This is a genomic window from Neisseria sp. WLZKY-1, from assembly GCF_046546535.1.
Lineage (GTDB): Bacteria > Pseudomonadota > Gammaproteobacteria > Burkholderiales > Neisseriaceae > Neisseria.
Genome location: NZ_JBKGTW010000014.1, coordinates 1 through 46732, shown reverse-complemented (window position 1 = coordinate 46732; position 46732 = coordinate 1). Strand labels below are relative to the sequence as shown.

Genomic DNA, 46732 nt, shown 5'->3' with positions numbered 1-46732 from the left:
TTTGTTTACCCGGACAAAGCGGTTCGATGGCTGCCCACTGGGCATCGGATAGGGTATATCTGGTCATATCTGTATGATACTGTGAAAAATTGAATGTCAACAGACCCTAGGACAGCCCCAAATTATTTTATAGTGAGCCAAAATAAAAAATATACGGCATTGCTGCGCCTTGCCGTACTACCTGTACTGTCTGCGGCTTGCTGCCTTGTATCTTTTTTATTTTGACTCACTATACTATCCAAAACATTAAACTATAGCTTAATTATTTTCTTGCCTAAATCAAAACGCTGTTTGGCGGCATTCCATTTGAGCTCGCGTAAGCAGCCCTCAAGCTCGGCAGTAGTCACATGACGCATATCTTGTCCGCAAGCTCCGCCAGACGTAGCCTCATAAAGACGGGCAGTCGCTCCCCTGCGATCCAGCCTCAATTCGTACGAACTTCCCGTATATGCAAGGCGCGCCTTGCCATTGGGCAACCCTGTATAAATAAAGTATACCGCACCAGAGTTACCTGCGAAAAGCGAAGCGGCGGTGTCGCAGTACAATCCATTGTAATCCACAATATAATCGGAAATGCCGTCATTGTTTAAGTCAACAATGGAAACGCCTTTGGAAAAATCCAATTTCCCATTCTCGTGCTCGCGGCACATCTGCTCAGCCTCAGCTAACTCTTTGCGTACTTCGGCCGGCAGATTCGGAGCTGCGTAAACGGAAGCGGCACAGGCCAAAATCAGGGAAAACATCATTTTTTTCATCATAAATATCTCTTTTCGATTGCGGATATATTCAAAACGGCAGCAGACTGTTAAAACTTAATTATCTGCTGCCTCATCGCATAAAGCATCCTACGGTTTATTTTTTGCCTTTCGAGCTGCCTTTGTCTGCAGCAGATTGGGCGCGTGAGGCAAAAGATTTTGCCGTAACTTTTCCTCCGTTGGCTTTCGCTGTGGAAGACTGGATGCGGGAAGCATCCTGTTTGGTCATCGGTGTTTTGCTTTTAGACATTTAATTACTCCTTAATGTGAAAATACTCCCGGGCTATGGGATAGAAAATATCGGCGGAATCACCTACAATCCGCCGCTATCGGTTAAAGAATTGTAAATGCCGTTTACACTCCCCTGCCAGCAGCAAAAAGTGGGGGACTACAACAAAAAGTGGTGATATGGGCAAAATCTACGAAAAAATCCGCGCGCTGCGCGAAGAGCGGCAATGGTCGCAGGAAGAACTGGCCGCCAAACTCGGCCTGTCGGCCAACGGCTATGCAAAAATCGAGCGCGGCGAAACCCGTCTTAACCTGCCACGTTTGGAACAGATTGCCGAAGTTTTCGACACCGACATTCTGACCCTCATCATCCCTGACGACAGCAAGTACAGCCTGTCCATCAACAATATCGGCGACAACATCTCCGACAATTACCAAAACATCTGCGACGGCAGGACAAATGCCGACGGCGAAATCGAAAAACTGCAGCTGATGCTGAAACACCAGTCGGAAATGTTGGCGCAGAAAGAACGCGAGCTGGCCGCCTTACAGGAAATCATCCGCCTGATGCGCGAACGCGGCGCGTAAACGCCGCAGCACAGACAAGGCCGTCTGAAAACCACAAAACGGGTTTTCAGACGGCCTTTTGCCCTGTTTGTCAGGCGAGGAAGAAGCCGCTGTCGGGCATTTTTCCGCCCAAAAGTTTGGGGTTGAACTGCATCAGGATTTCATAAAAATGCAGGATTTCGGTTTTGATTTCAGAAGGTTTGGTTACGGTGAGCCTTGCGCCGTCTATGGCTGCCACCAAAGCCGGTTCGGGCGCGGGCAAGTAGTTTTTGCCGATTTTGGCAGCTTCGGCGCGGTGGCCGCTGATCCAGGCGAGGGCGTTTTTCAGGTCTTGGTGGAAGGTGTCGAATTGGGCTTTGTGCGCGTGGAAATAGGCTTCGTCGGCGATAATGCCGGCCATCGGAATCAGCGGCTTAGTGTCAAACGCCTGCGCCCAGGCTTTGACGATGTCGAAACCGCGCACGGTGGTTACGTCCGTCATTTTGCCGCGCAGCATGGCGGCCGAAGCCATAGGCTCGGGCAGAATCACGGCGTGGAAATCTTTGCTCAAAAACAGGCCGACGGCTTCGGCGGGCGTGGCGGCGTAGGTAATGCCAACTTTGGCCGCGTCGATTTTGAGTTTTTTCAACAGGGCTTGTAACACGATGTCGGGCATATCGTTTTTAAACGGCACGAGGATTTTTTTGCCCGCCAACTCCTGCGGCGAGGCAACGGCCTTGTTTTTGCAGACAAGCTGCGTGATGCCGTTGGTGAGGATGTTGACCATGCCGACTTTGCGGCCTTGGTTGCGCAGGTTTACGCCCACGTTGCTCGGACTCATCATCACTTTAAACTGGCCGCTTGCCACACCCGCGCGAAGCTGGTCGGGCGAGCGCCAGATTTTCAGCGACACATCAGCCTGTTTGGCCAGCTGCCCCTGCAAGGCAGCCACGGCGATAATCATGCTCGGCAGCGCGGGTGCGCCGTAAACGGTAAACTGCTCTTTGGCTGCGGCCAAGAGCGCGGGCGATGCGCCGGCGGCCGCCAGCGCGGCGGTGATTTTCAAAAATTCGCGTCGGTTGAACTGCATGGGTTTTCTCCTTTTGGTTGACGGGTAAACGGTTCGGCCGTCTGAAAGCAAAGCTTCAACGAAGTTAAAACCGTTCGGGTACGCTTTCAGACGGCCTTAATTAATGAACATTCGCGTTTATTCTGCGCCCAAACGGCAATCAGGTAAAGGCAGAGTTCCGAAAGGCCGTCTGAAAGCGCCGCCCTGTGCTTTCAGACGGCCTTTATGCTATCCTGCCGCGCCTGCCGCAAGCCTGTTTCAGGCCGTCTGAAAAGGCCGCGGCAGGCAATAACAAAAACATCTTTCAAATATAAAGGAACACCCATGACCGTAATCAAACAGGAAGACTTCATCCGCAGCATTGCCGACGCCTTTCAATTCATCAGCTACTACCATCCCGTCGATTACATCAAAGCCTTGAGCAAGGCTTGGGAGAAAGAAGAGAATCCTGCCGCCAAAGACGCGATGACGCAGATTCTGGTAAACAGCCGCATGTGTGCCGAGGGCCACCGCCCCATCTGCCAAGACACAGGCATCGCCACCGTCTTTTTGAAGGTCGGCATGAACGTGCAATGGGACGCGCAAATGAGCGTTCAGGAAATGGTAAACGAGGGCGTGCGCCGCGCCTACACCAATCCCGACAACAAACTGCGCGCATCCGTTTTGGCCGATCCGGCCGGCAAACGCAGCAACACCAAAGACAACACCCCCGCCGTCGTCCACATGGAAATCGTGGCGGGCGATAAAATCGAAGTAACCTGCGCGGCCAAAGGCGGCGGTTCGGAAAACAAATCCAAAATGGCCATGCTCAACCCGTCCGACAGCATCGTCGATTGGGTCTTGAAAACTGTGCCGACCATGGGCGCGGGCTGGTGTCCGCCGGGCATTTTGGGTATCGGCATCGGCGGCACGCCCGAAAAAGCCGCCCTGTTGGCCAAAGAATCCCTGATGAGTCACATCGACATCCACGAATTGCAGGAAAAAGCCGCATCTGGCGCGGAGCTCTCCACCGTCGAAGCCCTGCGCTTGGAACTCTTTGAAAAAGTAAACGCCTTGGGCATAGGCGCGCAAGGCTTGGGCGGCCTGACCACCGTGCTGGACGTGAAAATCCTCGATTATCCGACCCACGCCGCGTCCAAACCCGTGGCCATGATTCCGAACTGCGCCGCCACCCGCCACGTCGAATTCGAACTGGACGGCAGCGGCCCCGCCGTGCTCACCCCGCCGACCATCGAAGACTGGCCAGACATCACCTACAACCCGAAAAACGGCCGCCGCGTCAACGTAAACGAATTGACCAAAGAAGAAGTCGCCACCTGGAAAATGGGTGACGTGCTGCTCTTGAACGGCAAAATCTACACCGGCCGCGATGCCGCCCACAAACGCATGACCGATATGCTGGACAAAGGCGAAAAACTGCCTGTGGACTTGTCGGGCAAACTGATTTACTACGTCGGCCCGGTCGATCCCGTGCGCGACGAAGTGGTCGGCCCCGCCGGTCCTACCACCGCCACCCGCATGGACAAATTCACCCGCCAGATGCTCGAACAAACCGGCCTTTTGGGCATGATAGGCAAGTCCGAACGCGGCGCGGCGGCCTGTCAGGCGATTGCCGACAACAAAGCCGTGTACCTGATGGCGGTCGGCGGTTCGGCCTATCTGGTGGCCAAAGCCATCAAACAGGCCAAAGTCGTCGCCTTCGCCGATTTGGGCATGGAAGCGATTTACGAGTTTGAAGTGAAAGACATGCCGGTAACGGTGGCGGTGGATGCGGCAGGACAATCCGTCCATGCCGTCGCGCCGAAACAATGGCAGGCCAAAATCGGCATCATCCCCGTCGAAGCCTGACCCGGCTGACCGCAGGCAGGCCAAAGGCCGTCTGAAAACCCCGAAACAGGGTTTTCAGACGGCCTTTGGCCTTTCAGACGGCCTCCCGATACCGCTGTATGTAAAGATACGGCAACAGAGTAAAATTATGTTAGTATCCGTCTGTATCTGTTTGACCGGACAGAAAAATGCCAACGGCCGACAATAAGGAGAAAACCATGCAGGACGTTTTTACAGACAACGGAGACACCGCAGGCGAAGAAGACGAACGCCTGCTCGATGTGCCCGCCGCACGCGGCATCGGGCGCGGCATCGGCTGGATACACGAAGCGTTTTTGCTGTTTCGCGAATATTGGGCGGCGTGGATGCTGATTGCCCTCGTGCTGTTCGTCGCGGAAGAAATCTGCAAAGGCATCATGACCTACTCGGGCATGATAGGGGCGGCAGTGTACGGCATGTTCGTACTCTTTAAGGCGGGCGGCATCATGTCCGCCGCATCGGTTCAGGAATACGAAGAAACGCCGCCGCGCATCGGCCATCTGTTTGCCGTTTTCGACGGCAAGATATTCGAGTTCGTACTGCTGTTTGTTCTGATGTTCCTGTCGGCCGTCGCTTGGGCGCTGCTGCTGTACGGCGCGGCCAACGCACTGGGCTGGCTCGGCAATACGGAGGGCATCGCCACCCTGCCGGTTTCCCTCGTCCTGCTGCTGGTTTTTTGGTATCTGTCGTGGCAGCTGCTGCTCGGTTTCGCCCCCGTTTTGGTATTCCTGCAAAACGAAACCCCGTTTGCCGCCATCCTGCTGAGCGCCAAGGCCGCCGTGAAAAACATCCTGCCGCTGGCCTTGTGCGGCGCCTGTTTCGCATTTTTCTATATTGTGATACTCGCCCTTCCCGGCCTGCGCGAAGGCGCCGCTTCCTATATATTGAGCGCCCTGCTGCTCGCCCTCAACATCCTCGGCTACCTCACCGCCTACGCCGCCTACCGCGACATCTGGTTCGAACCGTCCGAGCGAGATCCCGTCACCATCGGCTACCGCTGAATGTTTTACTTTGTTGCGAAAGAAACAAAAACGAAACGCAACGCGGCTGTTGCACGAATGCAGCAAGCGCCACAGGAAACAACGGCAGACACTTGACCGGCCGCAAAACGGCCGCGATAATGCGCGCCGTCAAGCCGTTGCTAAATGACAGTTTGATAGTTTCTCCTCTATTTCTCCTTTGTAAACTTGGCACACATTCCCGCGAATGTGTGCATTTTTTTGTCCGCAGCTTCCGCATCCGTCTTTTCAATACAAAAACGAAAACAACAACAGAAAATAACGTTCCGAAACCTTCCTTATTTTTCGTTTTTGTGTGTTTTTATCAAGAATGTTCCATTTTATGCAAAACATAGGCGCGAAAACTTGACGCTGCCGCAGTGCTTGCAGATAATGCGCGGCGTTGAGCGGCTGACAGCAGCCGTTTAACAGTTTCTCCTCTATTTCTCCTTTGTAGACTTGGCACACATTTGAAAAAATGTGTGCATTTTTTTTGTCCGCCTGCCGCGCAAATCAAAGAGGCCGTCTGAAAGCGGAAATTTTGGCGGAAGCGAAGCGGATTTCTGCCTATGCAACCATTTCCGTGCAGCCAAAAAACTTCCGCCTGCGCGGGAATGACGGCACGGGCTGTTTTTAGTTTCCTTGAGGCCCCGTTTTCAGACGGCCTTCGAGATTTGGCGAAGGTTTTCGGACAACGGAAAACCGCCCTGCCATGCGCCAAACAAAAAGAAACGCCGGAACGGAAAACGTTCCGGCGTTTCTTTTTGCGCCGCCGCAAGCGCGTTTTAACTTCGTTGAAACCCGTTTTCAGACGGCCTTTTTCCTGCGCCCCACCACCGACAGGACAATCGCCACGGCAGACAGCAGACCGATCAGCGGCAGCGAGCCCCCCAGTTTCATATACGGCGTTTCGCCCGTATAGCCTTCCACCCTTGCCGTCAGCACCGTGTCGGTATCGGCTGCGGCCAGCGCCGTAACGCGGCCTTTTCTGTCGATAACGGCGGTGGCGCCGGTGTTGGTGGCGCGCACCATCTGACGGCCGAGTTCGAGGGCACGCGCCTGCGACTGCTGCAAGTGCTGGTACATGGCGTTGGAGTCGCCGTACCAGGCCAGGTTGCTGGCGTTGGCCAGCAGCGTGGAGCGGGCGGCGGCGGAAATCAGTTCGTCGCCGAAGCCGTCTTCGTAGCAGATGTTGAAGGCGATGCGCTGGTTTTTCATCGCCAAAGGCTCCTGGCTGCCGCCGCCCGCGCGGAAGTCGGACAGGGGCATGTCCATCATGGCGTAAAGCGGTTCGGTCAGCGCGGGCAGGGGTTTGTATTCGCCGAAGGGGACGAGGTGGTTTTTGGCGTAATACGGCAGCGTTTGCGCGTTGTTTTGGAAACCGGTGAGGTCGACGACGGCGTTTTGGTAGTTGAGGCCGTCTGAAGTGAGACGGATCACGCCTGCGGCCAGCGCACTGCCGTTCTGCCGCGCGGCTTCGGCAAATTCGGCCAACACGCTGTCAGGCAAATCCTGCAACATGACGGGGATGGCGGTTTCGGGCAGGATAACGATGTCGGCCTGCGTTTGGGCGATTTGGCCGTAGTAGCGCCGCAGGGTCGGCAGCACTTGGTCTTCGCGGAATTTCAGCGTTTGCGGGATATTGCCCTGCGCGAGGGCGACGGTGCTGCTTTGGCCGGTCGGCTGCGTGAAATCCGCCTCTTTGGCGAAATGTCCCGCCGCCAGCAGGGCAAGCACGCCGCAGGCAAAGGCCGCACGGGTTTTCAGACGGCCTTCCCCATCGACAAGCAACACCAGCCATGCGCCGGCCAGCGCGGTGGCGAAGGTTACCAGATGGATGCCGCCCAAAGGCGCGAATCCGGCCAGCGGCGAGGCATCGGCGATTTGCGAATAACCGAGCGCGCCCCAGCCGAAGCCGGTTATCAGCCGCTCGCGGGCGAACTCGGCCAGCGTCCAGAACACGGGCAGCGCCAGCCCGACCGACAGGCCGCGCTGCAAACGGGTTTTACCCCACAGCCACACGGCGGCGGCGGGAAACAGGGCAAGATAGGCGGGCAGCAGCACGGTGAGCGGCAGGGCGTAGAGATTGGGCAGGCCGGAGATGTCGTGCAGCGCGGTGTGTATCCAGTAAAACTGGCAGCAATAGGCGGCAAAGCCGAACAAATAAGCGCTGCGCACGCGCACCTGCGGGCGCAGTTCGAGCAGGCGGATTAAGGCGGCAAACAGCAGCGGCATCAGCCAGAAGCGGTAATACGGCGCGAAGCACAGCGGCGTGGCGGCGGCCAGCAGAAGCAGCAGCGGCCAATACACGGCGCGGCGGCGCCAGAAGGTGTCGAGTTTGGCAAACATATTGCTCGCAAAAAGGCTCTTGTGGACAAGGCGCGGCATTCTACCGAAAAACCCACCGCCGCGCCGTGCCGCGCCCGTTCAGACGGCCTTTCAACGACTTGCCGAAATGCCGCAACCATAAACAATGTCGGAATAAAAATGATAGACAAGCCGTCCGATTAGGTAGACAATCGTCCCGTTTTCCCCGCAACTATTGCGTTCGGCCAAAGCCGGATGTGCGACAAAACAAAGCGGGGAAAGACAATGGATTACTCATTCTTATTTATTGGATACTTTAACGAGAGGTAAAGAAATATGCCGCAAATGAAACTGAACGTGACCGGAATGTCCGGCCAGGAAGATGCCCGCAAACTGATCGCCAAAGCCGAGGAAGTGCCGAACGTGCGCATGGTAAACGCCAATTTTGAAACCGGCGTCGTCGTCGTCACCCACGCCGAGGGCATGGACGTCGAAGCCGTGAAAAAAGCCATCGCCGACGCAGGTTTCGCCGTCGCCTGATGCCGCCGCACAAACAGGCCGTCTGAAAACCTTTTCAGACGGCCTTTTCTTTATTCCGCCGCCCGTTCTGCTAGAATCGCCGCTTCTTTTTCCGTTTTTTCCGCCATGAACTCCCTCTTAGACAAACTCCAAGCCTACCCCTTCGCCCGCCTGCGCGAAGCCATGCAGGGCATCACCCCGCCCGCACACCTCAAACCCGTCATGCTGCAAATCGGCGAACCCAAGCACCCCACGCCCGCCCTCATCACCGACGCGCTCGCCGCCTCTGCCGCAGAATTTTCCCAATACCCGCTCACCGCCGGCCTACCCGAACTGCGCCAAGCCTGCGCCCGCTGGCTGGAACGCCGCTACAACGGCCTGCGTCTCGACCCCGAAAGCGAAATCCTGCCCGTGCTCGGCAGCCGCGAAGCCCTCTTTTCCTTCGTCCAAACCGTGCTCGACCCCGCCGCGCACGATCGGCAGATTGTCGTCTGCCCAAACCCGTTTTACCAGATTTACGAAGGTGCCACCTTCCTCGGCGGCGGCGAAATCTATTTTGCCAACAGCACCCCGCCGCGCTTTCTGCCCGACTGGGATTCCGTTCCCGCCGACATCTGGCCGCACGTCAAAATCCTCTTCGCCTGCTCGCCCGACAACCCCAGCGGCAGCGTGATGAGCCTTGCCGACTGGCAGAAACTGTTTGCCTTGCAGAACAAATACGGCTTCGTGATCGCCGCCGACGAATGCTATTCCGAAATCTATTCCGACCAAAAACCGATCGGCGCATTGCAGGCTGCCGCGCAACTGGGGCGCGGCTACAAAGGCATCGTCATGTTCACCAGCCTGTCCAAACGCTCCAACGCCCCCGGCCTGCGCTCGGGCTTCGTGGCGGGCGACGCCGATCTGCTGCGCCCCTTCCTGCTCTACCGCACCTACCACGGCAGCGCCATGAGCCTGCCCGTCCAGCGCGCCAGCATCGCCGCCTGGGACGACGAAGCACACGTTGCCGAAAACCGCCGCCTCTACCGCGAAAAATTCGAGCGCGTCGTGCCCGTATTGCGGCAGGCGTTTGACGTTGCCATGCCCGAAGCCTCGTTTTACATCTGGCTCAAAGTGCCCGACAGCGACGATTTGGCCTTCACGCAAAAACTGTGGCGCGAAGCCGCCGTGCAGGTGCTGCCCGGCCGCTTCTTCGCCCGCGACACGGCCAACGGCAACCCCGGCCGCGGCTACGTGCGCATCGCCCTCGTTGCCCCGCTCGAAGACTGCCTCGAAGGCGCGCGCCGCATGGTGGCACTCTTCCGCCGCAACGATGAATAAGGCCGTCTGAAAAGGCCGTCTGAAAAAAGTTTCGCCGCAACCCGCAACCCGCCGCCGCATCTGCCTGCGAAGCGGCGTGCGGCATCAAAAACGGCAAAGGCCGTCTGAAAAAGCCCCATGCTTTTCAGACGGCCTTTACACATCCCGCCCTTTTCCGCTATTTTCCACCCCACGCCACCACCCTGCCCTGCGGACAACATGAAAAAAATCACCCCCGCCAACCTTGTTCCCCTGCTGACCGCCGCCCTGCCCGAAAAAGACATGGCGCACATCCTCAACGCGCTGGTGCAATTCCTGCGCGACGGCGGCGTCAAACGCGCCTCGCAGCGCTTCGACCTGCTGCTGGACGCCTTCAAACAAAACCCCGAACTGGCGCGCGAATTCGGCACCCGCTTCCACCGCTGGCTCGGCAGCATCCACATCTACCCCGCCCTCGTCGGCCTGGGCATCTTCTCGCGCAGCGGCTTCGCCCGCGAAATGGGCATCCGCATCTACGAACGTTTCATGCCGTCTTTCAAGGACTTGAACAACCTGCGCGACGTTTTCCTCTACCTTTTCCAGCGGCAGAACGACGAAAAATGGCTGCACACCGTCAGCCTGCTGCAATGGCTGTCGCTCTACGACACCCTCTGCCGCCACAGCGACCCCGCCGCCGTTCAGACGGCCTCCCGCCACCTCGAACAGGCGCGGCTGCACGCCCTCGAAATGCTCTCCATCTGGGTGGCCGCCGAAGAGCTCGAACCCGAATTCACCCGCCTCGAACCCAAGCTGATGGAAGTCGACTCCGCCTTCGTCGCCCTGCATCAGGAAATCAGCCGCCTCGTCGCCCACTACCGCAGCGGCCAAACCGAACACTACGACACCGCCCACATCGCAGTGATGATGGAACAATGCCGCGCCCAAGTCGAACGCCTGCGCCGCAAAGGCACGGGCGCGGGTGCGGGGTCGTCCGTCAAAGTCGCCCACCTACTCGAGCGCCTGTCGCAAACCCTCGACCGCCTCGCCGTCCTCCTCGACATCCAAACCGCGCCCGACGAAAAAGAATGCCGCCGCCACTGCGTGCGCCTGCTCAACTCCCTCACCACCGCCGCCGTCGAACAGCACAGCACCGAACTTCTGCGCCGCCGCAGCATCAACATGCTGGCCAAAAGCATCAGCGAAAACACCAGTGGCCACGGCGAGCACTACATCACCCGCAACAAACGCGAATACTTCGCCATGCTCGCCTCGGCCGCAGGCGGTGGCGTCATCATCGCCCTGATGGCCGGCAACAAAATCCGCATCACCGGCCTCGGCCTCGGCGACTTCACCACCGCCTTTCTCGCCGGACTCAACTACGGCATCGGCTTCATGTTCATCCACATCGTCGGCTGCACCGTCGCCACCAAACAGCCCGCCATGACCGCCGCCCGCATCGCCGAACACGTCGAACACAAAGCAGGCGCGCGCGCCCTCGAAAGCAAACTGGCCAAACTCCTGATCGACGTCGCCCGCTCGCAGGCCGTCGCCGTATTCGGCAACGTCGTCGTCGCCGTCATCGTCGCCTCCGTTGTCGCCGCCGCCGTCGCCGCCCACACCGGCGCCCCCATGCTCGACGCCCATACCGCCGCCTACCAGTTCAAATCCCTGCAGCCCTTCACCCAGCCCACCCTCTGGTACGCCGCCATCGCCGGCGTCTGGCTCTTCTGCTCCGGCATCATCTCCGGCTTCTACGACAACCGCGCCGACTACCTCAACCTGAGAAAACGCCTCACCGTCCAGCCCCTGCTCAAACGCCTGCTGCCCGCCCGCCCCCGCGCCTTCCTCGCCGACTACCTCCACCGCCACTACGGCTCGCTGGCGGGCAACTTCATCTTCGGCATGCTGCTGGGCATGACCGGCTGGTTCGGCCACCTCCTCGGCCTGCCGCTCGACATCCGCCACGTCGCCTTCTCCTCCGCCAACCTCGGCTACGCCGCCGTCAGCGACCACAGCGGCTTCCTCTACTTCCTGCTCAACCTCGCCTTCGTCCTGATGATAGGCGCGGTAAACCTCGTCGTCAGCTTCTCCCTCGCCCTCACCGTCGCCCTGCGCTCGCGCGGCGCTCGCATCGAAAGCCTGTCCAAACTCATCGACACCCTGTGGCTGCAAATCAAAGCCAACCCCCTCAGTCTCCTCTTCCCCGTGCAGCCCCCCGCCGCCGCAGGCGGGAACGGCAACGGCGGCAACGGCAGCAGCGCAAACGGCAAAGCCAAAGAATAAACAGAAAAGGCCGTCTGAAAGCCCCGAAACCCTTTTCAGACGGCCTCCGAACAACGCACAAAGCCTCCGTAGGGTGTGTCGCCCCGCGACGCACGCGTTCCCGATAAGACAAGCCCCCAAAGGCCGTCTGAAAACAAAGTTCGGGCAAAAAAACCGCGAAAACCGCTTTCAGACGGCCTCAGAACAACCGGCAACAACAAAGGAAAACCCCATGAAACCCAGCTTCATCACCCTCGACGGCATCGACGGCTCCGGCAAATCCACCCACCTGGCCACCATCGAAAACTGGTTTGCCGAACGAAACCTGCCCGTCCTCTTCACCCGCGAACCCGGCGGCACCCCGCTGGGAGAAAGCCTGCGCAGCCTGCTGCTCAACCCCGCGACACACGTCGGCCTGCGCAGCGAAACCCTGCTGATGTTCGCCGCCCGCCAACAGCACCTCGACGACGTCATCCTGCCCGCCCTCGCCAAAGGCATCCACGTCGTTTCCGACCGCTTCACCGACGCCACCTTCGCCTACCAGGGCGGCGGGCGCGGCATCCCCGCCGCCGACATCGCCGTACTCGAAAACTGGGTACAGGGCAGCCTGCGCCCCGACCTCACCTTCATCCTCGACGTCCCCCTCGAAACCTCCTTCGCCCGCGTCTCGCAATCGCGCGAAAAAGACCGCTTCGAGCAGGAAGAAGCCGCCTTCTTCGCCCGTGTGCGCCAAAGCTACCTCGACCGCGCCGCCGCCGACCCGCAACGCTGCCGCGTTATCGACAGCAACCGCGACAAAAACCAAGTCCGCGCCGAAATCGAAAACATCCTGCAACAGCACTTTAAGGCCGTCTGAAACGCAGACTTGACCCGCGTCAGACCCGCAACGGCGCATTTGCTTTATAGTGCTGCCTCGCCAAACCCCTATCCGCAAAGGAGCAAAGCATGGAAACCGTAACCCTCGCCGTCGGCGGCATGAACTGCGGCGGCTGCGTGAAAAACGTCACCCGCATCCTGCAAGGCGTGCCCGGCGTGGAAAGCGCCGAAGTCAGCCTGGAAACGGCCAGCGCAACCGTGCGTTTCGACCCCGCCATAACGCAGCCGGCCGCCCTCGCCGCCGCCGTGGAAGACGGCGGCTTCGACGCTTCACTGTAAACGTCTGCCCACGCCGTTTGCCTATATCATCGCCGCACAGCCCCCGCGCTTTTTAACCATGAAAACAACCGCCTTCGCCGCTTTTCTGCTGTCTGCCCCGCTCTTGGCCCAAGCCGCGCCGCTGCCCGAAGCGGTGGCGCACGAACTCGACGTACTGGCCTCCGTCTGCCGCCTCTCGGGCGGGCGTCCCTACGGCTTCCGCCACGCCGTGGAAAAAGCCGATCTGAACGGCGACGGCATCGACGACTACGTGCTGGACGACGGCGAATGCCAATGCTACGGCGGCAGCGGCATCTTCGGCAGCCGCAAAGGCGGCGGCGTCACCGTGTTCGTCGGCCTGCCCGAAGGCGGCGCGGAAAAATCCTTTTTCCACGGCGCGTTCGGCTCCAAGCTCGACTATGCGGGCAGGCAGGCCAAAGCCTATATCGGCGTGGCCGGAACGCTGTGCGGCCAAACGCGCGAAGAAGAAAAACGCAACGGCTACGAAAAATGCAGCCGCCCGCTCAAATGGAACGCGCAGGCGCGGCGCTTTGAAATCGACATGACGGTGAAACGCGCGCCGTGGTACTGACCTGGCTTGAGGCCGTCTGAAACCCTTTTCAGACGGCCTCAAATGCGTTTTATGCTACAATCGCGCGTTAAATTTTCTTTACGGAACTCCAACCCATGAGCTTGAAATGCGGTATCGTCGGCCTGCCCAACGTCGGCAAATCCACCCTCTTTAATGCGCTGACCCAATCGGGCATCGAAGCGGCCAACTATCCTTTCTGCACCATCGAGCCGAACGTCGGCATCGTCGAAGTGCCCGACCCGCGCATGGACGCGCTGGCGAAAATCGTCAATCCGCAAAAAATGCAGCCCGCCATCGTCGAATTTGTCGATATTGCGGGCTTGGTGGCCGGCGCGAGCAAAGGCGAGGGCTTGGGCAACCAGTTTCTTGCCAATATCCGCGAAACCGACGCGATTGTGAACGTAGTACGCTGTTTTGACGACGACAATATCGTCCACGTTTCCGGCAAGGTCGATCCGATTGCCGACATCGAAACCATCGGCACCGAGCTGGCGCTGGCGGATTTGGCCAGCGTGGAAAAAGCCATCGTGCGCGAAGGCAAACGCGCTAAATCGGGCGACAAAGACGCGCAAAAACTCGTCGCCCTGCTCGAGAGCCTGCTGCCGCATCTGAACGAAGGCAAACCCGTGCGCTCCTTCGGCCTCGATGCCGAGCAAACCGTGCTGTTGCGCCCGCTGTTTCTGCTCACCGTGAAGCCTGCCATGTATGTCGCCAACGTGGCCGAAGACGGTTTTGACAACAATCCCCATCTCGAGCGCCTGAAAGAACTCGCCGCCAAAGAAAACGCGCCCGTTGTCGCCGTGTGCGCCGCAATGGAAAGCGAAATTGCCGAGTTGGAAGACGACGAAAAAGCCGAATTCCTCGCCGAAATGGGCTTGGAAGAGCCGGGTTTGAACCGCTTAATCCGCGCGGGCTACGATTTGCTCGGCCTGCAAACCTACTTCACCGCCGGCGTAAAAGAAGTACGCGCGTGGACCATCCATAAAGGCGACACCGCCCCGCAGGCCGCCGGTGTCATCCACACCGACTTCGAGCGCGGCTTCATCCGCGCCCAAGTGATCGCCTACGAAGATTTCGTCGCCCTCGGCGGCGAAGCCAAAGCCAAAGAAGCGGGTAAAATGCGCGTGGAAGGCAAGGAATATGTGGTGCAGGACGGCGATGTGATGCATTTCCTGTTCAACGTGTAAACAGCAAGGCAGAGGCCGTCTGAAAACCTTTTCAGACGGCCTCAAAACGAGTTTCAAAAAGGATATACGCCATGAAAATCAGCAGTTTCGGCGAAGTATTGTGGGACGATTTCCCCGAGGGCAAAGTGCTGGGCGGCGCGCCGCTCAACGTGTTGGTGCGTCTGAGCGCGTTGGGCGCGGACTGCGCCATCGTCAGTCGCCGGGGCAGCGATGAAGACGGCGAAGAACTGCTGCGCCGCATCGCCGCCAAAAACGTCGCCACCCACCTTATCCAAACCGACCCCGAACACGCCACCGGCCTGGTCAAAGTGTCCATCAACCACGACGGCAGCGGCTCCTACGACATCGTCTATCCCTGCGCCTGGGACAAAATCGCCGTCCCCGCCGAAGCCCTCGCCTACGTCGCCGACTCCGACGCGCTGGTGTTCGGCAGCCTCTCCTCGCGCGACGACACCGCCCGCGCCGCCCTCGACGCCCTGCTGGATGCCGCCCGCTTCAAAGTGTTCGACGTCAACCTGCGTAAACCGCACTACCGGCCCGAGCGCGTGTGCGAACTGATGCGCCGCTCCGACTTGGTCAAGCTCAACGACGACGAACTGTACGAGCTGGCCGCCGAACTCGGCTCGCCCTACCACGGCCTCGAACAAAACCTGCACTACCTCGCCCAAGCCGTCGGCGCGCCACATATCTGTGTCACCCTCGGCGCGCACGGCGCCATCTACTATTGCGAAGGCAAAACCTACACCCACCACGGCTACCGCGTGCAGGTGGCCGATACCGTGGGCGCGGGCGACAACTTCCTCGCCGGCTTCGTTTACAAACTCCTCTCCGGCGCCACGCCCGAAGACACCCTTGCCTTCGCCTGTGCCTGGGGCGCCCTCGCCGCCTCCCACCACGGCGCCACGCCGGATTTGTCGCTGGACGACGTATACCGGCTGATGAATCCGCGCCAAGAGTAAGGCCGCCCCCGCCTTCGCGGGGGTGACGTTTCTGAAAGCGGAACTTCAACGAAGTTAGAACGCGGCTTTAACGAAATGAAAACGGAAAAGGCCGTCTGAAACCCATTCCAAGGAAAAAAACATGACCTCCATCATCCAAGACCTGCAAGCGCGCGGCCTTATCGCGCAAACCACCGATATCGCCGCACTCGATGCGCTGCTCAACGAAGAAAAAATCTCGCTCTACTGCGGCTTCGACCCCACCGCCGACAGCCTGCACATCGGCCATCTGCTGCCCGTACTCGCCCTGCGCCGTTTCCAACAGGCAGGACATACGCCCGTGGCGCTGGTGGGCGGGGCAACCGGCATGATCGGCGATCCCAGCTTCAAAGCGGTGGAACGCAGCCTGAACACGCCCGAAACCGTCAAAGGCTGGGTGGCCAGCATCCGCGCCCAGCTTGAGCCGTTTTTGAGCTTCGAGGGCGACAATGCCGCGATTATGGCCAACAACGCCGACTGGTTCGGCGGCATGAACTGCCTCGATTTCCTGCGCGACATCGGCAAACACTTTTCCGTGAACGCCATGCTGAACAAAGAATCGGTCAAACAGCGTATCGACCGCGACGACGTAGGCATTTCGTTCACCGAGTTCGCCTACACCCTGCTGCAAAGCTACGACTTTGCCGAGCTCAACAAACGCCACGGCGTGCGCCTGCAAATCGGCGGCTCCGACCAATGGGGCAACATCACCAACGGCATCGACCTGACACGCCGTCTGAACCAAAAACAGGTATTCGGCCTGACCCTGCCGCTGGTAACCAAAGCCGACGGCACCAAATTCGGCAAAACCGAGGGCGGCGCGGTGTGGCTGAACGCGAAAAAAACCTCGCCCTACCAGTTTTACCAATTCTGGCTCAAAGTGGCCGATGCCGACGTATATAAATTCCTGAAATACTTCACTTTCCTGAGCGTGGCAGAAATTGACGCCATCGAAGCGAAAGACAAAGAAAGCGGCAGCAAGCCCGAAGCGCAACGCATTTTGGCCGAAGAAATGACCCGCCTGATTCACGGCGAAGAAGCCCTGCAAGCCGCGCAGCGCATTTCCGAAAGCCTGTTTGCCGAAGACCAAAGCAGCCTCACCGAAAGCGACTTCGGCCAGCTCGCCCTCGACGGCCTGCCCGCGTTTGCAGTTTCAGACGGCCTCAATGTGGTTGAAGCGCTGGTCAAAACCGGCCTGGCGCAGTCCAACAAAGAAGCGCGCGGTTTTGTCAACAGCAAAGCCGTGCTGCTCAACGGCGCGGCCGCCGAAGCCAACAACCCCAATCCGCCCGCCGACAAGCCCGACGATGCCTATCTGATTACCGACGCGCACAAACGCTTCGGCAAATACACCATCGTGCGGCGCGGTAAGCGCAACCATGCGCTGCTGGTGTGGCAATAAACGCCTGATGCGTTAAAGGCCGTCTGAAAAACATATTGCGCGTGTTTGCACAGGCACAAAAAGGCCGTCTGAAACCCCCAAATTGGGTTTTCAGACGGCCTTTTGCCTTATCTCAATCAAAGCAGCCTACGGTTTGCGGTTTGCCAGCGCGGCTTTGATGTAGGCGCTAAAGAGCGGATGGCCTTTGCGCGGGTTGGAGGTGAACTCGGGGTGGAACTGGCAGGCGAAGAACCACGGGTGTTCGCCCTGCGGCAATTCGATGGTTTCGACCAAACGCTCGCGGCCGATGGATACGCCGCCGATAACCAGACCGGCTTTTTCCAAAGCCGGAACGTAATTGTTGTTGACTTCGTAGCGGTGGCGGTGGCGTTCGCGGATGTGTTCCGAGCCGTAGATGCGGGCGGCAAGGCTGCCGGGTTTGAGTTCGACGTCTTGTGCACCCAAGCGCATGGTGCCGCCCAAGTCGGCGGATTCGTCTCGTGTTTCGACGCTGCCGTCGGCGGTTTGCCATTCGTCAATCAGGGCGACAACGGGCGCGGCGGCTTTGAGGTCGAACTCGGTGGAGTTTGCGCCTGTCAAACCGGCCACATCGCGGGCGTATTCGATGAGCGCGATCTGCATACCGAGGCAGATGCCCAGATAAGGCACTTTGTTTTCACGCGCATAGCGCACGGCGGCGATTTTGCCTTCCACGCCGCGCGAGCCGAAGCCGCCGGGAACGAGGATGGCGTCCATGTCTTTGAGCATGGAAACGTCGCCGCCGTTTTTCTCGATGCTTTCGCTGTCGACAAAGGTAATCTGCACGTCGGTTTCGGTGTGGATGCCGGCGTGTTTGAGCGCTTCAATCAGCGATTTGTAAGACTCGGTCAAATCTACATATTTGCCGACCATGGCGATTTTGACGGTGTGTTTCGGGTTTTTGATGGCGTGGACGATTTTTTTCCACGCGGTCAGATCGGCCTGCTGTACGTTAAGCTGGAGCTGCTCGGTGATGATGTTGTCGATGCCCTGGTTGTGCAGCATTTCGGGGATTTCGTAAATGCTTTCGGCGTCGTAGCTGCCGACCACGGCGCGCTCTTCCACGTTGCAGAACAGGGCGATTTTGCGACGTTCGTCTTCGGGCAGGATTCTGTCCATGCGGCAGATGAGTACGTCGGGCTGGATGCCGATTTCGCGCAATTCTTTGACAGAGTGCTGCGTAGGCTTGGTTTTGATTTCGCCTGCGGCGGCGATGTAGGGAACGTAGCTCAAGTGTACAAATAGCGTGTTGCTGCGGCCGAGCTGGCTGCGCATCTGGCGGATGGCTTCGAGAAACGGCAGCGATTCGATGTCGCCCACCGTGCCGCCGATTTCGACGATGGCCACGTCGTAGCCTGCCGCGCCTTCGTGGATGCGGCGTTTGATTTCATCGGTAATGTGCGGAATCACTTGCACCGTGCCACCCAGATAGTCGCCGCGCCGCTCTTTCATGATGACGTTTTCGTACACTTGACCGGTGGAGAAGCTGTTGCGGCGGGTGAGCGTGGCGTTGATGAAACGCTCGTAGTGGCCTAAGTCGAGGTCGGTTTCCGCACCGTCGTCGGTAACGAACACTTCGCCGTGTTGGAACGGGCTCATCGTGCCGGGATCGACGTTGATATACGGATCGAGCTTGAGCATGGTCACGTTCAGGCCGCGCGATTCGAGGATGGTGGCAATAGAAGCGGCGGCGATACCTTTACCAAGTGAAGATACGACGCCGCCGGTTACGAAGATGAATTTAGTCATGATGATACCGCTTTGTTGGAATGCGCGATTTTAGCGTTTCCCGCCTGATGCCGCAATAACGCGAGGCCGTCTGAAAACTTTTCAGACGGCCTTTTCGCGTGTTCGGACGGCCTGTTGCGCCCTATTCGCTGTCGCTGTATCCGCGCAGGTAGCGGATGCGTTCGCGGGTTTGGCGGGTGTCGCATTGCAGGCGCAGGTATTCGGCCTGTTCAGGGCTGTCGGCCTGCGCGGCGGCGCGGCGGCAGTTGGCGGTTTTGCGGTTGATCCATTCGCGCTGCTCGTCTTGCAAGCCTTGTTGGACGGTGGGTTCGAGGTTGCGCCAGAGGGCGTTGATTTCGCTGTCGGCCGCTCGGTGGTCGTCTTTGGCGCGGTCGATTTCGTCGTCGGACACGGCGGGCTTGGCGGCTTCTTCGTTACGCAGCGGCGGGGTCAGTACTTCGGGCGCGGGGGCGGCGTTGTCAGCAGCGGCAGACGCGGCCTGCGGCTCTGACGCGGGTTCTTCGACGATTTCGATTTTGCCGCCGCTTTTTGCCATTTTCAGCGCGTCTTCGAGCGAAACGGCTTTGCCGTCTACCAGCAGTAGGCTTTTGATGCCGTAGGGCAGGAGCGCGCCGGAGAGGGCGTTGGCGGCGGCGGCCAGACCGTTGTCGGCGTAGGTGACGGAGAAGGTGCCGTCTTCGGCGCGGGCGGGGGTGTATTTGAGGGTTTGCGCGAACGTGCCGCTGCCGTTGTAATTCAGGCCGCTGCCGAGGATGCGTTCGGCGATGACTTTGTCGAGCGGCTTGTCGCCGTAAATCAGCGGGGCGTTGGTGTGTGCGGTTTTCAGGCTGTCGGCCGGCAGGGTGATGTTCAGCGCGGCTTGGCAGAAGGGGCGCGTGCTGCTGTTGTCCTGCTGCGGGTTATCGAGGGAGAAGGTCATTTGCGCGGCGGCGGCGATGACTTTGTCGGCATCGACAAACTGGCGCACGTCGTTGCGCGCGAAGGTCTGCGCCTGCTCGCGCACGCTCTGCTGCAAGGTGTTTTGGATGTTTTGCAGCACGGCCGGGTCGGCGCAGGCCAAATCGGCAGGTTGGGGCTCTTCTTTTTTGCCGCAGGCAGCCAGGAGGCAGACGAGGGCGGCGGCGGAGAGAAGGGGGTGGACGGATGCGGTCATTCGGATTCCTTTCTTTGGGAACGGAGGTTTTTCAGACGGCCTAAGTGTTTCGCAGCGGGAGGCCGTCTGAAAAAGACGGGGCATCATAGCAAAAGCACCCGCGCAGGTTAAGCTGCGGCGGGTGCTTTTGCTTTCGCTTTACTTATTTCTTCAAGAATTCGACGAAGCCCGACAGAATCAGGGCGTTGATGATGTCGACGAAGAAGGCGCCCACCATCGGCACAATCAGGAAGGCTTTGTGCGAGGGGCCGAAGCTCTGGGTGATGGACTGCATATTGGCGACGGCGGTCGGCGTTGCGCCGAGGCCGAAGCCGCAGTGTCCGGCGGAGAGGACGGCGGCATCATAGTCGCGTCCCATCACGACGTAGGTGACGAAGGTGGCGTAGAGAATCATCACTACGGTCTGCACGGCCAGGATGATAGCCATCGGTCCGGCCATGCCGGCCAGCTGCCACAGTTTCAAGTCCAGCAGGGCGATGGCGAGGAACAGCGACAGCGAGGCGTTGCCGAATACGTCGACGGCGCGGTCGAACATATTGAGTTTGAAACCGATGGTCAGGATGTTGCGCAGCACGACGCCTGCGAACAGACACCAAACGAATTTGGGCAGGTCAAAGAAGAAATACTCTTTGTCGTAGCCGTCGACGATTTCGGCAAACGCCAGACAGGCGGCGAACATGGCCAGCGTTTCGATGGCGGAATCGGCGGTAATCAGGCGTACTTTGTCGTGGTTTTCAAACACGTCGTCGGCGCTGTTGTCTTCCTGCGCGGCGGCGCGGTCGATTTTCTGCCGTCCCTGTTTGTTAATCAGGCGGCGGGCGACGGGGCCGCCGATCAGGCCGCCGAAAACGAGGCCGAAGGTGGCGGCGGCGATGCCCAGGCCGGTTGCGCCGACAAAGCCGAATTTCTACTCAAAGGTCGGCCCCCACGCGCCCGCCGTGCCGTGGCCGCCGGTAAGCGTAATCGAACCGGCAATCAGGCCGAGCAGCGGGTCTTGTCCCAAAGCGGAAGCCAGGCCGACGCCGACGGCGTTCTGCACAAGGATGAACGCGCCCACGACAAGGGTAAACACCACCAGCGGCACCCCGCCCGCTTTCAGGCGCGAGAAATCGGCGCTCAGGCCGATGGAGGTGAAGAAAATCAGCATGAAGGCGGTTTGCAGCGATTTGTCGAACTGGAAGCTGACGCCGTAAACCGAGTGGAGCACGGTCAGCACCAATGCGGCCAACAGGCCGCCCGACACCGGTTCGGGGATGTTGAAGTCTTGCAGGAATTTGATTTTTTTCACCATCATTCTGCCGATCAGCAGCACGATGGTGGCGGCAATCAAGGTGTAATAGCCGTTGAAAACCCATGCGTTGTCTTGCATAAATGCTCCTCTTCGTTTGTGTAAAGCTAAAATATGTTAAGGCGGGCAATATTAAGGGCATGCGCGGTGCTTTGTCAAAACCGCTGCCTCGGACGGCAGGCTCGGGATGCGGAAAGGCCGTCTGAAAACGGCGTCGGCTGCGGGGCAGACGGTTTTCAGACGGCCTTTTCGGTTTGGCGGCCTTAGTGTGCTGGCAATCAGCCTTGCGGCGCGGGCAGGGAAAGTTCGGGTTCGCCCAGCGTCAGAGCACGCAGGCGCTGTTCCTGCGCGGCGGCTTCGTCGCCCGTTTTGTCGAAAACTTTGGCCAGCGCCAAACGCGCCTGCGGACTGTCGTGTTCGGCGATGGCGGCTTCCAGATAACCCTGCGCCTTGCCCCAAAGCTGCCTGTTTTCGGCCAGTTGGCCGAGGGCGAGCAGGAGGGCGGCGTCTTTTTGGCGCGTTTTCAGCCAGCCTTCGGCGGCATCGAGCGCTTTGAGACGGTCTTTGTCGGCGAGGAATGAAGCGCTGCGCACGAAAGGCGGCAGCAGGTCGGCGCGGCCGTTTTGCGGATAATGTTTTTCCACCCATGCGGCGGCGGCGGCATACAGGCCGAGGTTTTCGTATTTTTCGGCTACGGCAGCACACAGCGCGCCGTTTTTCACTTCGTCGGGAATCCGCTTCAAAACGCGTTTGAGGCCGTCTGAATCCGAGGCTTCGGCCAGCAGGCGGCGGTATGCCCAGTCGCGGTACTGCGCCGCTTCGTGCGGATTGGCAGCGTTTTGTTTTTGCAGATCGTCGGTTTTGTCGAGCACTTCGGCGGCGTCGCCGTGGTCGAAGGCATAACGCAGCTGCAAACGCAGCAGGCGGGTGAGGCGCGGGCTGATTTTGGCGGCGGCGGCCAGGTTTTCTTCGGCGGCGGGGTAGTCGCGGCGGTTGAGCGCGTCTTCGGCCAGCATCAGATAACGCGAAAGCTGGGCGGCAGCGGGCAGCGCGGCGATTTCGTGCAGGTAGCGGTCGCGCAGCGCGGCGTCGTTCATGCGGTCGGCGGCATGGGCGGCAATCATCAGCGCCAGCGAGCGGCTTTCGCCCGCTTCTTTGTTGGCGAGGACTTTGGCGGCTTCCTGTTCGGCTTTCTGGTATTTGCCCTCGAAATAGGCCAAACCGGCGGCGTTCAGGTTGCTGCCCGCTTTGCGGCCTTTGCGCGCGGTGCCGAAGCGTTGCAGGCGGGCGGGCACGTTAAACAGGCCGCCCAAAAGCTGGATAACAATGTAAAGCAGCACCACGGCCACAATCAGCGCGGGCACGAAGAGTTTCAAATCGACGCGTGCCAGCGTGTTGCCGACGGCGAAATAGACGTTGCCGCCGAACATGGTGGAGGCCACCGACAGGGCGACGCCTGCGGCGAAGAGGACGATTAACCACAGCAGCGCTTTCATGCCGCACCGCCTTTCGCTTTGGCCGGCTCGGCAGCTTTGGGCGCGGCGGGCTTGGCGTCTTTATTGCCGCCCTCGGCCGGTTTGGCGGTTTTTTCAGACGACTTCTCGGCCGCTTTGTCTCCCGCCTTGTCGGCTTTCGGCGCTTCCTGCGTTTTGGCTTCCTGCGCTTTTTCAGACGGCGCGGCAGGAGCGGAGGCGGGCTGCGCGGCTGCTTCGGAAGCGGCGGTTTCGGCTTTTTCAGACGGCGTTACGGCGGAGGCGGGTGCTTCCTGCGGCGCGGTTTTGACATCGTCCAAGCGCACGGCAACCGTGCCGCGCACGGTGTCCTGATAGGCACGCACGGCGGCCAAGCTGGCTTTGAGCGACTCGTTCGACACTTGGCGCATATCGAGCGATTTGAGGTCGGACAATTCTTTCAGCCAGGCCTGCGTGGCGGGCGAGCGGCTGTCGAAATACTGTTTTACCGCCGCTTCGGCGGCGTTCAAATCGCTCAGGAACACTTCGCCGTTGTGCTGCATCAGGGCGATGCGGGCGTCGAGCAGGCGCAGGCGCAGGTTTTCGCGCACGAAATAAGCCTGGTCGGGCGCGAGTAGCATGGCATCGCTGCTGTCGAGCCTGCGCACTTCCACCAGCCTGCCCAGCTCGGTCAGGGTTTTGCTCCATGTACGCCGCCACCACGAAGCGTTCGGGTCGTCCTGCGGTTCGGGTTCGGCGCGTCCGGGCTGCAAGGTGCTTTCCAACACCAGCGGCATGCCCGACACGGCGGCTTCGAGGCGGTCGAGGCGCAGCGCGGTGCCCGAAACGTCAAGGTACGGGCGGTTTTTCAGCGCCGCCAAATCGCTGCTGACGGCCTGTTTGATCGGCAGCAGGTCGGCCTGGTCGAAGCGGCTCAGGCGGCTTTCGATGTTTTCCAAAACGGTTACCGCCACGGGCACGTTGCCCGAAAGCAGAAGCTGCTGCGAAGCCATGTTCAGCGTGGCTTCGGTTTCGTCCACCAGCCAGTCGGCGCGGCTGCGCAGCAGCTCCTGATAGGCGCGGGAGGTGTTGTCGATGCGCTCGCGGTCGGCTCTTTGGCCGTCTGAAAGCTGCATCAGCGCGGCGGCCAGCTCGGCCTGGCGGCGGTTGTTTTCCTGCAAGATTTTGGCGTTTTCGCTCTCGCCGACGGCGGCCTGGTCGATTTTCTGCGCGAAGGCCATTTCCTGCATTTTCAGCACGTTTTGTCCCTGCACGAACAAAAAGCCGCTGGCGCCAACGGCCAGCAGCGCCAGCACCAGCGCGCCTGCGGCCAAGCCGCGGCCGCCGCTTTGGCGGATCACGACGGGCGCATGGGCGTTTTGTGCGCCCGCAGCGGCAGAAGCGCTTTCAGACGGCCTGTTTTCGTTTAGGCCGTCTGAAAGCGCTGTGTTCGGGGTTTCGGGCTGAGCGCCGTTGCCGGCGGGGGTTTTATCGGTTTCTTGTCCGCTCATCGGTTTGCTCCATGTATTGGTTTAAAGTGTCGGCATCGAGCGATTCGATCACTGCGACGCGCTCTGCGCCTGCCGCGTAAAGGGCTTCGGCGACGCGTTTGTGGTGGGTTAAGTATAGCAAGGATTGCAGCGTTTGCCTAAACGGCAGCGGCGCTCCGGCGAAGAGGCCGCGCACCGCTTCGCCCGAGGCAACCCATGCCGCGTCGGGCCGGGCGGCGGCCACGGCAGGCCAATCTATCGCGGTAGGCCGTCTGAAATACACTTCGGCGGCGCTCACGGAAAACCCGCGCCGCCGCAGCGTGTCGGCGAGCCATTCGCGCCCGCCCTTCCCGCGCACAATCAGAATTTCTACGCCGCGCGGCAGGGTGTCCCACACGTCCATTCTCAACACGGCTTCGCTGTCTTTGCCGTCGGCAGGGGCGAGCACGGGGTGCGGGCAGCGGGCTTGCAGGGCTTTGCGGCTGGCCTCGCCGACGGCAATCTGCACGATGCGGCCGTCTGAAAAATCGAGATGCGGCGCGGCGGCGGCCACGGCGGAGGGGCTGACCCAGAACACGGCGGCGGCCGTCTGAAAGCGTGCGGGCAACGCGGCGAGGGCGGCGGCATCGGGTTCAATCAGAAAGGGGGCGGCAACAATGCCGCGCCAGCCCGCGGCGGCGCAGGTTTGCAGGTCGGCGGCTGCCTGTTCGGGCGGGCGGACGATCAGAAGGGTTTTCATGGCGGATGGAGGTTGGATGGGAGAGGGCATCAGGCCGTCTGAAACACGGGAAACCTGTTTCTGAAACCTGTTTCTGCGGGGCGGCGGCACTGGGTTCGGCGGGCGTTTAATCCTGTTTTTGCGCCTGTTCAGCCAACACGGCGTCGATCAGGGCTTCGGCATCCTGTTCGGCCAGACGTTTGGCGACGGCGCGGCCGAGGGCGTCGGCATAATCTGCGGGGGCTTGGGCGGCGGCTTGGATGATAACCGAGCCGTCGGGGTGGCCGACGAGGCCGCGCAGGGTGAGTGTGCCATCTTCTTCGGTGCAGTAGGCGGCCAGCGGGATTTGGCAGCTGCCGCCGAGGGCGCGGGCTAGGGCGCGTTCGGCGGTGACGCAGGCGGCGGTGGCGGGGTGGTTGAGGGGGGCGAGGACGCTGAGGAGGTCGGTGCGGTGTGCGGCGGTTTCGATGCCGAGCGCGCCTTGTCCTGCGGCGGGCAGGCTGTCGGCGGGGCTGAGGATTTCGCGGATGCGGCCGTCGAGGCCGAGGCGTTGCAGTCCGGCGGCGGCGAGGATGATGGCGTCGTAGTCGCCGTTGTCGAGTTTGGCGAGGCGGGTCTGCACGTTGCCGCGCAGGGGTTTGATACGGAGCTTGGGGTATTTGGCGCGCAGCTGGGCTTCGCGGCGCAGGCTGGATGTGCCGACAACGGCGCCTGCGGGCAGCTCGGCGAGGCTGTCGTAGCGGTTGGAGACGAGGGCGTCGAAGGGACTGGCGCGTTCGCCGATGGCGGCGAGGGCGAAGCCGTCGGGCAGATCCATGGGCACGTCTTTTACCGAGTGGACGGCCAAGTCGGCGCGGCCGTCGGCCAGTGCTTGTTCGAGTTCTTTGACGAAAAGTCCTTTGCCGCCGACTTTGGACAGGGTGCGGTCGAGGATTTGGTCGCCGCGCGTGGTCATGCCGAGGATGGTGATGTCACAGGCGGGATAGAGGGCTTTCAGACGGCCTTTGATGTGTTCGGCCTGCCACATGGCCAGGGCGCTTTCGCGGCTGGCGATAACGAGTTTTGCGGGTGCGTTCACGGGTTGTCCTTGCTGTGGAAAATGCGGCGTAGTTTAACAGAAAGGCCGTCTGAAAAGGCGGCGGGGCGCTTTCAGACGGCCTTTTGACGGCATCGCTGCGTTAGGTGCTTGCGGCGGCGAGGGTGATTTTCGGCGTGTAGAGTATATCGAAGGTGGGCTTGTTGATCATGTCGGCGAGGGTGAATTTGTCGAGGTGGTCGAGAAAGGCTTTGCCCGCGTCGTTGAGCACGGCGGTGAGCAGGCAGCAGGAGGTGAGCAGGCACTGGTTGCCCGCGCCCATGCATTCGACCAGCTTCATCGGCTCCATATGGCGCACGACATCGCCGATGCGGATGAGCTCGGCGCGCCGCCGCAGCCGCAGGCCGCCGCCTTTGCCGCGCACACTTTCAAGAAAACCGCCTTTTACGAGGGCGGTGACGACTTTCATCAGATGGCTTTTGGAGATGCCGTAGACTTCGGCGATGGAGGAGATGTTGACCAGGTCTTCGTTGTTCACTGCGGCGTAGGCCAAAACGCGCAGCGCGTAGTCGGTTTGTTGGGTCAGGTACATATTGCCAGCGCAATGTTAAAGTTTCATAATATGTGCAACATTATACACAAACCGCCCGCAGCCGTAGGACAAAAACAATGAAACGCCACCCTGCCCTCATCCCCCTGTCGCACGAGCACCACCACACACTCGCCCTGTGCACGCGCATCCTGCGCCATCCCGAAACCGACCATTCCGCCGACATCAACGAGCACTACATCGATCTGGAAAAACACTTCGTCCACGAAGAAACCATGTTCGCCCCGCTGTGGGAAAAACTCGGCCGCGACGACCTGCGCGGCCGCTTCGAAGCCGAACATGCCGAATTGCGCGAAATGCACGTTTCCCCCGCCTACACCAATCCCGCCTGGAACGTGAAATTCGCCACCCTGCTGCGCGACCACGCCCGTTTTGAAGAGCGCGAACTCTTCCCCGCCGTCGAAACCCTGCTGCCGCCCGCAGAATGACAAAAAGGCCGTCTGAAAAAACGGTTTTCACCCGTTTCAGGCGGCCTCAAACACGAAAAACCAAACCACAAGAAAACACACCGCCATGAACTTCTCCAAACACCCCGTCTGGGCGATGGCCTTCCGCCCGCTCTACTCCCTCACCGCCATCTACGGCGCGGTTTCCGTCCTCCTCTGGGGCTTCGGCTACCAAGGCACTTCCGCTCTGCCCGGCTTCTTCTGGCACGCCCACGAAATGATTTGGGGCTACGCCGGCGGCGTGGTCGTCGCCTTCCTGCTCACCGCCGTCGCCACCTGGACAAAACAGCCGCCCGTCGGCGGCGGCAGGCTGATTCTGCTGGTCGCCTGCTGGCTGCTGGCACGCCTCTTCTCCTTCATCCCGCAAACCGCCCTCCTCTCCGGCCTCTGCGGCACCGCCTTCTACTGGCTCGCCGCCTACTACATGGGACAATCCGTCTTCGCGGCCAAAAGCAGCCGCAACTACATCGCCGTTGCCGCTCTCGTTCTGATGGGGCTGACCCTCGCCGTCTTCCACACCGCCCTCTCCAACGGCAACACCGCATCATTGCAGCAAAACCTGTTTGCCGGGCTGGTGATGGTGGCAGGCTTTATCGGCCTGATCGGCTCGCGCATCATCGCCTTCTTCACCTCGCGCCGCCTCAACACCCCGCAGCCCGCCTCGCCGCAATGGGCGCTGGTCGCCCCCCTCGCCCTGCCCATGCTGATGGCCGCCCTGATGTCCCTTCACACCGCCCTGCCGCTGGCCGCCTTCTGCGGCATCGCCTGCGGCATCCTCGGCCTCGTGCAGACCGTGCGCTGGTGGGCGAAAGGCACGGCCAAAGAGCCGCTGTTGTGGACATTGCACGCAGGCTACGCCGCCACCGCCCTCGGCCTGATTGTGATGGGCATCGGCCAATGGCAGCCGCAGCTGATGAGCGCGGGCGTGCACTTCGTTGCCGTCGGCGGCATCGGCATGCTCACCGTCAGCATGATGACCCGCACCGCCCTCGGCCACACCGGCCGCAACCTCTACCCCGCGCCCAAACCCATGCCGGCGGCCTTCGGCTTGATGCTCGCCGCCCTGCTCGTGCGCATCCTCGCCGCCGTCATGCTCTACGTCAACCAAACCGGCTACCAGCACAGCCTGCGCCTCTCCGCCGCCCTCTTCGCCGTCTCCCTGCTGATGTACGCCTGGCGCTACACCCCTTGGCTGCTGCGCCCGCGCCTCGACGGCAAACCCGGCTGACCCGCCGCCCTGCCGAAACAAAAGGCCGTCTGAAAAATTCAGACGGCCTTTTGCCGTTGCCGCACGGGAGATAGGCGGGACGGGACAGACAGGAGGCCGTCTGAAAAGTACGGCTTGGAGATTCAGACGGCCTTCGGGGCAAGAGGCCGTCTGAAAGCGCGGCTTCGGCGCAGCCTGAAAGCTATTTCACGCGGCAGCCCGTGGCTTCGGCAGCTTGGCAGACGCAGTTGTAAAACAGGCGGCTGGTTTCGGCGTCGTAGTGTTTGGGCGAGAGGGTCGCCAATTGGTCGGCATGGAATACGCCGTAGGAGGGTTTGTGGGTGCGGGCGGCAGTCTTCCGCTTCATCCAGCAGACTTTCGGCGTGCGCGGTTTTTTGTTGCCGAATCAAGGCGGCAAGGGCTTCATAAAACGCTTGGGTTTAATGGACGATGCAGTTGTGCGGCGAGGGTTTGGCTTGTGCCGAAGTCGTAATTGGCGATGGTGCAGGCCAGCAGTTCGGCTTGGCTGAAATCGACGTTTTCCAGCGGGGTTTGGGCGTCTTGCTGCTCCAACGAAAATTCGCCTTGGAACGCGCAGTCTTTCAGGCTGCCTGAAAAGGTGCAGTTTTTCATGGGCGTAGCGTCGAAGTCGGCTTTGTGGATGTCGCCCTCAAAGGTGCAGTTTTCCAGTAGGCTGTTGAGAAAGCTCAGGCGGCTGGATTTTTTGATGCGGGTGAAGCGGCAGTTTTGCAGAGTGGGATAAACGTCCCAGCGTTTTTTGAGTTGGCGGGGATGGGCGGGATTTCCTTCTTTGGAAACTGCAGGATTTCAGGCCGCCGCTTCTGCGCTTGCTCGGGAGGGCGCTTTTCAGACGGCCTCCGATAAAAAAGGCTGCTCCAAAAGACGGAGCAGCCCGGATTGTCGGGTTTACTGGCTCAATACGTCCACGCCTTTGGGCGGGGTGAATTTGAATGCGCCGCGCGAGAGTTTGGGGTGGGTGTCGACGGCGGAGAAGCGGATGGCGGTGTGGTTGCCGAAGCCGTCTTGCAGCTCCATCGCCGCTAGGGTGTCACCTTTGAAGCCGATGCGGATGAAGCGGTAGCCCGCGTTGTTTTTCTTCGGCGTGGCCAGAACGTAGTCTATGCCTTCGGCCGAGCCGTCTTCTTTCAGGCTGTAGCTGGCGGCCAGCGCGGTTTTGTCGGAGAGGATGGCGGCGGGGCTGTCGCCAATGGCCTGCGCTTGGTCGGATTTGGTGACCTGCTTCAAGTCGGCGTCGTAAAGCCAGATGTGCGTGCCGTCGCCAACAATGGTTTGTTTGTAGGGTTTGGCGTATTCCCATTTGAAGAGGCCGGGGCGGAGGATTTGGAAGGTTCCGCCGGATGTTTGCGTTTTCTTTTTGCTTTTCACGGTTTGGCTGAACGTGCCGCTGAGGCCGTCGGCGTCGCTGTTGAATTTTTGCAGGGCGTCGACGGCGCCGGCCTGGGCGAAGCCTGCGGCGCAGGCGAGTGCGGCGGCGGCGGTTTTGAACCATGTGGTGCGTTTCATGCGGTGTCCTTACGGTGGGTTGCAACGGGCGGCAGTATAAAGGCTGGCCGTGTGCAGGCAAGTGCCGCGCGCGGCGTTTAATTTGTGTAAAGCGGATAATGCTTTGTGCGGTAAGCGGTTTTGGTTTTCAGACGGCCTTTCGTTTTGACATTTATTTAACCCGCCGCCACGTTTTTACGCACCGAACGGGCGGCAAAAACCCCCGCAGGCGGCAGGGCGTGCGGGGGCGGAAACGGCATCAAGCGGCTTATTCTTCGATAACGATGCGGGCGTTGAGCGGCTGCACGGGGCGGTTGTTTTCTTGGCCGATCATGGCGCGCATGGCGTCAAGCTGGGCTTCGCTCGCGGCAACGGGGGTTTTGAACACAACCCAGTTCACGCCCTCGCTGCACGGCGGCGTGGTCAGCGAGCCATTCAGGCGGAAGTGGCGGCGGTCTTTCGGAAAGAGGGGCATGACGTCGAGTTTGCCGCTCAGCGCCGTTTTTTCGCCGCTTTGCAGTTTTTTCGCCAGCAGCAGTTTGAGCGCGGGGTTTTCACGGCCTTTGGTGAAAACGGCGCCGAGTACGGCCAGCTCGCCCGTGTCGGACTGGTGGACAAAATGGACTTCCATCGGATAGGCGTTGCCGCGGAAGGTGTGTTCGCTGGGCGTGTGGAAATGAAACTGCTTGAACGTGAATGTTTTACCGCCGAGGCTGATGGTTTGCGGCTGCCCTTCGGGCGTGGCCTGGATGGTGTGGCCGTTGTTTTCCACGGTGTAGGCCGACGGGGCATAGGCAAATTTCACGCTGTTGCCCGCGGCCGCCTGTGCGGAGGCGAAATCGACGGGCGACTGGTTTTTGCCGCTGCTGCATGCGGCGTAGTCCTGCTTGATGCCGCCCCAGTGTTCGGGGCTGCTGTCGCCGGTATATGACCAGTCGGAATGGGCGGCGGCGAATGCGGGAAGGGTTGCGGCGCAGACGGCGGCCAATACGGATAAACGCAGTTTCATGTAGTCTCCTATTTGCGTCGGGTTGGGAAAGTGCGGGATTATGCGAACGGCAAGAATTTTTATCAATCGTAAAAATAGCCTTCCTCCCCGTTTTTTCTTGACCTTACGCAAACATATTGCGGATTTTTGTAAACGTGCGCCGCCGCTTCGGATTCACGCGGCCTTTATCGGGCAACAAGCATCAGGCCGTCTGAAAACGCCTGCCGCGGTGCGGACGGAAGTTTTCAGACGGCCTGATGCGCCGTATTTCAAATTGTTTTGCGCCAAAGCGCTTTTAAAGCACCCGTTGGCCGAAATAGCGGCGGCATTTTTGTCCGCAGCGGTCGTAAAGCCTGCGGCAGTAGGGCAGCAACGGGGAGGCAAACAGGAAGGAGGCCGCCAGCGCCACGGTTATCACCACCGCCATCGGTTCGGCCAGCATTTTGAAACGGAAGAAATACGCCATCGCGAAATTGACGGCGCAGGTAAAGAGAACGATGTAGCCGAGTCCTACGGCAGCCAGCAGCAGCGGGCAGAAAACCGAACGTTTCATAAGTCAGAACCGAACCATGTGGGAGGCGCGATTATAAACGGCGCAAACGGCGGGAAAAAGCAAACGGCAGATTAAATCGCGTAAAGACAGACGGCATATTGTGCCGACAAACGGCATTCTTTCGCATTGACAAACCGCCGCCGCCCGTTTTGAATTTGCCGCCGCATCAGGCATAATCGCGCCCTTTCACAGGCCGTCTGAAACTGCCCGAGGGCTTTTTCAGACGGCCTCAAACACGCGAAGCACTCCGATGGACAAGAAAATCCTGTTGCAAAAAGCCGACATCTACCGCCGCCTGATGCGCACCGACAAGCCGATCGGCACCATGCTGCTGCTGTGGCCGACACTGTGGGCACTGTGGACGGCGGCGCGCGGCCTGCCCGACCTCCTTATTCTGGCCGCCTTCGTACTTGGCACGTTTTTCATGCGCAGCGCCGGCTGCGTTATCAACGATTTTGCCGACCGCGGTTTCGACGGTGCGGTGGAGCGCACGAAAAACCGCCCGTTCGCACGCGGCGAAGTGTCGAAAAAAGAAGCCCTGCTGCTGACCCTCGCCCTGTGTCTGGCCGCCGCGCTGTGCCTCCTGCCGCTCAACCGCGCCACCTGGCTGATGAGCCTGCCCGCACTGTTTCTCGCCCTCAGCTATCCGTTTACCAAACGTTTCTTCCCCATTCCGCAGCTCTATCTCGGCCTCGCCTTTTCCTTCGGCATCCCGATGGCCTTCACCGCCGTCACCGGTGCCGTGCCCCCCGCCGCCTGGCTGCTGTTTGCCGCCAATGTGTTCTGGACGCTGGCCTACGACACCGCCTACGCGATGGCCGACAAGGAAGATGATTTAAAAATCGGCATCAAAACGTCTGCCATCACCTTCGGCCGTTACGACGCCGAAGCCGTGCTTGTCTGCCACCTGCTGTCTACTGTGCTGATGGTGGCGGCGGGCATTGCCATCGGTGCGTCCTGGCCGTTTTGGTTGGCCGTTCCCTTTGTTCTGCGCTTCCAATGGAAACAGTATCTAGCCGTGCGCACGCGCGAGCGCGACACCTGCTTTCACGAGTTTCTCGCCAACAACCGCCTCGGCGCGCTGTGGTTTGCCGCCATCGCCGCCCACTTTTTCTATACGACATAGAACTGGAAATCTATTCTGACCAACATCGCGGCTACACCAGCGACTACATCGCAGGACCTATCGCGCTGGTAGAGATTGAATACATCATCGTGCCGCTGCCCGAAACCGTCTGCCGCCAAACCCTTGCCACCGCGCTGGCAAAAAGCGGGCAGTATGAAACCGAATGGCTGACAGGCAGCCTGAAAGTGTATGACTACCGCTAATCTATGCCACATCAAGGCAGCCTGAAAACCATTCCGCCAATCCCCCGCAAAGGACACTCCATGCGCCCCGAAACCCTGTTCCCCAAAAAATCTGCCCCCGATGCCACGCCGCCCGAACTTGCTGCGTTCAACATCCCAAGCTATGCCAACGCCCTTGCTGCCTTGGATTTAGCCCGCGAAACCTACGGCGACGCATCCTTGTTCAACACCGCCGAAGCCGTCTGCGCCAACCGCTATTTGTGGCAGGAATATCCCGAACTGCGCGGGCAATATTGGCAAATCGGCAGCTCGGGGCAGGGCGATTTCTGGCTGCTGCGCCGCGACGGTAACATCTGCTGGTACGACCACGATTTAGGCGAAATCACGTCCGCCGCCATCGCTGATTTCGGCATCACCTTTGAACAGTTTTTGGAACTGTCCGCCTATCTCAACCAAACATGGCAAGCCATCGATGCCAACGAACACCATTTCGCCGTCCCCGCGCGCAGGCAAGATTTTGCCGATACGCTCAACCGCATCGCGCCGAACTTGTTTGACCGCTATCCCTACCGCTATTTTGACTGACCGCCTGCACGCCAGAGAGCTGTTTGACGCCTATACAGGTATGTGAACAGACATATAGTGAAACAAAATAGAAAATCTACGGCGTTGCTGCGCCTTAGCCCGAAGAGGGCGGTTTTCTACGGCATTGGAAATGCCAAGAAAACCTGCCCCGTACTACCTGTACTGTCTGCGGCTTGCTGCCTTGTATCTTTCCGTGTTGTTTCACTATAAAAAACAAGTCAGGCCGTCTGAAAAAGCATTTTCAGACGGCCTGACTGCATTCGCGGCGTGTCAGCCTTCCTGCGTTTCCTCCCCGTCCCAATACTCCGCCGCGCCGCCGTGGAAAAAGCCGTGCAAAATCGCCTGCGCGGCCACGCTGTCGAGCATGGTTTTTTGCTTTTTGCCGAACACCCGCGCCTCTGCCAGCAGGCTTTCGGCGTAAAGCGAAGTGAGGCGCTCGTCTGCCCAGTAAACGGGCAGGGCGAAGCGGGCATGCAGGCGGCGGCCGAATTTGCGGGCGAGGCGCGTGAGTTCGTGTTCCGTACCGTCGCTGTGCACGGGCAGGCCGACCACCAAATAATCAGGCTGCCATTCGCGTATCAGGGCGGCGATGGCGGCGAATTTGGTTTCGTTGGCTTCGGCGGAAACGGTGGACAGCGGATGGGCGATGCCGACTTCCGCGCTGCCCTGCGCCACGCCGATGCGTTTTTCGCCGAAATCGAAGGCCAGACAAGTGCCCTGCGGCGCGGGAAAAACATCAGGCATGGCCTGCGCCTTTCACCAGCGAAGCCGGTTCAATGCCGAGTTTGGAGAGGGCGGCGCGGTAGCGGCGGTTGAGCGGCAGGTCGAACAGAATGCTGCCGTCGGCGGGCACGGCAATCCACACGTTTTGCGCCAGCTCGTTTTCCAGCTGGCCGGATTCCCAGTTCGAGCAGCCGATGGTGACGATGGCCTTTTCCACCGCGCCGCTGTCGCCCAGTTTGTCGATGATGTCGCGCGAGGTGGTGACGGCGTTTTCCCCGCCGACGGAAAAGCTGCTGCTCCATTCGCCTGCGGGGCAGTGGACGACGAAGCCGCGGTTTATCTGCACCGGCCCGCCTACCAGTATCGGACGGTTTTTAAAGCGTTCGGGAACGGGCGTGTCGGAAGCGGAAAACACGGCTTCCATCGGTATCGGCGAGGGTTTGTTGATCACGACGCCGAGCGCGCCGTCTTCGTCGTGGCGGCACAGATAAACGACGCTGCCGCTGAAAAACGAGTCTTCCAGCGCGGGCGTGGCGATGAGGAAATGGTCGGTGAGCTTGTCCATAATTTGGAGGAATAATCGGAAGGAGTCGTGGCTGTCGGGCGGCAATATTAGGCCGCGCGGAGAAAATTGCAAGCAAAAGGCCGTCTGAAAAGCGGCGTTTTCAGACGGCCTGCTTATTGCTAAAATCGCGCCCCTCATTATTTCGCCAAACCCACAAGACGGTTTCAAAACCTGTTCAAAGTTTCAGGCCGTCTGAAAAACAAGGAAACAGAATATGGCAGGCCACAGCAAGTGGGCGAACATCCAGCACAAAAAAGCCCGCGCCGACGCCCAGCGCGGCAAAATCTTCACCCGTCTGATTAAGGAAATCACCGTCGCCGCACGCCTGGGCGGCGGCGATCCCGCATCCAATCCCCGCCTGCGCCTGGCGATGGACAAAGCCTGGGACGCCAATATGCCCAAAGACAACGTCCAGCGCGCCATCGACAAAGGCACGGGCAACCTCGAAGGCGTCGACTACATCGAGCTGCGCTACGAAGGCTACGGCATCGGCGGCGCGGCGCTGATGGTCGACTGCATGACCGACAACAAAACCCGCACCGTCGCCGACGTGCGCCACGCCTTCAACAAAAACGGCGGCAACCTCGGCACTGACGGCTGCGTCGCCTTCAACTTTGTCCACCAGGGCTATCTGGTGTTCACCGACGCCGACGAAGACGCGCTGATGGAAGCCGCCCTCGAAGCGGGCGCGGAAGACGTTATCGCCCACGAAGACGGCATCATCGAAGTGATCACCGCCCCCGCCGACTGGGCGGGCGTCAAAGCCAAGCTCGAAGCGGCGGGCTTCACCTCGCAAGACGGCGACGTCACCATGCGCGCGCAGAACGAAACCGTGCTCACCGGCGAAGACGCCGCCAAAATGCAGAAGCTCATCGACGCGCTGGAAAACCTCGACGACGTGCAAAATGTCTACACCTCCGCTGTGTTGCAGTTTGACTAATCCTTTTCAGACGGCCTTCGGATAACCGGAGGCCGTCTGAAAGCACAAACGGCTTTCGCAACGTCCCTTTTCAGACGGCCTCTCCGTTAACGGAAGGCCGTCTGAAAACACATTTGGCAACCGCCCCGTTCCCCGAACCCGAGAGAAAACACCATGAAAAAATCCCGCTTTGCCGCCCTTTTCTTGGCCGCCCTCACCGCCGCCGTGCAGGCCGAGCCGCTGAACTACAACGTTGTCGAATTTGTCGAAAGCGCCACCGTCAGCGTGCCGCGTGACACCATGACCGCCGTGTTCACCGTCCGCGCCGAAGCGCGCGAGCGCGAAGCCGCCCACCGCGCCTTTGCCGCCAAAATGAACGCCTTTTCCCGCCGCGCCGCCGACAAAGCCCTCGAAGTGAGCGAAGCCAACCGCAGCAGCCACCCCGTTTACAGCTATCCCGACAACAAACGCGTGCAGACCGGCTGGCAGGAAAGCATCGAATACACCGTCAAAAGCCAAGACTTCGCCGCCCTCAACCGCCTTATCGCCCAATCGCAGAAAGACGCCGAAGTGCAAAACACCCACTTCACCCTGTCGCCGCAAAAACGCAACTCCGCCGTCGACGAAGCCAGCCGCGCCGCCCTGCTGCGCTTCAAAGACCGCGCCGCCGCCCTCGCGCAGACGCTGGGCTTTTCCGGCTACAAAATCGTCTCCCTCAAACTGGGCGAATTGGGCGACGCGCCCGTGATAATGATGTCGGCCAAAGCGGGCTACGCCGCCCCGATGGCGGCCGACAGCGCAACCGCCGCCCCGCCCTCGCCCGGCATCGAAGAAATCCGCATCACGGTCAACGGCTCGGTACAGATGTAGCCGCATCCTGCAAAAAGGCCGTCTGAAACGGGTTTCAGACGGCCTTTTTGCCTGCACCGTTTATGTAAAAAATATGCCACCTGTCTTTCAAGTTTCGTAAAGGCGAAGCCGCCCGCTATTATCCGCGCTTCCCACAGCGGCCGAGCGGCCGGATACCATAACAAGGAGGACGCACCATGAAATTCAGCACCCTTTTGATCGCGGCAGCCGTTTTCGGCGGCATGTATTTTGTCAAACACCATACCGACACTTCCGTTTTCACCGCCGACAATCTGTTGCAGCCCAAAGCAACGCAATCGGCACAGCGCTAAACCGCCGACACGCAAACCGCCCTTTCTTGGGGCGGTTTTGTTTGGCCGTCTGAAAGCGTGGTTTCCACCAAGCGAACACACAAAAGCCGCCCCGGCCAACGGGGCGGCTTTTTGGCAAGCAGCAAACAGACAAGCCGCGCGGCAGCCATTTCTATAATGTCCGCCTGCTTTCAAATCGCCGCACCTGTCCGCTGAACGGGTCGGCAAACTCAATGGCGCGGGCGAGGAGTTTCAGCGGCTTGGCGTAGTCGGTGCTGTCGGCGGGCAGCGGCTTGGGATAGAGCGGGTCGTTCAGAATCGGGATGCCGAGGCTTGCCATGTGCACGCGAAGCTGGTGTTTTTTGCCGCTGACGGGGCTGAGGCGGTAGCGGCAGAGGCCGTCTGAAACCGCTTCGGCGGCTTCGATAACGGTGTGGGCGTTGGCTGCGCCTGCGGTTTCGCGCATCAGGAAGAAGGCGTCGCCACGTTCGATACACGAGTGCAGATGCAGCGGAAAATGCAGGCCGGAACGGGCGGCGGCGAGGGCTTCGTAGGTTTTAACGACACGGCGCTCCTGAAACAGGGTTTGGTAGGCGCGGCGGCTTTCGGGGCGGCGGCAGAAAAGGACGACGCCCGCCGTGTCCTTGTCGAGGCGGTGCAACGGCGTGATGTCTTCGGGCTTGCCGTTGTGCAGCTCGGGGCACAGGCGCAGGCGGGTGAGCAGGGTTTCGCGCAGGAAGCGGCCGCCGGGCACAACGGGCAGAAAATGCGGCTTGTCGACGACAATCAGATGCTCGTCGACGTGCAGGATTTCCTCGCGAAACGGGATGCGCGGCTCGTCCTCGGCAATGGCTTGGCGGTAGTAATACAGCGTGGTGCCGGGAACAAAGGGCGCGTCGGGCGGCAGCGGGCGGCCGTTTTCATCGAAAATGCCGCCCTTTTCGAGCCGCGACAGCCAGGTTTCGCGCGGCACATAAGGGAAACGGCAGCAGAGGTAATCGACAAGCGGTGCGTCGGCCAGGCGGCGATCGCAAGGCAGATGCAGATAACTGGGGCGGATGCCGTCGATCGGCGGCAGGGCGGCGGGCGTGTTCATGGCCGCGATTGTAGCGCGTTCAGACGGCCTGCGCCTTCCGAGGCCGTCTGAAAACGCTGCCGCGCCGACAATCAGGTCGTCTGAACGCCCAAAAGCCGTTCAGACGGCCTTTTGTTTATAATCCGCTTTTTTTCAAACGGCCTATCCCATGAAAAAACACATCTTCGTCCTCTACACCGGCGGCACGATCGGCATGACCCCGGGCGCCGACGGCCTGCGCCCTGACGCCGCGCTGCTTGCCGACGCCCTGCCCTCGTTTTCAGACGGCCTCTCCTTCGACTGCCGCATCTGCGAGCCGCTGATCGACTCGTCGGCCGTGTCCCTGCAAAACTGGCGCGACTGGCTCGCCCTACTGGCGGAAAACATCCCGCGTTACGACGGCGTTTTGCTGCTGCACGGCACGGACACGCTGGCCTACACCGCCGCGCTGCTTGCCCTCGCCCTGCGCGGCTTGGACAAACCCGTCGTCCTCACCGGCGCGCAGCGGCCGTTCGGCGCGGCGGGCAGCGATGCGCCGCGCAACCTCGCCACCGCCGCCGCCGCGCTCAAAACCGGTCTGCCGCAGGTGTGCATCGCCTTCAACGGCAAACTCTTCCCCGCCATCGGCAGCAACAAATGCAGCACGGAAAGCGACGACGGTTTCGCCAACCCGCATTTCGGCGTGTTGGGCACATGGTCGGAAGAACGCAGACGCTTGACGCTTAACAGGCCGTCTGAAAGCCCGTCTGCCGCGGCAAACGCTTTTTCAGACGGCCTCGAAGTCCTGAATATCGACCCGCAGGCCGAAGTCGCCTGCCTGACGCTGATACCCGGTTTCGCCATGCGCCAGGCCGCCGACACCCTGCGCCGCACCGCCGCCCGCGCCGCCATCCTGCAAAGCTACGGCCACGGCAACGCGCCCGACGACGCGGAATTTGCCGACGCCGTGCGCGGCTACACGGAGCGCGGCGGCCTGCTGCTCAACATCAGCCAGGTGCCGCACGGCCGTGCGGCGGCGGTGTACGCGCAGGGCGCGGTGCTGCGGCGCTCGGGCGCGGTATCGGGCGGCCGCTGCAATCTGGAAACGGCCACCGCCCTGCTGACGCTGGCCGTTTCCAACGGCTGGGACAGGGCAAGGCTGGAAGCGGAGCTGGCAACTTTGGGTTTGCGGCGCCCTGCGTTTGAGTAGGGAAAGGCCGTCTGAAAAACAATGCCGCCATGCACGCGCAGACGGGAATAAGGCCGTTCGGGCGGGGTTGGCGTTTTGCAAAGATCAGGCCGTCTGAAAACCCAGTTTCAGACGGCCTCAAATCCTTTTGCCGCGCGGCCGCACAGCCCTCAGGCCGTCTGAAAGCGAAACTTCAACGAAGTTAAAAACGGCATTCAGACGGCCTGACAAGACAAAACCCCGTATCGCACGGGGTTTCGTTTTTTCGTTTGATGCCGTTCAGGAAAGCAGCGATTTGGTCAGCAGGTAGCCCGCCGACACAAAGATGATCACCAACACCAGCACCACTGCCGTGCCGACCAGCACGCGTTTGTTGTACAGCGCCGACTGCCAGCCGTTGAGTATGCCCAACTCCTGCAACAGCTCGGCTTCCAGCTCGCTGCGTATCTGGCGGCGTATCTGCCGCTCTTCCGCCTGTTTTTCCTTCAACATGCGGTAGGCCAGCTCGTGCTGCTTGCGGTGTTCGAAGGCCAGGCGCTCTTGCCATTCGATGCGTTTGCGATAGATAAAATCTTCGGTGGCGGTTTTCAGATACAGATGGCAGGTGGGGCATTCGACGGTTTCCGGGTCTTCGAAGATGGTGAAGCACACGGGACACTGCGGCACGGGGCTGGCGCGGTTTTGGCCGCCGTCGTCTTCGTCGTGCATCAGTTCGAGAGACACGCGGATGATGACGTCGAGGCCGAGGTAGCCGAAATAGTTTTGCGCGTTGAGGCGCTCTTCGTTGGTGCAGCGCTCGGCAATCAGCGCCTGCGGGTTTTCTTCCAGAGCAAGAATGACTTCGTCCGCTTCTTCGGCGGACAGGTGCTGACGGATGCTGTTGTCCACCTGGGCGTGGTCGATGCCGGGCGGATAGGAGATGTAAACGTCAAACAGTCGTTGGTGGTCGCTCATGGAGTGTTCCTGCTGTGGATAAAAAGCCGCCTGCGGGGGCTGCGTCATGGCGGCGGATTATAGCGCATCGGCTCTGCGCGGACGGCTCTGCGCCGTAAAAGGCGTGAATTTGTGATTTTCGGAACGGCGTCCGCATGTGCGGTTTCGGGCGGCAGGCCGTCTGAAACCCCGCCGTGCTTTCCGTTTTCCCGTTTGTAAAAACGTCATTCCCGCACAGGCGGGAACGGCCTTGGAAGCTGCCGGGAAAGGAAAAGCCCGAACCGTGTCGGGCTTGCTTTGGCGCAGCGGCTCAGACGGAGAACGACGAACCGCAGCCGCAGGTGGTTTCGGCGTTGGGGTTGCGGATGACGAACTGCGAGCCGTGCAGGCTTTCGGTGTAGTCGATTTCCGCACCGACGAGGTATTGGTAGCTCATGGGGTCGACGAGGAAGGTGAGGCCGTTTTTGACGATTTCGAAATCGTCGTCGTTTTTGATTTCGTCAAAAGTGAAGCCGTATTGGAAACCGGAGCAGCCGCCGCCGTTGACAAACACGCGCAGTTTCAGATCGGGGTTGTTTTCTTCAGCAATCAGATCGGCCACTTTGACGCAGCAGCTTTCGGTAAAGATGATGGGGGATTCGTCCGACATGGTTTTTTTCCTTCTTTAAATATATGAGTGCGCCGATATTTTCGCGCAATTGCGACAGGGTGGCAAGGTGGGGAGGGCGGCGGCGATTTCAAGTCCGCGTTCAATCGTGCTGCGAAATCGGCACGAGCTGTTCGCCCCAGTGCAGTTTCTGGCGCAGGGTTTTGTAGTAGTGGTAGCCGGCGGGGTGGAGGACGCGCAGGCTGTGGCGGTAGCGGCGGATGCGCAGGATGTCGCCGCTTTGGATGTCGGTGTAGGACTGGCCGTCGAAATGGGCGCGCGCGTCGCCCGCTTTGGTGATGAGGATGTCGATTTCGCAGGTGTCGGACACGGCAATCGGGCGGTTGGTCATCGACTGCGGGCAGATGGGCACGAGAGTGAAGGCGCGCAGGCTGGCCTGCAAAATCGGGCCGCCCGCCGCCAGGGCGTAGGCGGTCGAGCCGGTGGGGGTGGAAACGATGAGGCCGTCCGAACGCTGGGTGTAGACGAACTCGCGGTCGATAAAGGTTTCGAACTCGATCATCTGCCCGGCACCGCCGCGCGAAATCACCACGTCGTTCAAGGCCAGCGAGCTGCCGACGCAGCTGCCATTGCGTATCAGGTCGGCTTCGAGCAGGATGCGTTCTTCGTGGCGGTATTTGCCGGTGAGCATGGCGGCGATTTCTTTGACCATGTTTTCGCCGGGCACTTGGGTGAGAAAGCCCAGATGGCCTTGGTTGACGCCGATAAGGGGGATGCGGAAGGGGGCGGCTTTGCGCGCGGCGGAGAGAAAGGTGCCGTCGCCGCCCAACACGATGACCAAGCTGCATTCGCGGCCGATGTTGTCTTTGTCGGTGATGCGGCAGCGCGCCAGATCGTCTTCGCGCACGATGCCTTCATCCGCGCTTTCGCGGTCGATAAAGACGTCGAGTTGTTCCGCCAGCAGAAAGCCGAGCAGCTCGTGCAGGCTGTCGGCTATCTGCGGGGTTTGCGGGCGGGTGACGATGCCGATGCGGCTGAATTCGGTAATCATGGCCTTGTGCGGGGACGGTTGGACTGGATGGCGGGCGATTATGGCACGGTTAGAGGCCGTCTGAAAGCGGATTGGCGGCCTTTTCAGACGGCCACAGCCAAGCCCATACCTCGCGTCCTTCGCTTTGCAGCATCATCAGCGTGCGGCAGGCCGCTGCGGTGGACATATATTCGATGCCGATGCCGTGCGCGGCCAAGGCGGCGTTGAGGCGCGGATGGAGAAACTGCTGCTTCGCCCCCGTGCCGACAATCACCACTTCCGGCCGGTCGCCCTCTTCCAGCAGCGCCGCAAAAGAAGCGGGCGACAAATCCTGCGGCGTGCGCTCCGCCGCAGGCCGGCACGCTCCGCCTACCAGACAAACGGCCGATTCGAATACCCTGCCGTTGATTTTCAGACGGCCTTCCCCGTCCGTTTCCACCTCCCAACCGCCTGTCTGACTGTGCTCTTGAAACTGCATATTCCGCTTTCTGTATAAAGGATTTTCGGGTAGCATTGCGCCTTTTTCGCAGGCAGTTTAACCATTCGGAAAACGCTTAACAAGGAGCAGCGATGAAACCGGTCAGAATCGGCATTTTGGGTTTGGGAACAGTGGGCAGCGGCACAGTCGAAGTGCTGCGCGGCAACGCGGCGGAAATCAGCCGCCGCCTGGGGCGCGCCGTCGAAGTGTTTATGGTGTCCACGCGCAACGCGGAAAAAGCCCGCGCTGTCTGCCCGCCCGAAACCATTGTCGTTTCTGATCCCTTCGAAGTCGTGCGCCATCCCGAAGTCGACATCGTCGCCGAACTCTACGGCGGCACCGACACTGCCAAAGAGCTGGTGTTCGAAGCCGTGCGCCACGGCAAACACATCGTCACCGCCAACAAAAAACTCCTCGCCGAACACGGCAGCGAACTCTTTGCGCTGGCGGAAAAACACAACGTCATGGTGCAGTTTGAAGCCGCAGTCGCCGGCGGCATCCCCATCATCAAAGCCCTGCGCGAGGGGCTGGCCGCCAACCGCATCCGCAGCATCGCCGGCATCATCAACGGCACCAGCAACTTCATCCTCAGCGAAATGCGCGAAAAAGGCAGCGCCTTTGCCGACGTATTGAAAGAAGCTCAGGCGCTGGGCTATGCCGAAGCCGATCCCACCTTCGACATCGAAGGCCACGACGCCGGACACAAAATCACCATCATGTCCGCCCTCGCCTTCGGCACGCCCGTCAACTTCGCCGCCTGCCACCTCGAAGGCATTTCCAAACTCGACAGCCGCGACATCAAATACGCCGAAGAACTCGGCTACCGCATCAAACTTTTGGGCATTACCCGCCGCAGCGAAAAAGGCATCGAGTTGCGCGTCCACCCCACCCTGCTGCCCGAAAGCCGCCTGCTGGCCAACGTCAACGGCGTCATGAACGCCGTACGCGTCAACGCCGACATGGTCGGCGAAACCCTGTTCTACGGCGCGGGCGCGGGCGCACTGCCCACCGCCAGCGCCGTTGTCGCCGACATCATCGACATCAGCCGCCTCATCGCCGCCGACAGCGGCCACCGCGTCCCCTACCTCGCCTTCCAGCCCGCCCAGGTTCAGGCGCAAACCATGCTGCCGATGGACGAAATCACCAGCAGCTACTACCTGCGCGTCCAAGCCGAAGACAAACCCGGCGTACTCGGCCAAATCGCCAACCTGCTGGCCGCGCAAAACGTCTCCATCGAAGCACTCATCCAAAAAGGCGTGCTCGACGGCCACACCGCCGAAATCGTTATCCTCACCCACAGCACCGTCGAAAAACACATCAAAGCCGCCATCGCCGCCATCGAAGCGCTCGACACCGTCGGCGAAAAAGTCGTCATGATCCGCATGGAGAGCCTGCATGACTGAAACGGACAACAGGTCGTCTGAAAACGGCGGCGCAGAACCCGGCGACAGCCCCGAAGCACGCGCAGAAGCCAAGCGCAAAGCCAAAGGCAAAATCCGCACCATCCGCATCTGGGCGTGGGTGATTATTTCCCTGTTTCTGGCTACCGCGCTGCTGTCGAGATGCGCCATGTCCAAACCGCAGGCCAAGCAGAACATCATCGAATCCTGCATCCAAAACGTCCCCTACGCCCCCAAATGGCAGGCCGACCTGCAAAGCATGGGGCTGGCCGACCAAGACGGCAAACTCGTCGCCGCCTACTGCCTGTGCATGTGGCAGGAGCCGCTCGACAAACTCAACCACAACCAGCTCAAAACATTCAGCAGCCTCGCCCCGCAGCAGCAGCTCGACCTCCTCGGCGGCGCCGACGCCTTCAACAAACGCGACAAACAATGCCTGGCTGCCTTAAAAGGCAAGTAAGCAAAGGCCGTCTGAAAGCGCAGCTCAACAAAACACAGCCGTCATTCCCGCGCAGGCGGGAATCTTTTCTAATACAAAAAGCCTTGAACGGACAAAACATCGATTTGACCCCGACAAGATTCCCGCCTGCGCGGGAATGACGTCGGGTAGGTAGCTTTAGAATTTTGAGGCCGTCTGAAAACACAAAACAGGCCTTCAGACGGCCTCAAACTTTATCCGCCGCAACTTCTCCTTCCTCTGCTCCGTTTTATAAACGAAAGGCCGTCTGAACATTCAGACGGCCTTTTCTTTCAAACGGCTGCAAAGCGCGGCTTAGAACTTCACGCGCACGCCGCCGTGGAATTCGTTGCTGTGGATTTTGACGCCTTCGTATTTGCCCCAGTGGTTGTAGCGGTAACCCGCATCCAAAGCAATGTTGTCGCTGATGTCGTAGCTTGCGCCGACCATCGCGCCCAAACCGACTTTGGTTTTGGTGTAGGTTCCTTTTTCATAGAATCCCGGAGCGGTTTCGGTGGCTTCCAAAGAAACGCGGTTGATGCCGATGCGTGCGCCGACGTAGGGTTTGATTGCGGTACCGGTGTCGAAATCGTAAATGCCCGACACGCCGACGCTGCGGGTTTTCAGTTTGAAACGGTCGGTGCCTTCGTTGTCGGCAAATGTTTCTTCATAGTTTTTGTAATGGGTGTAATCGACGGCAACGCGGGCGGTGCCGAGATCGTAGCCTGCGGACAGGCGCGGGCTGAAGCCTTTGGCTTTGAATTTTCCGCCTTCGTCTTTGGCATGGATGCCGGCATAGCCGACATCTCCCTGAACGTAAAAACCGGGGTTGCCGGCAAACAAACCTGTTGCAAGGGCAAAGGCAAGTAATTTTTTTATGGTGTTTTCCTTAAATTTGAAATAGGAGAAAAGCCCGTTTTACGACAAACGGGTTCGTCGGCATTTTACCTATCCAAACCACATTGAACAGAAGCAAACCCGTCGGCGCGGCCGCAAGCGGCAGTAAGGCCGTCTGAAAACGGTTCTGCCGAAAACGGATCTTCGGTCAAAACCCAAAGGTAAAACAGACTTGGCTTGCTCCTCCCCTTTGTTTTCAGACGGCCTTTCTGCCTGCCGCGCCGCCGTGCTACCATCCGCCGCGCGGACGCCTGTCCGCCAAAATTCAAACAAGCATACAAAGGAAAAAACATGGCAAACACCCCCCTCCCCCGCCCCGACATCGACGCAGACGGCCTGCTCGAATATTCCGTCGTCTACACCGACCGCTCGCTCAACCACATGTCGCAGAAATTCCAAAACGCCCTGCGCCATATCTCCGCCACCCTGAAAAAAGTCTACAACGCGCCATACGCCGCCGTTGTCCCCGGCACGGGCACGGCAGGCATGGAAGCCGTCGCCCGCCAGTTTGCGCGCGGCAGAAAATGCCTCATCGTGCGCAACGGCTTTTTCAGCTACCGCTGGACGCAAATCCTCGAACAAGGCGGCATCGCCGCCGAAACAAAAGTTCTCACAGCACGGCAGGACGACGCCTTCCAAGCCCCCTTCTCCCCCGCGCCGACAGACGAAGTGTGCGCCCAAATCGCCGCCTTCCGCCCCGATATCGTCTTTGCCCCGCACGTCGAAACCGCCTCCGGCATCATGCTGCCCGAAGACTACATCGCCCGCCTTGCCCAAGCCGTCCATGCCGTCGGCGGCCTGCTCGCCATCGACTGCATCGCCTCGGGCTGCATCTGGCTCGACATGGAAAAACTCGGCATCGACATCCTGATTTCCGCGCCGCAAAAAGGCTGGAGCGGCAGCCCCTGCGCCGGACTCGTCATGCTTGGTCAGGCTGCCTACGACCGCGCGCAGCAAAGCGAGTCCGACAGCTTCGCCCTCGATTTGAAAAAATGGCTCGCCATCATGCAGGCCTTTGAAAACGGCGGCCACGCCTACCACGCCACCATGCCCACCGACGGCCTGCTCCGGCTGCACGAAGTGATGAAGGAGGCCGAAGCTGCCGGCTTCGACACCCTGCGTGCCAAACAGATTGAGCTGGGTGAAAAAATGCGCCGCCTGCTTGAAGCCGAAGGCTTCCCCAGCGTGGCCGCCGCAGGCTTCCAAGCGCCCGGCGTGGTGGTGTCCTACACCGAAAACCCCGACATCCAAAGCGGCAAAGCCTTTGTCGGCCACGGCGTTCAGACGGCCTCCGGCGTCCCCCTGCAATGCGGCGAACGCGCCGATTTCCGTACCTTCCGCCTTGGCCTCTTCGGCTTGGACAAACTCGCCGACCCCGACCGCACCGTGCAAACCTTCGCCGAGGTGCTGGCAAAAGTGAAACAGGCCGTCTGAAAGCCGGTTTAAACGGCGCAAACTGCCTGATGCAGAGAGGCCGTCTGAAAACCCGAAAAGGGGGTTTTCAGACGGCCTCTTTTCATCCCAAACGGGCAGACGCACACGGCCAAAGGCACACCCGCATCCGGTTTACGAAAGGCCGAGACCTTTGCAAAAAAGCCCTTCCTTCGACAGCCGGAACCCAAACACAGGTTTTCGGCCGTTTCCTCCCCCAATCACTCCTAATTTTACCCAAATACCCCCTTAATCCTCCCCGGATACCGGATTATCAGGCATCCGGGCCGCCTTTTAGGCGGCAACAGGCACACTTAGCCTGTTAGCCGCTTTCAACAGGTTTAAACACATCGCCTTCAGATGGCTCTGCGCACTCACCTTGAGTAGACCAAAATAGGCTGCCCGGGCGTAGCGGAATTTACGGTGCAGCGTCCCGAAGCTTTGTTCGACCACATAACGGGTCTTCGACAAATAGCGGTTACGTTTGGTTTGCGCTTCCGTCAGCGGACGGTTGCGGTGGGCTTTGCGCATAATGCCGTCCTGCAACCGATGCTCTTTCAGATGTTGTCGGTTTTCCTTACTGTCATAGCCTTTATCGGTATAGACGGTCGTACCTTCGGCAATACCTTCCAACAAAGGCGACAG

At 60.1% G+C, this 46732-nt stretch carries 49 protein-coding genes and 1 pseudogene; 24 read left to right on the top strand and 26 right to left on the bottom strand.

From position 1 onward, the window contains the following. Nucleotides 1-251: 251 nt before the first annotated feature. Nucleotides 252-758 carry a hypothetical protein gene (locus tag ACLD9W_RS05710; protein WP_410841118.1) on the bottom strand — a complete coding sequence of 169 codons (507 nt, stop codon included), beginning with the start codon at nucleotides 756-758 and terminating at the stop codon, nucleotides 252-254. 94 nt (nucleotides 759-852) lie between these two features. Next, a complete protein-coding gene (locus ACLD9W_RS05705; RefSeq protein ID WP_410841117.1) occupies nucleotides 853-1005 on the bottom strand; it encodes a hypothetical protein in 153 nt (50 codons plus the stop codon). A gap of 158 nt (nucleotides 1006-1163) precedes the next feature. Between ACLD9W_RS05705 and ACLD9W_RS05700 the strand changes: the two genes are divergently transcribed. Beyond that, entirely contained in the window at nucleotides 1164-1571 is a 408-nt protein-coding gene (locus ACLD9W_RS05700) for a helix-turn-helix domain-containing protein (RefSeq protein ID WP_410841116.1), read from the top strand. 70 nt (nucleotides 1572-1641) lie between these two features. Here ACLD9W_RS05700 and ACLD9W_RS05695 read toward each other — a convergent pair whose 3' ends face one another. Beyond that, on the bottom strand, nucleotides 1642-2619 hold the full coding sequence (locus tag ACLD9W_RS05695; RefSeq protein WP_410841115.1) for an ABC transporter substrate-binding protein: 978 nt from the start codon (nucleotides 2617-2619) through the stop codon (nucleotides 1642-1644). Between the two features lie 303 nt (nucleotides 2620-2922). Between ACLD9W_RS05695 and ACLD9W_RS05690 the strand changes: the two genes are divergently transcribed. Together ACLD9W_RS05690 and ACLD9W_RS05685 are read left to right on the top strand one after the other, a co-directional pair. Beyond that, nucleotides 2923-4446 carry a fumarate hydratase gene (locus ACLD9W_RS05690; protein ID WP_410841114.1) on the top strand — a complete coding sequence of 508 codons (1524 nt, stop codon included), beginning with the start codon at nucleotides 2923-2925 and terminating at the stop codon, nucleotides 4444-4446. A gap of 197 nt (nucleotides 4447-4643) precedes the next feature. Then, nucleotides 4644-5465: a hypothetical protein gene (locus ACLD9W_RS05685; RefSeq protein WP_410841113.1), complete on the top strand. Its 822-nt coding sequence runs from the start codon at nucleotides 4644-4646 to the stop codon at nucleotides 5463-5465. 804 nt (nucleotides 5466-6269) lie between these two features. On the opposite strand, the gene lnt is transcribed toward ACLD9W_RS05685, so the two are convergent. Further along, nucleotides 6270-7811 (bottom strand): apolipoprotein N-acyltransferase, encoded by a 1542-nt coding sequence (lnt, locus tag ACLD9W_RS05680; protein WP_410841112.1) that lies wholly within the window; start codon nucleotides 7809-7811, stop codon nucleotides 6270-6272. Between the two features lie 303 nt (nucleotides 7812-8114). Here lnt and ACLD9W_RS05675 point away from each other — a divergent pair, with 303 nt between their 5' ends. The 9 genes from ACLD9W_RS05675 to tyrS all read left to right on the top strand — a co-directional run bounded on the left by ACLD9W_RS05675 (nucleotide 8115) and on the right by tyrS (nucleotide 17120). Continuing rightward, the gene (locus ACLD9W_RS05675) at nucleotides 8115-8309 is read left to right on the top strand and encodes a heavy-metal-associated domain-containing protein (protein ID WP_410841111.1); all 195 of its coding nucleotides are present in this window, start codon (nucleotides 8115-8117) and stop codon (nucleotides 8307-8309) included. A gap of 105 nt (nucleotides 8310-8414) precedes the next feature. Next, nucleotides 8415-9608, top strand: coding sequence for a succinyldiaminopimelate transaminase (dapC, locus tag ACLD9W_RS05670; protein WP_410841110.1), 1194 nt, complete (start codon nucleotides 8415-8417; stop codon nucleotides 9606-9608). A 198-nt stretch (nucleotides 9609-9806) separates the two neighbouring features. Continuing rightward, complete coding sequence (locus ACLD9W_RS05665; protein WP_410841109.1) at nucleotides 9807-11849, top strand: site-specific recombinase; 2043 nt, start codon at nucleotides 9807-9809, stop codon at nucleotides 11847-11849. Between the two features lie 211 nt (nucleotides 11850-12060). Then, entirely contained in the window at nucleotides 12061-12684 is a 624-nt protein-coding gene (gene tmk / locus ACLD9W_RS05660; protein WP_410841108.1) for a dTMP kinase, read from the top strand. 89 nt (nucleotides 12685-12773) lie between these two features. After that, nucleotides 12774-12983, top strand: a complete 210-nt coding sequence (locus ACLD9W_RS05655) for a heavy-metal-associated domain-containing protein (RefSeq protein WP_410841107.1) — start codon at nucleotides 12774-12776, stop codon at nucleotides 12981-12983. Between the two features lie 58 nt (nucleotides 12984-13041). Further along, nucleotides 13042-13554 carry a hypothetical protein gene (locus ACLD9W_RS05650; protein WP_410841106.1) on the top strand — a complete coding sequence of 171 codons (513 nt, stop codon included), beginning with the start codon at nucleotides 13042-13044 and terminating at the stop codon, nucleotides 13552-13554. A 95-nt stretch (nucleotides 13555-13649) separates the two neighbouring features. Next, entirely contained in the window at nucleotides 13650-14741 is a 1092-nt protein-coding gene (gene ychF, locus ACLD9W_RS05645) for a redox-regulated ATPase YchF (protein ID WP_410841105.1), read from the top strand. A gap of 71 nt (nucleotides 14742-14812) precedes the next feature. Then, nucleotides 14813-15700, top strand: a complete 888-nt coding sequence (locus ACLD9W_RS05640) for a carbohydrate kinase family protein (protein WP_410841104.1) — start codon at nucleotides 14813-14815, stop codon at nucleotides 15698-15700. A gap of 121 nt (nucleotides 15701-15821) precedes the next feature. After that, a complete protein-coding gene (gene tyrS, locus ACLD9W_RS05635; RefSeq protein WP_410841103.1) occupies nucleotides 15822-17120 on the top strand; it encodes a tyrosine--tRNA ligase in 1299 nt (432 codons plus the stop codon). Nucleotides 17121-17246: 126 nt separating this feature from the next. On the opposite strand, the gene ACLD9W_RS05630 is transcribed toward tyrS, so the two are convergent. The 8 genes and pseudogenes from ACLD9W_RS05630 to ACLD9W_RS05595 all read right to left on the bottom strand — a co-directional run bounded on the left by ACLD9W_RS05630 (nucleotide 17247) and on the right by ACLD9W_RS05595 (nucleotide 26615). Beyond that, entirely contained in the window at nucleotides 17247-18887 is a 1641-nt protein-coding gene (locus ACLD9W_RS05630) for a CTP synthase (RefSeq protein WP_410841102.1), read from the bottom strand. A gap of 121 nt (nucleotides 18888-19008) precedes the next feature. After that, on the bottom strand, nucleotides 19009-20040 hold the full coding sequence (locus tag ACLD9W_RS05625; protein ID WP_410841101.1) for a lysozyme inhibitor LprI family protein: 1032 nt from the start codon (nucleotides 20038-20040) through the stop codon (nucleotides 19009-19011). A 142-nt stretch (nucleotides 20041-20182) separates the two neighbouring features. After that, nucleotides 20183-21409 (bottom strand): annotated as a pseudogene (gltS, locus tag ACLD9W_RS05620) (sodium/glutamate symporter). A 197-nt stretch (nucleotides 21410-21606) separates the two neighbouring features. Further along, nucleotides 21607-22824: a heme biosynthesis HemY N-terminal domain-containing protein gene (locus ACLD9W_RS05615; protein ID WP_410841100.1), complete on the bottom strand. Its 1218-nt coding sequence runs from the start codon at nucleotides 22822-22824 to the stop codon at nucleotides 21607-21609. Continuing rightward, nucleotides 22821-24290, bottom strand: coding sequence for a uroporphyrinogen-III C-methyltransferase (locus ACLD9W_RS05610; RefSeq protein WP_410841099.1), 1470 nt, complete (start codon nucleotides 24288-24290; stop codon nucleotides 22821-22823). Before ACLD9W_RS05610 ends, ACLD9W_RS05615 begins: the two co-directional genes overlap by 4 nt. Beyond that, entirely contained in the window at nucleotides 24268-25038 is a 771-nt protein-coding gene (locus ACLD9W_RS05605) for a uroporphyrinogen-III synthase (RefSeq protein ID WP_410841098.1), read from the bottom strand. Before ACLD9W_RS05605 ends, ACLD9W_RS05610 begins: the two co-directional genes overlap by 23 nt. Nucleotides 25039-25114: 76 nt before the next feature. Beyond that, nucleotides 25115-26065, bottom strand: a complete 951-nt coding sequence (gene hemC, locus ACLD9W_RS05600) for a hydroxymethylbilane synthase (RefSeq protein ID WP_410841097.1) — start codon at nucleotides 26063-26065, stop codon at nucleotides 25115-25117. A 100-nt stretch (nucleotides 26066-26165) separates the two neighbouring features. Further along, entirely contained in the window at nucleotides 26166-26615 is a 450-nt protein-coding gene (locus ACLD9W_RS05595; protein WP_410841096.1) for an RrF2 family transcriptional regulator, read from the bottom strand. A 77-nt stretch (nucleotides 26616-26692) separates the two neighbouring features. On the opposite strand from ACLD9W_RS05595, the gene ACLD9W_RS05590 reads away from it, so the two are divergent. After that, a complete protein-coding gene (locus ACLD9W_RS05590; RefSeq protein WP_410841095.1) occupies nucleotides 26693-27061 on the top strand; it encodes a hemerythrin domain-containing protein in 369 nt (122 codons plus the stop codon). A gap of 85 nt (nucleotides 27062-27146) precedes the next feature. Beyond that, entirely contained in the window at nucleotides 27147-28307 is a 1161-nt protein-coding gene (locus ACLD9W_RS05585; RefSeq protein ID WP_410841094.1) for an NnrS family protein, read from the top strand. A 181-nt stretch (nucleotides 28308-28488) separates the two neighbouring features. Here the strand turns inward: ACLD9W_RS05585 and ACLD9W_RS05580 are convergent, their stop codons facing one another. The 5 genes from ACLD9W_RS05580 to ACLD9W_RS05560 all read right to left on the bottom strand — a co-directional run bounded on the left by ACLD9W_RS05580 (nucleotide 28489) and on the right by ACLD9W_RS05560 (nucleotide 31351). Beyond that, nucleotides 28489-28653 carry a hypothetical protein gene (locus ACLD9W_RS05580; RefSeq protein ID WP_410841093.1) on the bottom strand — a complete coding sequence of 55 codons (165 nt, stop codon included), beginning with the start codon at nucleotides 28651-28653 and terminating at the stop codon, nucleotides 28489-28491. Nucleotides 28654-28709: 56 nt separating this feature from the next. Continuing rightward, nucleotides 28710-28919 carry a hypothetical protein gene (locus ACLD9W_RS05575; RefSeq protein ID WP_410841092.1) on the bottom strand — a complete coding sequence of 70 codons (210 nt, stop codon included), beginning with the start codon at nucleotides 28917-28919 and terminating at the stop codon, nucleotides 28710-28712. A 294-nt stretch (nucleotides 28920-29213) separates the two neighbouring features. Continuing rightward, nucleotides 29214-29831 (bottom strand): outer membrane lipoprotein chaperone LolA, encoded by a 618-nt coding sequence (lolA, locus tag ACLD9W_RS05570; RefSeq protein ID WP_410841091.1) that lies wholly within the window; start codon nucleotides 29829-29831, stop codon nucleotides 29214-29216. Between the two features lie 247 nt (nucleotides 29832-30078). Beyond that, nucleotides 30079-30819: a carbonic anhydrase gene (locus tag ACLD9W_RS05565; RefSeq protein WP_410841090.1), complete on the bottom strand. Its 741-nt coding sequence runs from the start codon at nucleotides 30817-30819 to the stop codon at nucleotides 30079-30081. A gap of 274 nt (nucleotides 30820-31093) precedes the next feature. Next, nucleotides 31094-31351, bottom strand: coding sequence for a hypothetical protein (locus tag ACLD9W_RS05560; RefSeq protein WP_036496640.1), 258 nt, complete (start codon nucleotides 31349-31351; stop codon nucleotides 31094-31096). Between the two features lie 250 nt (nucleotides 31352-31601). Between ACLD9W_RS05560 and ubiA the strand changes: the two genes are divergently transcribed. The 3 genes from ubiA to ACLD9W_RS05545 are packed head-to-tail and all read left to right on the top strand — an operon-like array spanning nucleotide 31602 to nucleotide 33244. Then, entirely contained in the window at nucleotides 31602-32477 is an 876-nt protein-coding gene (gene ubiA, locus ACLD9W_RS05555) for a 4-hydroxybenzoate octaprenyltransferase (RefSeq protein ID WP_410841089.1), read from the top strand. Beyond that, nucleotides 32435-32680 carry a hypothetical protein gene (locus ACLD9W_RS05550; RefSeq protein WP_410841088.1) on the top strand — a complete coding sequence of 82 codons (246 nt, stop codon included), beginning with the start codon at nucleotides 32435-32437 and terminating at the stop codon, nucleotides 32678-32680. Before ubiA ends, ACLD9W_RS05550 begins: the two co-directional genes overlap by 43 nt. A gap of 60 nt (nucleotides 32681-32740) precedes the next feature. Further along, complete coding sequence (locus tag ACLD9W_RS05545) at nucleotides 32741-33244, top strand: hypothetical protein (RefSeq protein WP_410841087.1); 504 nt, start codon at nucleotides 32741-32743, stop codon at nucleotides 33242-33244. Between the two features lie 270 nt (nucleotides 33245-33514). Here ACLD9W_RS05545 and ruvX read toward each other — a convergent pair whose 3' ends face one another. Both ruvX and ACLD9W_RS05535 read right to left on the bottom strand, forming a co-directional pair. Next, complete coding sequence (gene ruvX, locus ACLD9W_RS05540) at nucleotides 33515-33988, bottom strand: Holliday junction resolvase RuvX (RefSeq protein ID WP_410841086.1); 474 nt, start codon at nucleotides 33986-33988, stop codon at nucleotides 33515-33517. Beyond that, a complete protein-coding gene (locus ACLD9W_RS05535) occupies nucleotides 33981-34532 on the bottom strand; it encodes a YqgE/AlgH family protein (protein WP_410841121.1) in 552 nt (183 codons plus the stop codon). The genes ruvX and ACLD9W_RS05535 overlap by 8 nt, the downstream gene beginning before the upstream one ends. Nucleotides 34533-34746: 214 nt before the next feature. Between ACLD9W_RS05535 and ACLD9W_RS05530 the strand changes: the two genes are divergently transcribed. From ACLD9W_RS05530 to ACLD9W_RS05520, 3 genes are all read left to right on the top strand, one after another. After that, entirely contained in the window at nucleotides 34747-35472 is a 726-nt protein-coding gene (locus tag ACLD9W_RS05530; RefSeq protein ID WP_410841085.1) for a YebC/PmpR family DNA-binding transcriptional regulator, read from the top strand. A gap of 153 nt (nucleotides 35473-35625) precedes the next feature. Next, nucleotides 35626-36321 (top strand): SIMPL domain-containing protein, encoded by a 696-nt coding sequence (locus ACLD9W_RS05525; protein ID WP_410841084.1) that lies wholly within the window; start codon nucleotides 35626-35628, stop codon nucleotides 36319-36321. 176 nt (nucleotides 36322-36497) lie between these two features. Next, a complete protein-coding gene (locus tag ACLD9W_RS05520; protein WP_410841083.1) occupies nucleotides 36498-36632 on the top strand; it encodes a cell surface protein in 135 nt (44 codons plus the stop codon). 151 nt (nucleotides 36633-36783) lie between these two features. Here ACLD9W_RS05520 and ACLD9W_RS05515 read toward each other — a convergent pair whose 3' ends face one another. Then, a complete protein-coding gene (locus ACLD9W_RS05515) occupies nucleotides 36784-37716 on the bottom strand; it encodes a pseudouridine synthase (RefSeq protein WP_410841120.1) in 933 nt (310 codons plus the stop codon). 139 nt (nucleotides 37717-37855) lie between these two features. Between ACLD9W_RS05515 and ACLD9W_RS05510 the strand changes: the two genes are divergently transcribed. After that, nucleotides 37856-38875, top strand: coding sequence for an asparaginase domain-containing protein (locus ACLD9W_RS05510; protein ID WP_410841082.1), 1020 nt, complete (start codon nucleotides 37856-37858; stop codon nucleotides 38873-38875). A gap of 258 nt (nucleotides 38876-39133) precedes the next feature. On the opposite strand, the gene ACLD9W_RS05505 is transcribed toward ACLD9W_RS05510, so the two are convergent. The 4 genes from ACLD9W_RS05505 to ACLD9W_RS05490 all read right to left on the bottom strand — a co-directional run bounded on the left by ACLD9W_RS05505 (nucleotide 39134) and on the right by ACLD9W_RS05490 (nucleotide 41902). Beyond that, nucleotides 39134-39808 carry a hypothetical protein gene (locus tag ACLD9W_RS05505; RefSeq protein ID WP_036496646.1) on the bottom strand — a complete coding sequence of 225 codons (675 nt, stop codon included), beginning with the start codon at nucleotides 39806-39808 and terminating at the stop codon, nucleotides 39134-39136. Nucleotides 39809-40097: 289 nt separating this feature from the next. Continuing rightward, nucleotides 40098-40436 carry an iron-sulfur cluster insertion protein ErpA gene (erpA, locus tag ACLD9W_RS05500; protein WP_036496648.1) on the bottom strand — a complete coding sequence of 113 codons (339 nt, stop codon included), beginning with the start codon at nucleotides 40434-40436 and terminating at the stop codon, nucleotides 40098-40100. A 100-nt stretch (nucleotides 40437-40536) separates the two neighbouring features. After that, nucleotides 40537-41445: an NAD(+) kinase gene (locus ACLD9W_RS05495; protein ID WP_410841081.1), complete on the bottom strand. Its 909-nt coding sequence runs from the start codon at nucleotides 41443-41445 to the stop codon at nucleotides 40537-40539. Nucleotides 41446-41494: 49 nt separating this feature from the next. Next, a complete protein-coding gene (locus tag ACLD9W_RS05490) occupies nucleotides 41495-41902 on the bottom strand; it encodes an Mth938-like domain-containing protein (protein WP_410841080.1) in 408 nt (135 codons plus the stop codon). Between the two features lie 92 nt (nucleotides 41903-41994). Here ACLD9W_RS05490 and ACLD9W_RS05485 point away from each other — a divergent pair, with 92 nt between their 5' ends. Both ACLD9W_RS05485 and ACLD9W_RS05480 read left to right on the top strand, forming a co-directional pair. Next, nucleotides 41995-43305 carry a homoserine dehydrogenase gene (locus ACLD9W_RS05485; RefSeq protein ID WP_410841079.1) on the top strand — a complete coding sequence of 437 codons (1311 nt, stop codon included), beginning with the start codon at nucleotides 41995-41997 and terminating at the stop codon, nucleotides 43303-43305. Further along, nucleotides 43298-43762: a hypothetical protein gene (locus ACLD9W_RS05480; RefSeq protein ID WP_410841078.1), complete on the top strand. Its 465-nt coding sequence runs from the start codon at nucleotides 43298-43300 to the stop codon at nucleotides 43760-43762. Before ACLD9W_RS05485 ends, ACLD9W_RS05480 begins: the two co-directional genes overlap by 8 nt. A 312-nt stretch (nucleotides 43763-44074) precedes the next feature. On the opposite strand, the gene ACLD9W_RS05475 is transcribed toward ACLD9W_RS05480, so the two are convergent. Continuing rightward, complete coding sequence (locus tag ACLD9W_RS05475; RefSeq protein WP_410841119.1) at nucleotides 44075-44638, bottom strand: opacity family porin; 564 nt, start codon at nucleotides 44636-44638, stop codon at nucleotides 44075-44077. 309 nt (nucleotides 44639-44947) lie between these two features. On the opposite strand from ACLD9W_RS05475, the gene ACLD9W_RS05470 reads away from it, so the two are divergent. Further along, complete coding sequence (locus ACLD9W_RS05470; protein WP_410841077.1) at nucleotides 44948-46090, top strand: aminotransferase class V-fold PLP-dependent enzyme; 1143 nt, start codon at nucleotides 44948-44950, stop codon at nucleotides 46088-46090. A 291-nt stretch (nucleotides 46091-46381) separates the two neighbouring features. Here ACLD9W_RS05470 and ACLD9W_RS05465 read toward each other — a convergent pair. Then, on the bottom strand, nucleotides 46382-46732 hold a 351-nt coding region (locus ACLD9W_RS05465; RefSeq protein WP_410841076.1), incomplete at its 5' end, for a transposase.

Bases quoted from the DNA above. Each gene is read 5' to 3' on its own strand.
- ACLD9W_RS05695 (WP_410841115.1), bottom strand. From the start codon at position 2,619: ATGCAGTTCAACCGACGCGAATTTTTGAAAATCACCGCCGCGCTGGCG.
- lolA (WP_410841091.1), bottom strand. From the start codon at position 29,831: ATGAAACGCACCACATGGTTCAAAACCGCCGCCGCCGCACTCGCCTGC.
- ACLD9W_RS05480 (WP_410841078.1), top strand. From the start codon at position 43,298: ATGACTGAAACGGACAACAGGTCGTCTGAAAACGGCGGCGCAGAACCC.
- tmk (WP_410841108.1), top strand. From the start codon at position 12,061: ATGAAACCCAGCTTCATCACCCTCGACGGCATCGACGGCTCCGGCAAA.
- ACLD9W_RS05525 (WP_410841084.1), top strand. From the start codon at position 35,626: ATGAAAAAATCCCGCTTTGCCGCCCTTTTCTTGGCCGCCCTCACCGCC.
- ACLD9W_RS05705 (WP_410841117.1), bottom strand. From the start codon at position 1,005: ATGTCTAAAAGCAAAACACCGATGACCAAACAGGATGCTTCCCGCATC.
- ACLD9W_RS05605 (WP_410841098.1), bottom strand. From the start codon at position 25,038: ATGCCCTCTCCCATCCAACCTCCATCCGCCATGAAAACCCTTCTGATC.
- ACLD9W_RS05560 (WP_036496640.1), bottom strand. From the start codon at position 31,351: ATGAAACGTTCGGTTTTCTGCCCGCTGCTGCTGGCTGCCGTAGGACTC.
- ubiA (WP_410841089.1), top strand. From the start codon at position 31,602: ATGGACAAGAAAATCCTGTTGCAAAAAGCCGACATCTACCGCCGCCTG.
- ACLD9W_RS05580 (WP_410841093.1), bottom strand. From the start codon at position 28,653: ATGAAGCGGAAGACTGCCGCCCGCACCCACAAACCCTCCTACGGCGTA.
- ACLD9W_RS05575 (WP_410841092.1), bottom strand. From the start codon at position 28,919: ATGAAAAACTGCACCTTTTCAGGCAGCCTGAAAGACTGCGCGTTCCAA.
- ACLD9W_RS05535 (WP_410841121.1), bottom strand. From the start codon at position 34,532: ATGGACAAGCTCACCGACCATTTCCTCATCGCCACGCCCGCGCTGGAA.
- ACLD9W_RS05640 (WP_410841104.1), top strand. From the start codon at position 14,813: ATGAAAATCAGCAGTTTCGGCGAAGTATTGTGGGACGATTTCCCCGAG.
- ACLD9W_RS05565 (WP_410841090.1), bottom strand. From the start codon at position 30,819: ATGAAACTGCGTTTATCCGTATTGGCCGCCGTCTGCGCCGCAACCCTT.
- ACLD9W_RS05505 (WP_036496646.1), bottom strand. From the start codon at position 39,808: ATGAGCGACCACCAACGACTGTTTGACGTTTACATCTCCTATCCGCCC.
- ACLD9W_RS05585 (WP_410841094.1), top strand. From the start codon at position 27,147: ATGAACTTCTCCAAACACCCCGTCTGGGCGATGGCCTTCCGCCCGCTC.
- ACLD9W_RS05495 (WP_410841081.1), bottom strand. From the start codon at position 41,445: ATGATTACCGAATTCAGCCGCATCGGCATCGTCACCCGCCCGCAAACC.
- tyrS (WP_410841103.1), top strand. From the start codon at position 15,822: ATGACCTCCATCATCCAAGACCTGCAAGCGCGCGGCCTTATCGCGCAA.
- ACLD9W_RS05630 (WP_410841102.1), bottom strand. From the start codon at position 18,887: ATGACTAAATTCATCTTCGTAACCGGCGGCGTCGTATCTTCACTTGGT.
- ACLD9W_RS05485 (WP_410841079.1), top strand. From the start codon at position 41,995: ATGAAACCGGTCAGAATCGGCATTTTGGGTTTGGGAACAGTGGGCAGC.
- ychF (WP_410841105.1), top strand. From the start codon at position 13,650: ATGAGCTTGAAATGCGGTATCGTCGGCCTGCCCAACGTCGGCAAATCC.
- ACLD9W_RS05700 (WP_410841116.1), top strand. From the start codon at position 1,164: ATGGGCAAAATCTACGAAAAAATCCGCGCGCTGCGCGAAGAGCGGCAA.
- ACLD9W_RS05520 (WP_410841083.1), top strand. From the start codon at position 36,498: ATGAAATTCAGCACCCTTTTGATCGCGGCAGCCGTTTTCGGCGGCATG.
- ruvX (WP_410841086.1), bottom strand. From the start codon at position 33,988: ATGCCTGATGTTTTTCCCGCGCCGCAGGGCACTTGTCTGGCCTTCGAT.
- erpA (WP_036496648.1), bottom strand. From the start codon at position 40,436: ATGTCGGACGAATCCCCCATCATCTTTACCGAAAGCTGCTGCGTCAAA.
- ACLD9W_RS05510 (WP_410841082.1), top strand. From the start codon at position 37,856: ATGAAAAAACACATCTTCGTCCTCTACACCGGCGGCACGATCGGCATG.
- ACLD9W_RS05595 (WP_410841096.1), bottom strand. From the start codon at position 26,615: ATGTACCTGACCCAACAAACCGACTACGCGCTGCGCGTTTTGGCCTAC.
- dapC (WP_410841110.1), top strand. From the start codon at position 8,415: ATGAACTCCCTCTTAGACAAACTCCAAGCCTACCCCTTCGCCCGCCTG.
- ACLD9W_RS05470 (WP_410841077.1), top strand. From the start codon at position 44,948: ATGGCAAACACCCCCCTCCCCCGCCCCGACATCGACGCAGACGGCCTG.
- ACLD9W_RS05545 (WP_410841087.1), top strand. From the start codon at position 32,741: ATGCGCCCCGAAACCCTGTTCCCCAAAAAATCTGCCCCCGATGCCACG.
- ACLD9W_RS05530 (WP_410841085.1), top strand. From the start codon at position 34,747: ATGGCAGGCCACAGCAAGTGGGCGAACATCCAGCACAAAAAAGCCCGC.
- ACLD9W_RS05655 (WP_410841107.1), top strand. From the start codon at position 12,774: ATGGAAACCGTAACCCTCGCCGTCGGCGGCATGAACTGCGGCGGCTGC.
- ACLD9W_RS05650 (WP_410841106.1), top strand. From the start codon at position 13,042: ATGAAAACAACCGCCTTCGCCGCTTTTCTGCTGTCTGCCCCGCTCTTG.
- lnt (WP_410841112.1), bottom strand. From the start codon at position 7,811: ATGTTTGCCAAACTCGACACCTTCTGGCGCCGCCGCGCCGTGTATTGG.
- ACLD9W_RS05685 (WP_410841113.1), top strand. From the start codon at position 4,644: ATGCAGGACGTTTTTACAGACAACGGAGACACCGCAGGCGAAGAAGAC.
- ACLD9W_RS05665 (WP_410841109.1), top strand. From the start codon at position 9,807: ATGAAAAAAATCACCCCCGCCAACCTTGTTCCCCTGCTGACCGCCGCC.
- ACLD9W_RS05710 (WP_410841118.1), bottom strand. From the start codon at position 758: ATGATGAAAAAAATGATGTTTTCCCTGATTTTGGCCTGTGCCGCTTCC.
- ACLD9W_RS05690 (WP_410841114.1), top strand. From the start codon at position 2,923: ATGACCGTAATCAAACAGGAAGACTTCATCCGCAGCATTGCCGACGCC.
- ACLD9W_RS05490 (WP_410841080.1), bottom strand. From the start codon at position 41,902: ATGCAGTTTCAAGAGCACAGTCAGACAGGCGGTTGGGAGGTGGAAACG.
- ACLD9W_RS05610 (WP_410841099.1), bottom strand. From the start codon at position 24,290: ATGAGCGGACAAGAAACCGATAAAACCCCCGCCGGCAACGGCGCTCAG.
- ACLD9W_RS05615 (WP_410841100.1), bottom strand. From the start codon at position 22,824: ATGAAAGCGCTGCTGTGGTTAATCGTCCTCTTCGCCGCAGGCGTCGCC.
- ACLD9W_RS05675 (WP_410841111.1), top strand. From the start codon at position 8,115: ATGAAACTGAACGTGACCGGAATGTCCGGCCAGGAAGATGCCCGCAAA.
- ACLD9W_RS05590 (WP_410841095.1), top strand. From the start codon at position 26,693: ATGAAACGCCACCCTGCCCTCATCCCCCTGTCGCACGAGCACCACCAC.
- ACLD9W_RS05625 (WP_410841101.1), bottom strand. From the start codon at position 20,040: ATGACCGCATCCGTCCACCCCCTTCTCTCCGCCGCCGCCCTCGTCTGC.